This is a genomic window from Listeria aquatica FSL S10-1188, from assembly GCF_000525795.1.
In the GTDB taxonomy this organism is placed as follows: Bacteria; Bacillota; Bacilli; order Lactobacillales; family Listeriaceae; genus Listeria; species Listeria aquatica.
Window position 1 is genome coordinate 57,672 of record NZ_AOCG01000013.1, and the last position, 57,671, is coordinate 115,342.

49 protein-coding genes, 1 tRNA gene and 12 pseudogenes (2 of these 62 cut by a window edge) are annotated in these 57,671 nt (G+C 39.7%); 29 read left to right on the top strand and 33 right to left on the bottom strand.

Features of this window, described 5'->3' with window-relative positions:
* From ahpC to MAQA_RS10845, 7 genes and pseudogenes are all read right to left on the bottom strand, one after another.
* Positions 1 to 76: the beginning of an alkyl hydroperoxide reductase subunit C gene (gene ahpC, locus MAQA_RS10815; RefSeq protein ID WP_036073885.1), read on the bottom strand. It extends 488 nt beyond the left edge of the window; 76 of the gene's 564 nt are visible here — the first part of the coding sequence; the start codon lies at positions 74 to 76; the stop codon falls past the left edge of the window.
* A 181-nt stretch (positions 77 to 257) separates the two neighbouring features.
* Entirely contained in the window at positions 258 to 926 is a 669-nt protein-coding gene (locus tag MAQA_RS10820; protein WP_036073886.1) for a DedA family protein, read from the bottom strand.
* 291 nt (positions 927 to 1,217) lie between these two features.
* A complete protein-coding gene (locus tag MAQA_RS10825; protein WP_036073888.1) occupies positions 1,218 to 1,556 on the bottom strand; it encodes a DUF4064 domain-containing protein in 339 nt (112 codons plus the stop codon).
* A gap of 68 nt (positions 1,557 to 1,624) precedes the next feature.
* A pseudogene (locus MAQA_RS10830) lies at positions 1,625 to 2,357 on the bottom strand (glucosamine-6-phosphate deaminase).
* A 13-nt stretch (positions 2,358 to 2,370) separates the two neighbouring features.
* On the bottom strand, positions 2,371 to 3,177 hold the full coding sequence (locus MAQA_RS10835) for a histidine phosphatase family protein (protein ID WP_036073890.1): 807 nt from the start codon (positions 3,175 to 3,177) through the stop codon (positions 2,371 to 2,373).
* A gap of 14 nt (positions 3,178 to 3,191) precedes the next feature.
* Positions 3,192 to 5,096, bottom strand: coding sequence for a beta-glucoside-specific PTS transporter subunit IIABC (locus tag MAQA_RS10840; protein WP_036073893.1), 1,905 nt, complete (start codon positions 5,094 to 5,096; stop codon positions 3,192 to 3,194).
* Positions 5,097 to 5,383: 287 nt separating this feature from the next.
* Positions 5,384 to 6,823 carry a 6-phospho-beta-glucosidase gene (locus MAQA_RS10845; protein ID WP_036073896.1) on the bottom strand — a complete coding sequence of 480 codons (1,440 nt, stop codon included), beginning with the start codon at positions 6,821 to 6,823 and terminating at the stop codon, positions 5,384 to 5,386.
* Between the two features lie 342 nt (positions 6,824 to 7,165).
* Here MAQA_RS10845 and MAQA_RS10850 point away from each other — a divergent pair, with 342 nt between their 5' ends.
* Positions 7,166 to 7,687, top strand: coding sequence for an NUDIX hydrolase (locus tag MAQA_RS10850; RefSeq protein ID WP_077913612.1), 522 nt, complete (start codon positions 7,166 to 7,168; stop codon positions 7,685 to 7,687).
* Positions 7,688 to 7,785: 98 nt separating this feature from the next.
* On the opposite strand, the gene MAQA_RS10855 is transcribed toward MAQA_RS10850, so the two are convergent.
* From MAQA_RS10855 to dnaA, 19 genes and pseudogenes are all read right to left on the bottom strand, one after another.
* Complete coding sequence (locus MAQA_RS10855) at positions 7,786 to 8,613, bottom strand: sugar-binding transcriptional regulator (protein WP_338151629.1); 828 nt, start codon at positions 8,611 to 8,613, stop codon at positions 7,786 to 7,788.
* Complete coding sequence (locus MAQA_RS14930) at positions 8,573 to 8,737, bottom strand: MarR family transcriptional regulator (protein ID WP_206537555.1); 165 nt, start codon at positions 8,735 to 8,737, stop codon at positions 8,573 to 8,575. The genes MAQA_RS10855 and MAQA_RS14930 overlap by 41 nt, the downstream gene beginning before the upstream one ends.
* Before the next feature lie 35 nt (positions 8,738 to 8,772).
* A complete protein-coding gene (locus MAQA_RS10860; RefSeq protein WP_036073898.1) occupies positions 8,773 to 9,963 on the bottom strand; it encodes a phosphopentomutase in 1,191 nt (396 codons plus the stop codon).
* Between the two features lie 138 nt (positions 9,964 to 10,101).
* Positions 10,102 to 10,761 (bottom strand): deoxyribose-phosphate aldolase, encoded by a 660-nt coding sequence (gene deoC / locus MAQA_RS10865; RefSeq protein WP_036073900.1) that lies wholly within the window; start codon positions 10,759 to 10,761, stop codon positions 10,102 to 10,104.
* A gap of 194 nt (positions 10,762 to 10,955) precedes the next feature.
* Positions 10,956 to 11,288, bottom strand: coding sequence for a cytochrome aa3 quinol oxidase subunit IV (qoxD, locus tag MAQA_RS10870; RefSeq protein WP_036073902.1), 333 nt, complete (start codon positions 11,286 to 11,288; stop codon positions 10,956 to 10,958).
* The gene (gene qoxC / locus MAQA_RS10875) at positions 11,289 to 11,900 is read right to left on the bottom strand and encodes a cytochrome aa3 quinol oxidase subunit III (RefSeq protein WP_036073904.1); all 612 of its coding nucleotides are present in this window, start codon (positions 11,898 to 11,900) and stop codon (positions 11,289 to 11,291) included.
* Positions 11,888 to 13,872 (bottom strand): annotated as a pseudogene (qoxB, locus tag MAQA_RS10880) (cytochrome aa3 quinol oxidase subunit I). Before qoxB ends, qoxC begins: the two are co-directional and overlap by 13 nt.
* Positions 13,873 to 13,904: 32 nt before the next feature.
* Positions 13,905 to 14,996 (bottom strand): cytochrome aa3 quinol oxidase subunit II, encoded by a 1,092-nt coding sequence (gene qoxA, locus MAQA_RS10885; protein WP_036073907.1) that lies wholly within the window; start codon positions 14,994 to 14,996, stop codon positions 13,905 to 13,907.
* Positions 14,997 to 15,255: 259 nt separating this feature from the next.
* Positions 15,256 to 16,266 (bottom strand): phosphomevalonate kinase, encoded by a 1,011-nt coding sequence (locus MAQA_RS10890; protein ID WP_241463212.1) that lies wholly within the window; start codon positions 16,264 to 16,266, stop codon positions 15,256 to 15,258.
* 38 nt (positions 16,267 to 16,304) lie between these two features.
* On the bottom strand, positions 16,305 to 17,282 hold the full coding sequence (gene mvaD / locus MAQA_RS10895; protein ID WP_036073911.1) for a diphosphomevalonate decarboxylase: 978 nt from the start codon (positions 17,280 to 17,282) through the stop codon (positions 16,305 to 16,307).
* Positions 17,239 to 18,207, bottom strand: a complete 969-nt coding sequence (gene mvk / locus MAQA_RS10900) for a mevalonate kinase (protein ID WP_036073914.1) — start codon at positions 18,205 to 18,207, stop codon at positions 17,239 to 17,241. The genes mvaD and mvk overlap by 44 nt, the downstream gene beginning before the upstream one ends.
* 22 nt (positions 18,208 to 18,229) lie before the next feature.
* Positions 18,230 to 19,582 carry a tripartite tricarboxylate transporter permease gene (locus MAQA_RS10905; RefSeq protein WP_036073916.1) on the bottom strand — a complete coding sequence of 451 codons (1,353 nt, stop codon included), beginning with the start codon at positions 19,580 to 19,582 and terminating at the stop codon, positions 18,230 to 18,232.
* Complete coding sequence (locus MAQA_RS10910) at positions 19,579 to 19,833, bottom strand: hypothetical protein (protein ID WP_036073918.1); 255 nt, start codon at positions 19,831 to 19,833, stop codon at positions 19,579 to 19,581. Before MAQA_RS10910 ends, MAQA_RS10905 begins: the two co-directional genes overlap by 4 nt.
* A gap of 167 nt (positions 19,834 to 20,000) precedes the next feature.
* On the bottom strand, positions 20,001 to 22,532 hold the full coding sequence (gene gyrA / locus MAQA_RS10915) for a DNA gyrase subunit A (protein ID WP_036073921.1): 2,532 nt from the start codon (positions 22,530 to 22,532) through the stop codon (positions 20,001 to 20,003).
* Between the two features lie 65 nt (positions 22,533 to 22,597).
* Positions 22,598 to 24,536: pseudogene (gene gyrB, locus MAQA_RS10920) on the bottom strand (DNA topoisomerase (ATP-hydrolyzing) subunit B).
* 35 nt (positions 24,537 to 24,571) lie between these two features.
* Positions 24,572 to 25,691, bottom strand: a pseudogene (gene recF / locus MAQA_RS10925) (DNA replication/repair protein RecF).
* Positions 25,692 to 25,700: 9 nt separating this feature from the next.
* Entirely contained in the window at positions 25,701 to 25,919 is a 219-nt protein-coding gene (yaaA, locus tag MAQA_RS10930; RefSeq protein WP_036073924.1) for a S4 domain-containing protein YaaA, read from the bottom strand.
* A 217-nt stretch (positions 25,920 to 26,136) separates the two neighbouring features.
* Complete coding sequence (gene dnaN, locus MAQA_RS10935) at positions 26,137 to 27,282, bottom strand: DNA polymerase III subunit beta (RefSeq protein ID WP_036073926.1); 1,146 nt, start codon at positions 27,280 to 27,282, stop codon at positions 26,137 to 26,139.
* 178 nt (positions 27,283 to 27,460) lie between these two features.
* Positions 27,461 to 28,808, bottom strand: a pseudogene (gene dnaA, locus MAQA_RS10940) (chromosomal replication initiator protein DnaA).
* Between the two features lie 634 nt (positions 28,809 to 29,442).
* Between dnaA and rpmH the strand changes: the two are divergent.
* The 4 genes and pseudogenes from rpmH to jag all read left to right on the top strand — a co-directional run bounded on the left by rpmH (position 29,443) and on the right by jag (position 31,556).
* Positions 29,443 to 29,578, top strand: a pseudogene (gene rpmH / locus MAQA_RS14245) (50S ribosomal protein L34).
* 98 nt (positions 29,579 to 29,676) lie between these two features.
* Positions 29,677 to 30,042 carry a ribonuclease P protein component gene (gene rnpA, locus MAQA_RS10945; RefSeq protein ID WP_036073929.1) on the top strand — a complete coding sequence of 122 codons (366 nt, stop codon included), beginning with the start codon at positions 29,677 to 29,679 and terminating at the stop codon, positions 30,040 to 30,042.
* Positions 30,043 to 30,078: 36 nt separating this feature from the next.
* A complete protein-coding gene (gene yidC / locus MAQA_RS10950) occupies positions 30,079 to 30,942 on the top strand; it encodes a membrane protein insertase YidC (RefSeq protein WP_036073933.1) in 864 nt (287 codons plus the stop codon).
* Positions 30,939 to 31,556 carry an RNA-binding cell elongation regulator Jag/EloR gene (jag, locus tag MAQA_RS10955; RefSeq protein WP_036073936.1) on the top strand — a complete coding sequence of 206 codons (618 nt, stop codon included), beginning with the start codon at positions 30,939 to 30,941 and terminating at the stop codon, positions 31,554 to 31,556. The genes yidC and jag overlap by 4 nt, the downstream gene beginning before the upstream one ends.
* Positions 31,557 to 31,590: 34 nt before the next feature.
* Here the strand turns inward: jag and MAQA_RS13835 are convergent, their stop codons facing one another.
* Together MAQA_RS13835 and MAQA_RS13840 are read right to left on the bottom strand one after the other, a co-directional pair.
* Entirely contained in the window at positions 31,591 to 32,076 is a 486-nt protein-coding gene (locus tag MAQA_RS13835; protein ID WP_052008575.1) for a hypothetical protein, read from the bottom strand.
* The gene (locus MAQA_RS13840; protein ID WP_149023358.1) at positions 32,042 to 32,884 is read right to left on the bottom strand and encodes a metallophosphoesterase; all 843 of its coding nucleotides are present in this window, start codon (positions 32,882 to 32,884) and stop codon (positions 32,042 to 32,044) included. Before MAQA_RS13840 ends, MAQA_RS13835 begins: the two co-directional genes overlap by 35 nt.
* Positions 32,885 to 32,972: 88 nt before the next feature.
* Here MAQA_RS13840 and MAQA_RS10965 point away from each other — a divergent pair, with 88 nt between their 5' ends.
* Positions 32,973 to 33,827, top strand: coding sequence for a MurR/RpiR family transcriptional regulator (locus MAQA_RS10965; RefSeq protein ID WP_036073939.1), 855 nt, complete (start codon positions 32,973 to 32,975; stop codon positions 33,825 to 33,827).
* A gap of 42 nt (positions 33,828 to 33,869) precedes the next feature.
* On the opposite strand, the gene MAQA_RS16235 is transcribed toward MAQA_RS10965, so the two are convergent.
* Genes MAQA_RS16235 through MAQA_RS16245 form a run of 3 tightly spaced genes read right to left on the bottom strand, consistent with a single transcriptional unit; the run spans position 33,870 to position 34,930 of the window.
* Positions 33,870 to 34,463, bottom strand: coding sequence for a phospho-sugar glycosidase domain-containing protein (locus tag MAQA_RS16235; RefSeq protein WP_338151630.1), 594 nt, complete (start codon positions 34,461 to 34,463; stop codon positions 33,870 to 33,872).
* The gene (locus MAQA_RS16670) at positions 34,402 to 34,533 is read right to left on the bottom strand and encodes a MupG family TIM beta-alpha barrel fold protein (RefSeq protein WP_277619976.1); all 132 of its coding nucleotides are present in this window, start codon (positions 34,531 to 34,533) and stop codon (positions 34,402 to 34,404) included. The genes MAQA_RS16235 and MAQA_RS16670 overlap by 62 nt, the downstream gene beginning before the upstream one ends.
* A 22-nt stretch (positions 34,534 to 34,555) precedes the next feature.
* A complete protein-coding gene (locus tag MAQA_RS16245) occupies positions 34,556 to 34,930 on the bottom strand; it encodes a MupG family TIM beta-alpha barrel fold protein (RefSeq protein WP_277619977.1) in 375 nt (124 codons plus the stop codon).
* Positions 34,931 to 35,063: 133 nt separating this feature from the next.
* On the opposite strand from MAQA_RS16245, the gene murQ reads away from it, so the two are divergent.
* The 6 genes from murQ to MAQA_RS11000 all read left to right on the top strand — a co-directional run bounded on the left by murQ (position 35,064) and on the right by MAQA_RS11000 (position 40,144).
* Positions 35,064 to 35,948, top strand: a complete 885-nt coding sequence (gene murQ / locus MAQA_RS10975; protein WP_036073942.1) for an N-acetylmuramic acid 6-phosphate etherase — start codon at positions 35,064 to 35,066, stop codon at positions 35,946 to 35,948.
* Positions 35,949 to 35,961: 13 nt separating this feature from the next.
* Positions 35,962 to 37,410 (top strand): PTS transporter subunit EIIC, encoded by a 1,449-nt coding sequence (locus tag MAQA_RS10980; protein ID WP_036073945.1) that lies wholly within the window; start codon positions 35,962 to 35,964, stop codon positions 37,408 to 37,410.
* Between the two features lie 310 nt (positions 37,411 to 37,720).
* Positions 37,721 to 38,047, top strand: coding sequence for a PadR family transcriptional regulator (locus MAQA_RS10985; RefSeq protein ID WP_036073948.1), 327 nt, complete (start codon positions 37,721 to 37,723; stop codon positions 38,045 to 38,047).
* Positions 38,044 to 38,391 (top strand): DUF1048 domain-containing protein, encoded by a 348-nt coding sequence (locus tag MAQA_RS10990; protein WP_036073951.1) that lies wholly within the window; start codon positions 38,044 to 38,046, stop codon positions 38,389 to 38,391. Before MAQA_RS10985 ends, MAQA_RS10990 begins: the two co-directional genes overlap by 4 nt.
* Before the next feature lie 11 nt (positions 38,392 to 38,402).
* Complete coding sequence (locus MAQA_RS10995; protein ID WP_036073953.1) at positions 38,403 to 38,753, top strand: DUF1048 domain-containing protein; 351 nt, start codon at positions 38,403 to 38,405, stop codon at positions 38,751 to 38,753.
* Positions 38,754 to 38,908: 155 nt separating this feature from the next.
* The gene (locus MAQA_RS11000; RefSeq protein WP_036073954.1) at positions 38,909 to 40,144 is read left to right on the top strand and encodes a chloride channel protein; all 1,236 of its coding nucleotides are present in this window, start codon (positions 38,909 to 38,911) and stop codon (positions 40,142 to 40,144) included.
* A 53-nt stretch (positions 40,145 to 40,197) separates the two neighbouring features.
* Here the strand turns inward: MAQA_RS11000 and MAQA_RS11005 are convergent.
* Positions 40,198 to 40,270: transfer RNA gene (locus tag MAQA_RS11005), tRNA-Val, on the bottom strand.
* Positions 40,271 to 40,376: 106 nt separating this feature from the next.
* On the opposite strand from MAQA_RS11005, the gene MAQA_RS11010 reads away from it, so the two are divergent.
* From MAQA_RS11010 to MAQA_RS11020, 4 genes are all read left to right on the top strand, one after another.
* Positions 40,377 to 41,492 carry a glycerate kinase gene (locus MAQA_RS11010; protein WP_036073955.1) on the top strand — a complete coding sequence of 372 codons (1,116 nt, stop codon included), beginning with the start codon at positions 40,377 to 40,379 and terminating at the stop codon, positions 41,490 to 41,492.
* A 59-nt stretch (positions 41,493 to 41,551) separates the two neighbouring features.
* Positions 41,552 to 42,169, top strand: a complete 618-nt coding sequence (locus MAQA_RS14490) for a hypothetical protein (protein ID WP_149023359.1) — start codon at positions 41,552 to 41,554, stop codon at positions 42,167 to 42,169.
* 31 nt (positions 42,170 to 42,200) lie between these two features.
* Positions 42,201 to 42,914, top strand: coding sequence for a hypothetical protein (locus MAQA_RS14495; RefSeq protein WP_149023360.1), 714 nt, complete (start codon positions 42,201 to 42,203; stop codon positions 42,912 to 42,914).
* A 66-nt stretch (positions 42,915 to 42,980) separates the two neighbouring features.
* Positions 42,981 to 43,304, top strand: a complete 324-nt coding sequence (locus MAQA_RS11020) for a thioredoxin family protein (RefSeq protein ID WP_036073956.1) — start codon at positions 42,981 to 42,983, stop codon at positions 43,302 to 43,304.
* 63 nt (positions 43,305 to 43,367) lie between these two features.
* On the opposite strand, the gene MAQA_RS11025 is transcribed toward MAQA_RS11020, so the two are convergent.
* A complete protein-coding gene (locus MAQA_RS11025) occupies positions 43,368 to 43,967 on the bottom strand; it encodes a nitroreductase family protein (RefSeq protein ID WP_036073958.1) in 600 nt (199 codons plus the stop codon).
* A 186-nt stretch (positions 43,968 to 44,153) separates the two neighbouring features.
* Between MAQA_RS11025 and MAQA_RS11030 the strand changes: the two genes are divergently transcribed.
* The 13 genes and pseudogenes from MAQA_RS11030 to MAQA_RS11090 all read left to right on the top strand — a co-directional run.
* Complete coding sequence (locus MAQA_RS11030) at positions 44,154 to 44,507, top strand: hypothetical protein (protein ID WP_036073960.1); 354 nt, start codon at positions 44,154 to 44,156, stop codon at positions 44,505 to 44,507.
* 134 nt (positions 44,508 to 44,641) lie between these two features.
* Entirely contained in the window at positions 44,642 to 45,049 is a 408-nt protein-coding gene (locus tag MAQA_RS11035; RefSeq protein ID WP_241463223.1) for a MarR family winged helix-turn-helix transcriptional regulator, read from the top strand.
* 11 nt (positions 45,050 to 45,060) lie between these two features.
* On the top strand, positions 45,061 to 46,200 hold the full coding sequence (locus tag MAQA_RS11040) for an MFS transporter (protein WP_036073962.1): 1,140 nt from the start codon (positions 45,061 to 45,063) through the stop codon (positions 46,198 to 46,200).
* Between the two features lie 185 nt (positions 46,201 to 46,385).
* Positions 46,386 to 47,473, top strand: a pseudogene (serC, locus tag MAQA_RS11045) (3-phosphoserine/phosphohydroxythreonine transaminase).
* The gene (locus tag MAQA_RS11050) at positions 47,466 to 48,653 is read left to right on the top strand and encodes a phosphoglycerate dehydrogenase (protein ID WP_036073964.1); all 1,188 of its coding nucleotides are present in this window, start codon (positions 47,466 to 47,468) and stop codon (positions 48,651 to 48,653) included. Before serC ends, MAQA_RS11050 begins: the two are co-directional and overlap by 8 nt.
* Positions 48,654 to 48,696: 43 nt before the next feature.
* A pseudogene (locus MAQA_RS11055) lies at positions 48,697 to 49,939 on the top strand (DUF1015 domain-containing protein).
* A 237-nt stretch (positions 49,940 to 50,176) separates the two neighbouring features.
* On the top strand, positions 50,177 to 51,550 hold the full coding sequence (mnmE, locus tag MAQA_RS11060) for a tRNA uridine-5-carboxymethylaminomethyl(34) synthesis GTPase MnmE (protein WP_036073966.1): 1,374 nt from the start codon (positions 50,177 to 50,179) through the stop codon (positions 51,548 to 51,550).
* Between the two features lie 18 nt (positions 51,551 to 51,568).
* Positions 51,569 to 53,457: pseudogene (gene mnmG, locus MAQA_RS11065) on the top strand (tRNA uridine-5-carboxymethylaminomethyl(34) synthesis enzyme MnmG).
* A gap of 9 nt (positions 53,458 to 53,466) precedes the next feature.
* Positions 53,467 to 54,183 (top strand): 16S rRNA (guanine(527)-N(7))-methyltransferase RsmG, encoded by a 717-nt coding sequence (rsmG, locus tag MAQA_RS11070; protein ID WP_036073968.1) that lies wholly within the window; start codon positions 53,467 to 53,469, stop codon positions 54,181 to 54,183.
* A gap of 82 nt (positions 54,184 to 54,265) precedes the next feature.
* Positions 54,266 to 55,130 (top strand): annotated as a pseudogene (gene noc / locus MAQA_RS11075) (nucleoid occlusion protein).
* Between the two features lie 435 nt (positions 55,131 to 55,565).
* Positions 55,566 to 56,288 carry a helix-turn-helix domain-containing protein gene (locus tag MAQA_RS11080; protein WP_036073971.1) on the top strand — a complete coding sequence of 241 codons (723 nt, stop codon included), beginning with the start codon at positions 55,566 to 55,568 and terminating at the stop codon, positions 56,286 to 56,288.
* Between the two features lie 186 nt (positions 56,289 to 56,474).
* Positions 56,475 to 57,238, top strand: a pseudogene (locus MAQA_RS11085) (ParA family protein).
* Positions 57,231 to 57,671: pseudogene (locus MAQA_RS11090) on the top strand (ParB/RepB/Spo0J family partition protein) (it continues 409 nt past the right edge of the window). The pseudogenes MAQA_RS11085 and MAQA_RS11090 overlap by 8 nt, the downstream one beginning before the upstream one ends.

Genomic DNA, 57,671 nt, shown 5'->3' on the forward strand with positions numbered 1-57,671 from the left:
AAGATACATCAATAAATTCACCTTTATGATATGCTTTTGCTGTAAATTCCTCGACTTCTTTTCCAATTAATGACATTTAAAATTCCTCCTTCAAGTTATCTATAGGATGCAAAGTAACCCTTTACTCCTTTATTATCGTGAATTTAGAAAGCAATGTCAACTGTTAATTAAAGTATTTATTAAATTATAATTACTATCAAGTGAAATCGGATACAAGAAAAGCAAATTCCAGAATTGGAACTTGCTTTTTCGAACGATTATTTTTGTTTGGTTCCTTTCTTTGCAAGCTTTGCGCGCAAGAAAGAAACAAACATCGGGATGAGTGATACGATGATAATTCCAATGACAACAATTGAGAAATTCTCTTTGACAATGGGAATATTCCCGAAGAAATAGCCACCAAGTGTACAAAGGAGCACCCACACGGTTGCACCTAAAAGATTGTAATTGAGGAAATAACGATAATTCATTCGGCTTGCTCCAGCTACAAATGGCGCGAATGTGCGGATAAATGGCATAAAACGAGCAATGAAAATCGTTTTCCCGCCATGTTTATTAAAGAAGGCTTCAGCTTTTTCCATTTTTTCTCGGTTAATAATTTTACCAAACCAGCTACCTTCTGGAATGCTTGTTCCGATTTTTTTACCGATATGATAGTTGACGGTATCGCCTAACACTGCAGCCAGCCAAAGAACAATGACAAGCGGGACGATTTTTAAAATAAATCCGTCTAAGACCGCTAGCGCCCCTGCTGCGAATAGTAATGAATCTCCCGGCAAAAACGGGAAAATAACAAGTCCAGTTTCAACAAAGACAATAATAAATAAAATAACATATGTCCAAATGCCAAATGTATTAATAATTTCTACTAAATGCTCATCAATATGCAAGATAAAACTAATTAACCAAGAGATAAAATCTACCAAGCCTTCACTTCCTTTTCATGTATTGTGTCCATTTTAACATAGCTTTTTCCAAAATTTATCATTCTTAGGTGTGATTTAACGAAATTTTAACAAACGTTAATAATGGTATAGCATTTTACAATTGTCAATAAATTGCCACATTTTTTCGCATCAAAACGTGGTATGATAGATACACAGGATTTTACTGTAATATAATTCATTCGAAGAAAAATAACGTCTTACAGGCACAAGACGTTATTTTTTTGCGCAAAAAAGAGAGGCACGCCAGAGTGGCGCACCTCTCTTTTGATTTTACTCTTCACCAAGCGCGATTTCTTCTTGGTTGATTAAAGCGATTAAACCGCCTAGGCCTAGAAGCATGATTGGGACTAGGAACATTACCGAAACGGACATTGTTCCACCAATCGCTGCAGCAATCATGAATACTGCCCCCATACGCGGTTTGTGAGCTACAACGAATGAGCCAACAAGACCAAGAATAGAAAGAATAAGCGTACCAGCTGTTAGTAGGTAGAAGAAAAACGATTCTTCTTCTAAAGCTTGTGAAATGCCAGGGATAGTAAGTACCATTAAACTAAAAGCAATGGCGAGCGCTGACCCCAAAAAGCCAAGTAATCCTTCTAATTTCATAAATAACTCTCCTTTTTTATGCTTTTATTCTATGTTACCACCTCTCCTGCAAGAAAACAATAAAACGCCTACATTTTAAGAAAAGCTTGGATTTCGCTCGCTGCCTCTTCATCTAGTACAACGGTCAGATTAGGATGCATTTGTAAAATAGAAGACGGATGTTCATTCGTAACGGGCCCAAAAAATGCTTTTCGAATAGTTGCAGCTTTTTTTTCGCCCATTTGCAAACAACACAATTCGTCTACTTTTCATGACGCTTTTCGGCCCCATTGTGACGTAAAAATCAGGAATTTTAGATTCATCTCCACCGACTTCACCGATCATCACTTCACGCATGCCAGGCGTTGCATCACTTTCAACACGTGATGTCGCGCACTCAAATCGTGTGGTTCCTGGAAGATTCCCACAAAAATGACCATCTTCGCCGATGCCAAGTAAAATCAAATCTAGTCCGCCATCTGCTGCAATTCGCGCATCTTGATTTTCGTAATTTTTTTCATCAAGAACATGGATGTTGGCTGGGTCAATTTTAGCTGGGCTAAAGAATAGATCATTTAAATGCGACATTGTCACGCCAAATTCTGCCCCTTTCACAGGGATCTCATCAAAGTTATAATAATGCACATTATTCAAATATGATTTATTTCGAACAGCTTCTGCCAAGTACTCATACATTTTAACGGGAGTGCTCCCAGCTGTGATCGCCAGATTGACTCGTTTTTCTTGCAACATTTCCCCAAGCAAAATATGTTCGGTTGTTTTACTCATCGCGTCATAATCTCGTTCCACAATTATTTTCATCTTGTTGCCTCCTCTACTTTTCTGATTCGCCCTTTTCGACGTAGCTCATATCATTGATCGATTCAACATGGAACTTTCCATCTTTATAGCGAATTTTCGTCACGCTGGCATTTTCAAACGGCGCCCCGTGATAATCATCTGTTAAAGTCGAAACTAAAGCTCCAATTGCCATCCCATGACTCACTAGCAACACATTTCCGCCACCTTTGTCGGCTTGTTTTTTGGCAATTTTAGTGAGCTCCTGCTGCATTCTTGTTTGAACCACCGGGTAAGTCTCGGCCATGCCTGTATCATCCAAGTTTTGCAACTTTTCAAGACACTGCTCAATAGTGATTTTTTGCTCCGAAACAGCTTTCATAAGAGCTGGCTGATCTGGATAACCTAACTGTTTGGCGATATCGCCCCACATATTTGCATCCAGATCGCCTTCGTATTTTCCAAAGCAAACTTCACGTAGTTTCTTGCTTTCATTCAACTTCAAATTCTTTTGTCCTTGTGTTCCCAAAACGGCTTCCGCGGTTTCGCGTGCTCTTCCCGAATCACTTGAATAAACTGCGTCAAAATGAGTTTCTTTCAGGCCTTTACCAAGTTGTTTTGCGACTTCTGTTCCGGAATCAACGAGCGGTGAATCAGCAAATCCTTGAACTCGCTTTTCTTGATTCAACATGGTTTTCCCGTGGCGCGTCACATAGATCACAACGTCTTTATCAGCTTTTTTAGAAGCAATAGTATCTTTAGCTGCTTGTCCCGAACCGCATCCAGATAAAATGAGTAGTACACTCACACAAGCTATCCAAACTTTTCCCATTTTTTTCTTCATTTTATAAGCTCCTTTTATATGACAAGTGTGATTAGGCGGTCGCCTACTTTAACATTTTGGTCATCTACCACTAAAATATCCAAATATTTATCCGAATTCGTGATAATCACTGGTGTTGTTACATCATAACCAGCGGCTGTAATTTTCTCGATATCAAATTCTGAAAGTAGCTCGCCTGCTTCAACACGATCACCTTGCTTAATGTGTGTTGTAAAATGTTCACCGTTTAATTGAACGGTATTTAATCCAATGTGGATGAGCACTTCCGCGCCTTCATCAGTTTTAATGCCAATTGCATGCCCAGTTGGGAATACGGTTGTCGCCACACCACTTGCTGGAGCAAAAACTTTACCTGCTTGCGGTTTTATGGCGGTTCCTTTTCCGAGGGCACCAGATGCAAAGGCCTCATCTGGCACTTCAGCTAAAGTGATGACTTCGCCTTCCATTGGACTTACCAAAATTTCTCGCTCAATAAGGGTTTCGGTTTCACGGTTTCCTGCTTCTGTTTCAGCTTTTGCGTTGGCTGGATCTTTAAATCCAAAAATCAACGTGAGCACGGCGCCGATGATAAATGCTACAACGATCGCAATAATCACCATCAGCACGCTGAACCCGATTGATCCACCCGGTTTGAAGAAGTTTGGAATACCGAAAATACCAAGACCACCCATGATATAAGATTTTACGTGCGCCCCGCCAATAATCGCGCCACCAATGGCACCACCGATACAACTCATAATGAATGGTTTTTTAAGCGGTAGTGTAACCCCATAAATTGCAGGTTCGGTCACCCCGAAAATACCCGAAATGAAGGCAGGAACACTAAGAGATTTTAATTTTTCGTTTTTCGACTTGATCATAACTGCGAGTACCGCACCAATTTGAGCGAAGGATGCCGCGAAACTCATCGCCAAGATTGGATCAAAGTGCATTTGTGCCAAGTTGTTCATTGCGATTGGAATAAGTCCCCAGTGCAAGCCGAAGATAACAAAGACTTGCCAGAAGCCACCCAGTAAAAGGCCGGCTATGATTGGGCTCAAATTGTAAACCCAGATGGTTGCTGCGCCTAGCAATTGTCCAGCCCAAGTTGCGATTGGACCAATGATTAGGAAGGTTAGTGGTACAACGATCAAAAGAGTAAAAAATGGCACTAAGAAAGTTTTGACTACATCTGGAATGATTTTTTTCATCAAGTTTTCAACTTTTGAACTGAACCAAATGGCAATCAAAATTGGGATAACGGAAGAAGCGTAGCTCATCAAAATGACAGGGATTCCAAGAAAGGTCACATGAATTGGTGAAGCGATGACTGTGCCTTCAAAGAGTGTATAAAGCGGTTTTCCTGCCATAATTCCTGCAAGTGTCGGGTAAACCATCGACGCCCCGATGGCCATCCCCACAAAAATGTTCGAACCGAATTTCTTACTTGCTGTATAGCCAAGGAAGATTGGGAAGAAGTTGAACAAGCTATCTCCGACTGCATAAAGGATCTGATAAGTTCCTGATTGCTCGGTTAACCATCCAAACGCAAGGAACATAGCAGCAAAGCCTTTAATCATACCAGTTGCAGCTAAAACACCGAGAACAGGCGTAAATACACCCGAAATAAAGTCAATGAAACGGTTGAAGATATTTCCTGTTGATTTTTCTTCGCCAGCATTTTCTGGATTGATGCCAGCTATTTCAATAAACGTGCTATAAACATCTGGAACGTTATTTCCGATAACTACTTGATACTGACCGCCACTTTGTACGACGGAAACGACACCATCTAAAGCTTTAATTTTTTCAGTATTGGCAATTTTCTCATCTTTAAGTTTAAACCTTAGCCGTGTTACGCAGTGAAACACGCTATTGATATTCTCGACACCTCCGACATTTTCTAAGATGTCCTTTGCGAGTGCTTCATACTTTTTCATCTCTTGAACCATCCTTTCTTATTTTTGGGCAAAAGAAAAACCTAAACTCATCCGAGGAATGTGCGTCAGAAAACGACACAAAAATTCCCACAAATCAGTTTAGGTTTTGCCCAAAATTGGTAACAATCCTTTTTGATAATCCAACTATATCATATGTGTAAAACGCTTTCAATATTTTTTCGATTTATTTTCGAATTTTTAAAGGGTGATTTTACTCACTAGAAGTGTTTCAAAATAGAAAAAGCCTCTCTTGCTGGTTCTTGCATCAGCAAAAGAAGCTTTTATTTCTAATCTAAATCTGTTCCATTCGAAGCGATTACTTTTTTGTACCAATCAAATGATTTTTTCTTCGAGCGATCGAGTGTTCCGTGCCCCTCATTGTCGCGGTCAACGTAAATAAAGCCATAGCGTTTTTTCATTTCACCCGTTCCCGCGCTCACAAGGTCGATACAGCCCCAAGGTGTGTACCCAATGAGTTCAACCCCGTCTTCCATTGCCTCACGCATCTCGCGCACGTGCTCCCGTAAATAATCAATCCGGTAATCGTCGTTGATCGAGCCATCCGCTTCCACTTTATCAACGGCGCCGAGCCCATTTTCCACGATAAACAGCGGTTTTTGGTAGCGGTCATAAATTTCATTCATCGTAATCCGCAGTCCGATCGGGTCAATTTGCCAGCCCCATTCGCTCGCCTCTAAATACGGGTTTTTAAGCGTTGCAAAGACATTTCCTTCTGTTTTATCAAGAACCTCGGGGTCAGCACTTGTTAATTTTGATGAGTAATAGCTAAACGCTACATAGTCCACTGTGTGGTCACGAAGTACTTCTAAATCCCCATCTGCGATATTCAACTTGATATTTTTTTCCTTGAAAAGTCGCTTGCTATAACTTGGATAGTATCCACGCGCCTGCACATCCACAAAGAAATAACCTTCCCGGTCCGCTTCAAGCGCTGCAAACACATCTTCAGGATTTGGGGTATTGGGATAAGTAGACCCAGCCGCAAGCATGCATCCAATTTGATTATCTGGATTGATTTCATGCGCGAGCTTCGTTGCGCGCGCGGATGCCACAAGTTGATGATGGATCGCTTGGTATTTTAGTTCTTCTGGATTTTCTACGCCTGTTATGTCCATACCGCCACCGAACATCGGAATGTGCAAAATCATATTGATTTCGTTGAAGGTCATCCAATATTTAACTTGGTTTTTGTAGCGCTTAAAGATGGTTTCACAGAAGTTAAGATAAAAATCAATGGTTTTGCGGTTAGCCCAGCCGTTATAGTCTTTCATGAGTCCGACTGGTGTATCAAAATGGTTGATGGTGACAACAGGTTCAATGCCGTATTTTAAGCATTCTGCAAATACGTTGTCATAAAATTCAAGGCCTTTTTCATTTGGTACGGTTTCGTCTCCATTTGGAAAAATTCGCGGCCAACTGATTGACAAACGAAAGCATTTGAAGCCCATTTCTGCAAATAAGGCAATATCTTCTTTATAGCGATGGTAAAAATCAATGGATTCATGACTTGGATAATAGTCATACGTGGTTTCCATAGCTTTTTTAGGGTCTTGAAGCGCGTCCCAGCGACCTCCTTCGGCTGCTGGAAGTAAATCAACGAGAGACAGCCCTTTCCCATCTTCTTGGTAAGCGCCTTCGCACTGGTTTGCTGCAACTGCTCCTCCCCACAAAAAACCGTCAGGGAAGCGTAAATCTTGTTTTTTCATGTCTTGTTCTCCTCCTATCTTGTCTCTAGTTTCACTATAAACTCTGTAATGCATTACAGAGCAAGAACTTTTTTTGAGGACGATGAAAAATCCATGCGTTATGTAGTATGCTCCTAAAGTTAGATTTTTTGATCTGACTTACTTTAGAGGTGCGCTATAATATCCGAATGACATACTCATTCCACTCTATTTTGATACCTTTAAAATTTATCTACAAATCCGAAAATATGCGTACAAACGAAAAATTCGCATTTTTTCCACAATTACGAGAGCGTTTTTGTGATATAATGTGTGCATAAAATTTGAAAAGTTTGTGAAACTTAGATTAAAGGTGGGTAAAATATGGACTACATAAGGGAAATAAGAAAAAAAGTAGGAAATGAAAAAATTATTTTAAATTTTGTAGGCGGATGTATTAAAAATAGTGTAGGAGAAATTTTACTTCAAAAAAGAAAGGATAGGAATGTTTGGGGGTTTCCAGGCGGAGCTATTGAATTAGGAGAATCCATTGAGGAAGCTCTTGTAAGAGAAATTTTGGAAGAGACGGGGCTTCAAACTAAGATGAAATCCTTAATTGGTATATATTCCAAATATGAAGATAGTTATCCAAATGGTGACAAAATCCAACCCATTTCCTATTTTTTTGAACTGGAACATCTTGATGGAAAGTTGTCTACACAAGATGAAGAAACATTAGACCTTAAATATTTTAAAGAAAATAAGATGCCACTGTTAGTTAACAAGCAACATGAAGATTTTTTTTACAGATTTAAAAAAATTATGATGGTCAAGTATTTATTAGATAGGAATCTAAATGCACTGAAATTTTTATTAATAAACTCTTCTTCGCTGATTTCAATTTGATAACCTGGTTTCGTTTACAACACCATCTACAAAAAATTGAATTTCTTCATCTGTCAACTCGCCACCATTACGTTTATGGTCAATTACATCGATCATTCTCATGTCTCTTGCTCCCTTTCATAATCTATTAATGCTTGTGCTAGTGCTAAATCAATTACTGCATGATTAGCGTAACCTGCTGTTAACACGGCATTTACACCTGCAAGTTTCGCAACCCCACTAGCAACTAAGATTGAATAACGTTTTTCTTTTAAATCAGATAACTGAATGCCAACCGTTCGTTCATTTAATTTTTCATCTACCAATTCGCCGTCTTTATTAATAAAGCGAGAAACAATATCTCCAACTGCATGGTCTTGCAAATTTTCTTTTTGACCTTCATCAAAATAGCCTAATTGAAATAATAAGGCACTTTTACGAACGGTTCCGACGCTAAATATAGCAATATTAGCTTTTTTTCCACAATCCAAAACCGCTTTAATAAAACGATCTTGCTCGACCATTTCTTTTGTCACTTGATTATCAAAAATCGTTGGTAGCGGCAAGTACTGCGGCTGTGTATGATAAACGCGGCCTAATTCATTAATGCTTTCATAAGCATAAGTTCGTTCATTTTCAAAGTTAACGCTTCCTTTTAATTGTACAACTTGAACGCCTGGGACCTCTTGATTCTCCATTCTCGTGGTTACAGAATGAATCGTCTTCCCCCAGCCGATTCCGATAATATCGTCTGGCCGAACGATCTTCGTTAAAAAATCTGCCGTATAAGCGCCGACGCTGTTAATCGACAACGTTTCACCGTTAAAATTTGACGGAACGACCATGATTTTTGCTCCATATTTTTGAGACAATTGCTGCGACAGCTCATCAGCGTTTAATAGCGGGTTAAAAAATTTGGATTTTAACGAGTCCACTATCTCTAGCACTTCGTAATAACCGGGAAATGGTCGGGCGAGAAAGATTCAATTTTTTTGCAATGGCAGCTTGCCCCATATTTTCTTCATAATAAAGGTGTGCTACGAGCAAACTTTGCTTGATTTTTTTCTTCATCTGTCATTATTATCCTCTTCCTCCCCGTCTTCCCTTTAGTTTAATTCTGTTAAAAAGCTTGTTCCTACTTTGCTGCCAGAAACGCCGAAGTTATCTGTTACCGTAGCGCCCAAATCAGCAAATGTTTTGCGAATGCCTAAACTGCTTCCTTGTTTCAAGCTTGGCGAATAAGCTAAAAGTGGCACTTGTTCGCGCGTATGGTCGGTTCCTTTAAAACCTGGATCATTGCCGTGATCTGCTGTTATCATCAACAAATCATCCTCTTTCAAATTCGTTAAAACCTGACCGAGACGTTCATCAAAGTCCATCAACGCTTGTCCAAAACCAATCGGATCACGGCGATGGCCATACATGGAATCAAAATCCACTAAATTTACAAAACAAAAGCCTTTGAAGTCTTTTGCCATTACATTATCTAAGTGATCCAGGCCATCCATATTGCTTTCATTATGATAAACTTCATCTAATCCTTGACCGGAAAAAATATCATTGATCTTACCAATCCCAACGGTATGAATACCAGCAGCTTGCAGGGCATCCAAATCAGTTTTACTGGTTGGTTTTAATGCAAAGTCATGCCGATTAGCAGTCCTTGTGAAGTTATCTTTGTTTGTTCCCACATATGGTCGAGCGATAACGCGTCCTACTACATATTCAGGGCCATTCACTAAGCTACGAGCAAACTCACAAATTTTGTAAAGTTCATCAACTGGGATGATTTCTTCATGCGCAGCAATTTGTAATACGGAATCACCCGACGTGTAAATAATCAAATCCCCAGTTTCTAGCTGATGTTCTCCAAGCTCTTTAATGATTTCTGTTCCAGAAGCTGGTTTATTGCCAACGATTTTGCGGCCTGAGAACTCTGAAATCTTGGCTAGTAGCTCATCCGGGAAACCATTCGGAAAATAACTGAGCGGCTCTGTAACAGGTAGCCCCATCATTTCCCAGTGCCCATCCATGCTATCTTTCCCTGCGGAAATCTCTGTCATTTTACCATAACAGCCAAGCGGTTGTTCCGCCTTCGCCACGCCTTCAATCGCAGTGTCTCTTAGATTTGATAAGCCTAATTTTTGCAAGTTTGGTAATTTTAGTTTTCCTTGATACGCTTCACCAACGTGACCTAACGTATCCGATCCCACATCCCCAAATTTGTCTGCATCCGGTGCAGCTCCAGTTCCAACAGAATCAATAACGATCGCAAAAACTCGATTGTACTTGTTCATGAAAAATTCTCCTTCTCTATTAAATTACTCCATTACGTGGTTTCGTAATTGAGCGAGGGCCCTTATAACATCCACTTAAACTAGCTTTAAGTAGATGTTTTCGCTATTTCTTCTTATATTTTACATGGAAAGTCTAGCTTAAGCTAATATTTGTTTTGTTGCACTCACACCGAGGCGGCTAGCTCCAGCTTCAATCATTGCCATCGCTTCGTCTTTAGAATGGATACCCCCAGATGCTTTAACGCCTAATCGATCTCCGACTGTTTTGCGCATCAAAGCAACATCTTCTACTTTTGCACCAGCTGAACTAAATCCTGTTGAGGTTTTCACATAATCTGCACCAGCTTTTTCTGAAATTTCACAAGCAGCTACGATTTGTTCGTTGTTCAAGTAAGAAGTTTCAATGATGACTTTTAATAATTTACCAGTTTTGTGAGTTTCTAAAGCCACGTCATGAATATCTTTTTCAACTTCACTGTGGTTTTGAGCGATCAGTTCCCCAATATTTAAAACCATATCAATTTCTTCAGCGCCATCTTGAATGGCAACTTGTGTTTCAAAGACTTTTGATTTTGTCGTTGTTGCTCCAAGTGGGAAACCTACAACAGCAATCGGCTTCACTGTCGAACCTTTTAATTGTTCCGCAACAAACGGAATCCAGTATGCATTAACACATACAGAAGCAGTATTATATTCTAGTGCTTCTTTACAAGTCACTTCAATATCAGCTTTTGTTGCGTTCGCTTTTAAATTTGTGTGATCTAAATATTTGGCTAAATCTGCAGTCGTTAAATTCATTTTTGAAACCCCTTTCTTTTTTTACAAACTCATCATAACATAGCGTTTTACATTTGTAAAATTTATTTTTGAACTTTTGTTCATAAAAGAGAGTAAATCATTTAAAACCTTGACCAAGACTTGCTTTTCAACCAATAAAAAACAGGAATTCAGGAAATAAAATAATCTCCTGAATTCCTGTTTTGTTTAATTCATTACATCAAATGGTTCATGTGACCGATTTCCATAACCCAATAAGAGCCGATGACAACTACGATCGCGATAAACGCTGCGAAAAGAATGTTGCCGACTTGGATGCGGCCGTCTCGTCCTTCTGTCATATGCATGAACATAAGGAGCTGCAAAGCTGCTTGAATGAACGCAAAGATGAAAATGATGACTAGCTTCACACTATATTCTAGTGAAGAATAAAGTGCTACCCAAACAGCTAGTAAAGTTAATACGATGGATAAGATAAAGCCAATGATATGCTTCCACGGGATACCCGATTCAGCATGGGCGCTATTTGTATTTTTGTTTTCAGCCATTTAGTTCACCATCCCTAACAGGTAGACACCCGTGAAGATGAAAATCCAGACAACATCCAAGAAGTGCCAATATAAGCTTGAAATAAAGACTTTGGATGCTGCACGTGGCGTCAAACCGCGCATTTTAATTTGAATAAGGATAAACGTAATCCAGAATAAGCCGATCGTTACATGGGCGCCGTGGGTTCCAAGTAAAACGAAGAACGAAGACCAGTATGAGCCGACTTTCATCGTCACGCCTTCCATAATGTAATGTGCAAACTCATAGATTTCAAATCCGACAAAGCCAGCACCTAGAAGTAAGGTGATAATCGAATAGACCATCAACATCTTCGTATTGCCTTTACGCATTTCACCGATTGCTAAGCCACAAGTAAAACTACTCGTGAGTAGCAGGAATGTCATGATGAGTACAAGCGGTAGTTCGAACATTTCTTTTGGCGGATGTCCCGCATTCGAACCAGCTTTCATCATCACAAAGTAAGTCGCAAAAAGCGTTGCAAAAAGCGCAATTTCTGCACCAAGGAAAATCCAGAAACCAAGAATGTTCAGTCTCCCTTGTTCAGATTGATACTCAAGCGGAAGGTTCGAATTTGTTTTTACAGATTCCATGGGTTACCCTCCTTTACGCCCGTTTCACGTTCGTGAGCGGCATGCTCTTCTGTCGCACGAATTTCTTCAACTGAAACATGATAGCCTTCGTCTTTTTGGAAAGAACGATAAATCATGCAGCCAAGTACTCCAAGACCTCCAAGGAGTCCAAGCCAGTACCAGTAGAAGACAAGGCCAAACGCGCCGATGAAGAAGAAGACAGACATCACAAATCCGAGCATTGTATTGCTTGGCAAATGAATAGGTTGATAGTTTTTATCGTCCAAGTAAGACTTGCCTTCTTGTTTCTTGTTCCAGAAATCATCAATGCTGTGCCATTCTGGTAGGATTGCAAAGTTATATTTTGGTGCGATCGCAGAGCTTGTTGCCCACTCAAGTGTACGTCCTGCTCCGTCCCATGAGTCGCCACTAACTTCACGTTTTGAATGTTTGAAGCTGTAAACGATATTCCAGCAAAGAATTAAGAATGCTACTCCCATCAGGAATCCTCCGATAGAAGAAATAAAGTTCAAGGTTGTCCAACCGTCTCCTTGTGTATAAGTGTAAAGTCGACGTGGCATGCCGTCTAACCCCAAGAAATATTGCGGGAAGAAGCAGACATTAAAGCCAACGACAAACACCCAGAAGAACCATTTACCAATTTTTTCATTCAGCTTGTAGCCGAACATTTTCGGATACCAGTAAATTAAACCGGCGAAACAAGAGAATACAGTTCCTGCGATCAACACATAGTGGAAGTGAGATACAAGGAAATACGTATTGTGATATTGATAGTCAGCCGCAGCCATGGCAAGCATAACTCCGGTTACACCACCGATTACAAAGTTTGGTATAAAAGCAAGTGACCAAAGCATCGGCGTATCAAAGCGAATCTGACCTTTATACATCGTAAATAGCCAGTTAAATATTTTAATCCCAGTCGGTATCGCAATCATCATTGTTGTGATTGAGAAGAACGAGTTAACAAGTGCGCCTGATCCCATCGTAAAGAAGTGATGGACCCAAACAATGAAACTTAGAACGGAAATAACAACGATGGCAGCAACCATGGCTGGATATCCAAACAGTTTCTTTTTCGAGAAGGTAGAAATAACTTCCGAGAAAATCCCGAATGCCGGCAGGATAACAATGTATACCTCCGGATGTCCCCAAACCCAGAAAAGGTTGGCCCACATCATCGGTAAACCACCGTTTGCCAGTGTAAAGAATGCTGTCCCGAATAACCGGTCAAATGACATGAGGCAAGCGCCACTGTCAAAACTGGGAATGCAAAGATGATGATTAGAGAAGTGATCAAAATTGTCCAAGTAAACATTGGCATTTTCATCAGCGTCATACCCTTAGCTCTCATCCGCATGATCGTGACAAAGAAGTTGATCCCCGTCATCAAAGTCCCTATCCCGGCTATCTGAACCCCGAGTAAGTAAAAGTTAATTCCATAACCTTGACTAAATTCTTCTGCAAGAGGTGCATAGTTTGTCCAGCCTGCTGCTGGGGAACCACCAATTACAAAGGACAAGTTGAAAAGCATTGCCCCCATAAAGAATGTCCAGAAACTCAAATTATTTAAGAATGGGAATGCAACATCGCGTGCTCCAATTTGAAGCGGCACCGCAATATTCATTAACCCGATAACAAACGGCATCGCCATGAACAAAATCATGATCGTTCCGTGCGTTGTAAATACTTCATTATAGTGCTGTGCGTCTAAAAATTTCATTCCCGGTAAAGCCAGTTGGGTACGCATCATGAGCGCATCCACGCCACCCCGGAAAAACATTAAAACAGCAGATATCAAATACATAATCCCAATCCGTTTATGGTCAACGGAAGAAATCCATTCTTTGAAAAGCCATTTCCATTTTTTCGTATACGTTAATAGCACGACAATCCCAATACTGACGAGTGCAATCGAAACTTGTGCACCTAAGATCAGAGGGTCGCCAGTGATGATAAATTCATTCCATTTCATGTTTTAGTTTCCCCCTTTAATGGCCCTCATGGTCAGATTCTTTTTTTATTGAATTCGTTCGTTTGGATGTCGTCTTCCATTTTTTTCATTTCTTTATCATAATGCTTATCTGAGTGATATTTCTCACCGTTTTTAATGATCATCGGATCCATGTTATGGCGTTCAAATTGCGGATTTGTAACCGTAACTGGACGCGCTGGCTTAAGCGGTTTATCAGAAATTGTCACTTTTTCGTTTGGATTATGCGGATTCGTTAACTTGTAACCAAAACGTTCATACGCATAAAAGACATACTCAGGATCTGCTGCCACATCAACAAAGGCTAAGTGGGTTCCTGAATAACTCTTCTCTTTCGAGCCACCTGGAATAAGCAAGCGATCATAAATATCTTGTGTGATGAGTGGAGAGTCAGCTTTTGTTTTCTTCGCCCACGCTTTATATTCGCTTTCAGATTGTGCGATCACATCAAAGCGTTGCTCATGGAAGCCTTCTCCGTTAAAGTTCGCATTACGCCCTTTATAAGTTCCTTCTTCATCAGCTTGTAAATACAAGTTCATCGTCATACCAGTCATGGCATATTTTTGACCACCTAGTTGCGGCACCCAAAAACTTGTCATTGTATCTGCGGATGTTAATTTAAAGAGAACTGGTCGATCTGTAGGAATATGTACATAGTTGACAGTCTCAATGCTTTCATTTGGATAACTGAATATCCATTTCCAGTCCACACTTGTCGCATAAATCACAACTGGATCCTTATGCGATGTAACTTTTGGAGCTTCTTCACCCGCATAAATCGTTTTTACAGTTGGAATTGCAAGTGCAATAACGATTATGATTGGAATAAGCGTCCATAAAATTTCTAATTTACGGCTCCCGTGCATATTTGGTTCGTAGTTCTTTGGATTTTTTCGTTCACGGTATTTAAATAAAATAATCGTAAGCAACACAAAAATGGTTAGCACGATCAGTAGCATAAAGAATATCGAATAGATAATTAGATTGCTCTGATCTTTCGCAACCGGTCCCTTTGGATCTAGTACCGTCAAATCACCACAGCCGCTTAAAACAGCCAGAAATCCAGCAGAAACGGCAAAAAGTAATGATTTCAGTATCTTTGACACCCTAATCCCCTCTTTCCTTTTGAAGTATACAGTTCGTATAACGCGCAAAAATATAGTATGATTCCTAGTTTGTTTTCTACTCCCGCAAAGCATGTATTCGATTATTTTCACAAACTTCTCAAGCAATAAAAAACACTATGTGCATATTCGCTTAATATTATAACCTATATCTATCAATTATTCAAAGACTGTACATATTAATTTTTTCACAAATAAAAAAAAGACCCGACCTAGTGAAAAAAGATCGAGTTTTTAAGCCTTATTTTTTGATGTTCACCTGTCCAGTACGAAATGGTAGTGGCATAATTCCTGTTTCTTGCCACGCACTTTTGACTTTTTCTGCCGCTCTAGAGTCAGGTAAAAAAGCAATACCGCAATCGCCGCCACCAGAACCAGAAGATTTTCCTGCGCCAGAACAATCGACCGCAATTTGCGCTAACTTTTCAAGAAGCTCCGTTTCAATTTGTACCCCTGCCTGCAAGCCAAGATTTTGAAGTAAGCGTCTATTTTCTTTGATAGCCTCAAAAGCCATTGTTTGATCTTGTTTTTCTAAGCCCTCTAACAGCCTCTGAACAGCCGCCGATGAATCATCTAAAAACTGCTTGTATGCCGCTGGACTTTTTTGTTTAAACAATTGAATTTCAGAAACAAGTCGTCCCGTACTAACAGGTTTCCCCGTCCAGCCAACTAAAAATGGCCAATCAGGCATCGTTAACCGTTCAATTTTTAGCGCTGGCCAATCATTTTTAATGAACCAATCTAAAGATTCATACGGGAGATGTCGCTTAATCCATTCCTGATCAAAAGTTGTATAGGCAATGAAACCACCATACATACAAGAAGCAATGTCGCCACAAGAGCCGTTTCCTTGTACAACGAGATGCGAAAGAGCAGCCAGTTTAAATCTTGTCAGTAGATCGGTATTTGGTGCAAATTTTTCAAGTAGGGCATCCACAACAGCTACTGTCGCCGCCGCACTTGAACCAAGTCCATATTTAAAACCGGAAGCATCAATCAATTCTGTTTGAATCGTCATTTTAATTGGCGTAAGCGAAATTCCCTGAGCTTTCAAATAAGCTGTTACTGTATTGATTGCTTCGGCTGTAAATGACCAGTGCTCTCCGTCTGTCTTTAGCTCTTCGCCCGTCTTCCAAGTCACTTGATCCTCATAGTGTGGGATTTTAAGTTCATTTTTTGGTGCGTCTTCAAGAACTAGCGTAATGTAGCGATCGACCGCAGCTAAAACAGCTGTATGTCCAGATTCCACCACCGCATATTCACCTGCTATATAAAGTTTTCCAGGAATTTTTAATTTCCATTTTCATTCTGAATCACCTTAGCTCCTTCACCTGCGTGACAAATTAAAACACGACCAACCAGTGGCTCAACTCGACTGGCTACTTTTTCTTCGTCTTGCTTTAGGCATACAATTTTAACATTAGGTCCAGCATCCATCGTAAAATATGCTTCGATTCCATCAGCCCGCAACTTTCTCACAGCTTCCATCACAAGAAGTGATTCCTGACTAAAATATGTGAACGGTGGATTCGCACTCAAAGTTGTAGCGTGCATTTTCATCGCATTGTGTTCCAAAATTTCGCCAACTTGCGTGAAATCAGAATGAGCAAAAGCTTTCTTTATCAATTCCAAATCGAGTTCAGCCGTTTTCGTCCATTCTCCAAAAAAAGGGGAGGTCTGAACTGTTTGTTTCATTCCATCACGACTGGAGATTTTTTTAGGCTGATCAGACACAATCGCTACTACAACAGCCAGCTGATTCGTTAACTCACTTTCAAAAGGAACCGCATAAGAATCTGACCCGTCTGTGTTTTCACCTTTTTGCCAAATCGCTAAACCACCAAAAATAGAGCGACTTGCTGAACCCGAACCAAGTCGAGCAAGCCGAGATAATTCCATTTTGGAATCGTTACGGGCAAGCGAAGCAGAAGCCGCCACCGCAAGCGCTGCAAACGCAGAAGCAGAAGAAGCGAGACCTGCCGCAGTAGGCACATGGTTTTCCGAATGAATGACCGCACGGGAAGCAATCCCAAATTCACTTCGCAATACATCCAAATACCGCTGAACCTTTGCATCTTCACGTTCCACACCGTTTAAAACGAGCACATCCTTTTTCTGTGAATCATCCCATTCAAAGGTGGTTTCCGTAAAAAACTTATCCAAAGTAATTGATAAACTGCTATTAGAAGGTAAGATTAACTTTTCGTCCCGTTTTCCCCAATATTTAATAAGCGCTATATTGGTGTGAGCTACCGCTGTTACTTTCATGCGTTCCTTCTCCAATCGTAAAAATCCATTCTTCGCTAGCACCCGCTGCATGCAGAGCCTTCACTAACGATTCTGCTTGCTTTTTGCTAGAAACAAGAGCAACCATACAACCGCCGCGTCCGCCTCCCGTTAGCTTTGCACCTGCTGCACCATTTTGTAAAGCTACACGAATTAACTTTTCAAGGCTCGAATCACTGACCGTAAGTTCCTCCAAAATAACTTGCGCTGCATTCATCGCTTTTCCAACTTGCTGAATGTCCGCTGCACCCTCAAGCTGCTTCCTTATTTCCCGGGAAATATTTCCAAGATCATGAATCATTGGCTTGAATTTTTCAGGCTGCGCCTCAATCAACCTTCCAACATCCGCCACCGCTGCACGTGTCTCACTGGGAATTCCTGTATCTGCCACCACTAAAAATAATTTTTCATGAAAGTGCATCGTTTCAAGCGACAGATCTCTTTGAAACCAAACTGGTTTTTCAGTCACAACTGTGACAGCATCAATTCCGCTAGGATTCCCATGTGCCAATTTCTCAGATTGATTCACAAATTCGAGCAACGTCTCATCCGTAAGTTCCTGCTTAAAATAAGCAAACAAAGCCCGTGCCACGCTCGCAGCTACTGCAGCACTTGAACCAAGTCCGCGTCCGATCGGGATTTCAGTTAAGACACGAATTAGAACCGGTTCCGTTCCAATATCCTTCAAAATAGCTTCAACCATTTCTTTAATGCCAAAGAGAATAGGGGGCATATTATCTAGATCACCTGTGAAAAAAGCAGACGAAAATTTTGTTTTTTGTTTAGTAGGCAAAACTTCTGTTTCAATGACAGCCTGTGAAAAAGGTACAGCAATTGCAGGTTCACCATAAACAACAGCATGTTCGCCACATAAAATTAATTTTGCAGTTGCACGTCCTGTAGCCAATTGGCTCCATTCCTTCCTGATTTTAGAATAACGTTGTGACAATCCAAGGTGCTGCATAAAGCGTCATAAACAACACACCAAAGTTAATTCCTAGTCGACTAAGTGCACCCGATACAATCGCAACAAGAAGTACACCCATCATATTAATAAATCCGCCATCCATGTAGCTAAGCATCATGACAAGCGCAATAAACAGTCCTAAAATCGCTTCATGCGGAATAAATTTAAACACGAAACGACAAATTTGCTGGGAATACTTCATGATAACATAATATGTGAGTCCAAGTCCTACAACTGAACCGACAATAGTCGCAATCGTAAACTCTGACATCGTGAGCAGGTGATGCATATTTTTCTCTAACGTAAAGACAGGAGGGGCATTAAAGAGCGGGTTAGCCGGCCCAATCGCGACAGGCGACAAAGGAACCCCAAGTGCAATAAGCGGAATCAAAAGACCAGCTAAATAAGTCGAGTGTGCCAAGCCTTCCATGCTAGCAAGTGCAATCTTCGCCTTTTTAATTGGATCTTTCACTCGGCTCACAACCGCTTCACCAAACAATACTGTCATTCCAACTGGACTCATGAAAAAAGTAAAACAGCCAGCGATAGAAGTTCCAAGCGTTGCCCAAGATTCTTGTTTGGTCAACACTTTGAAGGGATTAGGAAAACCCTTTTGCTTTTCAGCATTTGCAATCACAATCTCACGTTTTTCTTGTTTCGGCAGTTTTTCTCGATGTTCTTTATTCAAAAGAGAAATCATACTAAAAATCATCGGACCAATTGTGATTCCAAGGAAAAATGAAATCGTGATCGTCTTCGTCTCTGGAACCGCGCCAACGCCCCAATACAAATAACGCATTCCCTCGATAAGCAAACTAAAAGGTAAAATAGCGAGCAAAGATAAAATTTTATTTTTACTTACTAAGGCAAGAAATATAGCGCCGATAAAGAAAACAGGGGCCGAATACTTCGTAATCACTTCGGATAGCGGCGCCAGAAGACCCGCCAAAGCTAAACTAATTGGAACAGCCACAATTGTTCCAATCGCAGCACCAGAAGCCATTTTGCGTATTCCAACAACCGATTGACCAGCCTCCTTTAGGGTGAGCCCATAAGGAACCATTGGCGAGGCCATAACCCCACCTGGTGTTCCTGCAACAGCGACAGGTACTGCATCCGTCAAATTCAGCGTCACAACAGCTGAAACAAAAAAAGCAAGCACAACCATCGGCGAAACGCCAAGTAAAACGAGAGCAAGAGTCACAGGAGCTAGTACCGCTGTTTCATCTGTCCCGGGAGCAATCCCGATAATCGTGTAAATTCCAGCTGCCAAAACGGAAGCGATAATCATCTCAATTACAAGTTGAAGCGTCATTTTTCATTCGCCTCCGTCTCTTCACTTTCACGTAGTGTTCGTTTTGGCTTAATAATCAAACTGGAAATAATAAAGCCAATGATGGCACCGCCAAGCCCAAAGAAAAGGGGCATTGGTGCTTTCCCAGGAGCTATAAAATAACCACCCATGGTAAATCCTATACAAATAATGATTGCAAGAATCAAATCTTTTATGTTTACAAGATCCGCCCAAATTTCAACATTTTGCGGATCCTTGTTTTTCTTGGTCATTCTTTCTCCTACTTTCTGCACAAGGTTTGCTATTAAATTAGACTACTATGATAATGATAATCATTTCACTGCTTTTTTTCAATCTTACTTAACTGTAAATTTTTATCCATAAAAAAATGGGCGACACATTGAGATGTCTCTCAACGTGCCACCCGCATGTAAGCTCATTATTCTTCTGAGTTTGGTCCGTCTTCAAAACTTTCATCTGGAACTTCTGTTTTTAAGACTTGAGCATCCAAATTTTCTTCCTCTTCGTCAAAGATTTCTTCATCTTCTTTAGGAACCTTAGCAACAGTAGCGACTTTTTCGTTTTCATCCAAACGAATCAGTTTCACACCCATCGTGCTTCTTCCTGTTTCCGAGACCGTTTCAACTTCAAAACGAATCAATACACCATGAATCGTCATCAGCATGATATCTTCATCGCCAGAAACAGTCTTCATTGCAACAAGTGGTCCGTTCTTATCAGTGATTGAGACCGTTTTAACACCCATACCACCACGATTGCGAAGCGGGTATTGTTCAGCAGGGGTTTGTTTCCCGTAGCCGTTCTCCGTCACGACAAGCACGTTCTGATCGTCTTCAAGCACTTCCATGCCAATAACCTCATCATCGTTATGAAGACGAATTCCGCGCACTCCTGCAGCCGTACGACCCATTACCCGGATGTTATCTTCTGGGAAGTAAATGGATTGACCTGCTTTTGTCGCAATAATCATCTTCTTACTACCATCAGTCATCTGAACAGAGATGAGTTCATCATTTTCACGAAGATCAACTGCACGCAAACCACTTTGACGGATATTCGCAAATTGCGAAAGGGCAGAGCGCTTCACAACACCATGTTTCGTTGCAAAGAACAAATAATCGTCATCAGTGAATTCACTTAAATTGATCACCGCATTCACTTGTTCTTGGCTTTCAATACCTAGCAAATTGATAAGTGGAATTCCTTTTGCTGTGCGCCCGTACTCAGGAACTTCATATCCTTTCGCCCGGTATACTTTCCCTGTATTCGTAAAGAACAGGAGCGTATCATGCGTGCTTGTAGCGACAAGGTGCTCAACAAAGTCATCTTCATGCGTAGACATCCCTTGAATACCACGACCACCACGGCGCTGACTCCGATACGTAGAAAGCGGTAAGCGTTTAATATAGCCTTTTTTCGTTAACGTAATTGCCACTTCTTCTTCAGGAATAAGGTCCTCATCTTCAATGCTGACGAGGTCTCCCGTTAAGATTTCTGTGCGGCGTTTATCGCTATACTTCTGTTTTGTTTCTTCTAATTCTTCACGGATAACTTCAAGAATACGTTCATCGTCAGCTAAAATAGCCTTCAGTTCATTGATTAGCTGCATCAAATTATTGTATTCTTCCTCGATTTTCTCGCGTTCCAAACCTGTTAAACGTTGTAAACGCATGTCGAGAATAGCTTGAGATTGCTTTTCTGATAGGCTAAATTTAGTCATCAAACCTTCTTTAGCAATTTCAGTTGTTTTCGAACCCCGAATCAAACTAATCACAGCATCAATATTATCAAGTGCAATTCGTAAACCTTCAAGAATATGCGCACGTGCTTCTGCTTTACGCAAATCAAATTCAGTTCTGCGACGAATAACGACTTTTTGATGTTCCAAATAATGATATAAAATTTGTTTTAAATTCAATACTTTAGGATGATTGTCAACAAGCGCCAACATGTTAATCCCAAAAGTAGTTTGTAGAGCCGTCATTTTATATAAATTATTGACAACAACACTCGCGCTAATATCACGGCGAACTTCAATCACAATCCGCATACCTGAGCGGTCAGATTCATCATTCAGTTCAGTGATCCCGTCAATTTTCTTTTCACGAGCCAGTTCAGCAATTCGCTCAATCAGTCGTGCCTTATTGACTTGATAAGGTAGCTCTGTAATTAAAATGGTTTCTTTTCCATTGCTCTTTGTTTCGATATCTACCCGAGCACGAACCGTGATAGATCCACGTCCAGTTTCATAAGCCCTTCTAATCCCACTACGTCCCATAATGAGACCTGCAGTAGGGAAGTCAGGCCCTGGAATGTGTTCCATCAATTCGCGAATCGTAATATCGGGATTATGACTTAATGCAAGGACCCCATCAATGACTTCACCAAGATGATGCGTCGGAATGTTTGTAGCCATCCCAACTGCGATCCCTGATGAACCATTAACAAGCAAGTTTGGAAAACGTGCCGGTAAAATAACTGGTTCTTTTTCTGAACCATCATAGTTATCTTCATAATCAATTGTATCTTTATTGATATCTCGCAAAAGTTCCATCGAAATTTTCGACATCCGTGCTTCCGTGTAACGCATCGCTGCCGCCATATCCCCATCGACAGAACCAAAGTTTCCGTGTCCATCAACAAGCATATACCGATAACTAAAATCTTGCGCCATCCGAACCATTGTGAAGTATACAGCAGAGTCTCCATGTGGGTGATACTTACCGATCACTTCCCCAACAATACGAGCCGATTTCTTATAGGCTTTGTCAGATGTCATTCCTAAATCGTTCATCGCATATAAAATCCTGCGGTGAACCGGTTTAAGACCATCACGCACGTCAGGAAGAGCACGAGCTACGATAACGCTCATTGCATAATCTAGGAAAGACGTTCGCATTTCTTTATTTAAATTTACTTCTTTAATTCGATGATCTGGTGTTTCTGCCATTATAGCGAAACCTCCCTTTCCAATTCTAAGCTAAATCAGATTTGATTATTTCCCAGGAAATAAAATTAAATATCCAAGTTTTTAACATACTGAGCATTTTCTTCGATGAATTTCCGACGCGGCTCAACTCGGTCACCCATAAGCATTTCAAATGTTTCATCTGCATCAATAGCATCATTAATGCTTACTTGTAGCAACGTCCGGTTTTCAGGATTCATTGTCGTATCCCAAAGTTGTTCCGGATTCATTTCTCCAAGACCTTTATAACGCTGGATAGCATATTTTTCATCACCCAGTTTTGCCAAATAATCATCCAATTGCTCATCTGAATACACATATTCAACTTGTTTCCCGTGTTTAATTTGATAAAGGGGAGGCTGAGCGATATAAATATAACCAGCATCCACAAGCGGACGCATATAGCGATAGAAAAGTGTGAGAAGTAGCGTCCGAATATGGGCACCATCCACATCGGCATCCGTCATGATAATTAGTTTGTGATAACGTGCTTTTGAAACATCAAAATCGCCACCAAAACCAGTTCCCATTGCCGTAAAGATTGTTCGAATTTCTTCATTCGCTAAGATTTTATCGAGACGTGCTTTTTCAACATTCAAGATTTTACCACGAATTGGAAGAATCGCTTGGAAAAGTCGATCTCGTCCTTGTTTTGCAGAACCGCCAGCTGAATCCCCCTCAACGATATAAAGTTCACTAATTTCTGGATTTCTAGACGAACAATCCGCAAGTTTTCCTGGTAAATTCGAGATTTCAAGCCCAGTTTTTTTTACGAGCAACTTCACGTGCACGTTTTGCTGCTAGACGTGCACGTGATGCCATGACGCCTTTTTCTACAATTTTCTTACTAACATCTGGGTTTTCCAACATGAATTTGCTCAAAGCTTCCGAAAAAAGTTTATCGGTGATCGAGCGTGTTTCTGAATTACCAAGCTTCGTCTTAGTTTGTCCTTCAAACTGCGGATCAGGATGCTTAACGGAAATAATCGCAGTTAAACCTTCTCGCACATCTTCACCAGACAAGTTCTCATCATTATCTTTAAAAAGTTTATTACGTCGCGCATAATCATTAATCACACGTGTAAGTGCTGTTTTAAAGCCAGATTCGTGCGTTCCTCCTTCATACGTGTGAATATTATTAGCAAAAGAAATAATTGAACTTGAGAATCCAGAATTATACTGAATAGCAACCTCAACCATAATGCCATCACGTTCACCTTCAATATAAATCGGCTCATCATGAATAACTTCTTTTGATTGATTCAAGTGATCAACGTAAGATTTAATTCCGCCTTCATAATGATATTCCTTTTTCACTTGATGTTCGGCGCGTTTATCTTCAATTGAAATCATTAATCCACGGTTTAAGAAAGCTAATTCTCGCACACGCGTACGTAAGACTTCATAATCAAATTCCACTGTTTCAGTAAAAATTTCAGGATCTGCCTTAAAGTGAACAATTGTTCCACGATAATCCGTTTTGCCTTGATTTTCAAGATCTGTTACAACATTTCCTCGTTCGAAACGTTGATAATATTTTTGCCCATCGCGGTGTACATAAACTTCTAGCTCTGTTGAAAGAGCATTAACAACAGAAGCCCCAACGCCGTGAAGACCACCAGATACTTTATAGCCGCCGCCGCCAAATTTACCACCGGCGTGAAGAACTGTAAAAATAACTTCGATCGTTGGGCGACCTACTTTTTCATTAATTCCCGTTGGCATCCCACGACCATTATCTTGAACGGTAATACTATTATCCGCTTCAATAGTAATTTCAATTTCTGTACAAAAACCAGCTAAAGCTTCGTCAATGGAGTTATCGACGATTTCCCAAACTAGATGGTGAAGTCCACGTTGACTGGTCGAACCGATATACATACCAGGCCGTTTTCTTACGGCTTCTAATCCTTCTAGAACCTGAATTTGATTATCATTATAGTCCGAAGCATTTTCATGTACATTTGTAATATTTTCTTCTGACATCTAAGCTTCACCGCACTTTCTCATTTTCTATTATATCAACCTAAAATTAGGATTTTTTTTATGTGACCACTTTCTACTTCAAAAGTAGTAGCTTGTTCAAGTTTTGCATGTTTAATCCCGCTCACACTTGTTGTCGTAACAAAGGTTTGTACTTTGCCAGAAATCGCCTCAAGCAAATGAGACTGCCTGTAGTCATCGAGTTCGCTTAACACATCATCAAGCAAGAGTAGGGGATATTCTTTTGTTTCTTCATGAATTAAATCAATTTCAGCAAGCTTTACCGATAACGCTGTCGTTCGCTGCTGGCCTTGCGAACCGAACACCTGTACATTTTGTCCATTAACATAAAATAGAGAATCATCCCGATGCGGTCCGATAAGTGTGACGCCTCGGTCGATTTCTCTTTGCCGAATGGTTTTCATTTTTTCAAGTAGTTTTTGTAAATTATCTGCGTCCTGATCAAGTGAAACAGAAGGTTTATATTCAATCCGCAAACTTTCAAGCCCACGCGAAATGTCGTGATGAATCGGAGCTGCATAAGCTTGTAACTTTTGAATAAACGCAGATCGCCTTTCAGTTAATTTAATAGCAACCTCTGCAAATTGCTCATCTAGAATGCCAAGCATGACTTCATCAAAGTTCTTTTTCATTTTTGCTTGCTTTAAAAATTGATTTCGCTGATGTAAAATACGCTGAAAAATACTTAAATCGTGTAAATAAACAGGTTGCATTTGACCGATTTCCATATTTAGAAAACGTCGCCTCACACCTGGGGCACCTTTTACAAGAGTTAAATCTTCTGGAGCAAACATGACTACATTTAAGTTTCCAACATATTGACTCAATTTTTTTTTGTTCAATATGATTGACCTTTGCTTTTTTTCCTTGTTGCGTAAGCGTGAGCTCTAGCGGAACAGTTTGACCATGTTTTTCAATTCGGCCACTAATCTTCGCTTCCTCTTTATCCCACTGGATAAAATCTTTGTCATTTGTCGTCCGATGTGACTTGGCAAGTGAAAGCATTAATATGGCTTCAAGTAAGTTTGTTTTTCCTTGAGCATTTTCTCCAAGAAACACGTTGATAGATGGGTCGAGATCGAGTGTAAGTTCATCATAATTGCGGAAATTTTTAAGCGTTAATTGTTTTAACAGCATATTTGTTTCCTAAGATTGTTCAATCTTAACTTTTCCTTTTCCGGGAACTAAAATGACATCGCCATTCCGCAGTTTCCTGCCACGTCTGTTGTCTTGTTCACCGTTTACATAAATCGGGTGTTCACTTAGAAATGCTTTCGCCATTCCCCCAGATTCAACAACGTCAAGCATCTGCAAAAGCTGTCCCAGTGTTACATAGTCACTGTCTATTGTTACAATATTCGCCAAAATCTCACACCCAATCTATTTTATCGCTATCTTCTATTTTACTAAAGTTTGCCGATAATTACAAAGATTATTTTCTAAAGCATTGTTTTTCGGTTTTTTATTAAAAATAATGGGGGGATACTATTTAAGTAAAAAATGAAATTTAAGGCTAATATGGCGCTTCTATAAAAAACACATAAAAAAAAGCCCACCAAAAATTGGTGAGCTTTTTTATCAATTAATAAGTTCGAACTGGTGTAATCAATTGTAAAATTTCGTTTGGATTTTCCGCATCACGTGGTCGAAGTACAAAAGGTCGCATTGTTCCAGAAAATGAAATCTGAATATCATCGCCTTCAAAAGCACGCAAGGCGTCCATCATATATTTTCCGTTAAATGAAATTTGTAGATCTTCACCCGTAAAGCTTTGGCTAAAGAGTTTTTCTGAAACATTCCCAATTTCAGGGGAGTTAGAAGAAACTTCTACTTGTCCATTTTCAAGTGTCGAAAGTTTGATGACATTATTCCGGTTCTCTCTTGCGAGTAGGGAAGCACGATCTATAGCTTGTAAAAATGCCTTTGCATTGATAATGAGCTCTGACTTCGTTTCAGCTGGGATTAGCCGTGAAGTATCAGGATAGCTTCCTTCTAGTAAACGTGAATAAAACAACAAATCTTTTAGTTTAAATAAAATTTGGTTGTTAGCTAGGATGATTTCAAGTGAATCAGAAGCTTCATCCAAAATTTTGTTTAGCTCAGATAAACTTTTTCCCGGAATGACAATGTTGTATTCTTCTTCTTCAGGAGCTTCAATAGGAATTTCGCGAAGCGCAAGTCTATGACTATCCGTTGCAACAGCTGTGAGCATTCCGTTTTTAATGATCCAGTTAACCCCGGTAAGTACAGGACGAACTTCAATCGTTGAAACAGCAAAAACAGTTTGACGAATAATATTTTTAAGTACATGAATTGGAATTCGTATTTGTTTTCCTTCTGAGACTTCTGGAAGTTTAGGATACTCTAAAACATCTAAACCATTAAGTGTAAAGAAAGCTTGTCCAGAACGAATTGTAGTTTGGTTATTAGCAGTTACTTCAATTTCAACGTTTTTATCTGGAAGTCGTCTTACAATATCACCGAAATATTTGGATTGTAAAACGATGCCTCCAAAGGATTCTACTTCAACGATAACTTCATCTTGTTCAATAAGTGGTATAAAAGCTTCAATGGAAATATCAGAATCACTACCAGTTAAGGTAACACCTTCGTCATTTACATCAATTTTGATCCCTGTAAGAATTGGAATCGTTGTTCGAGCAGAAATAGCACGTGTAACTTCATTAACAGCATTGACCAAATGATCTCGATCGATGACAAATTTCATGAAAAATCCCCCGTTCATTTTTTATGATGTTCTTTAATTAATTAATAAGAAAATCGTAATAATAGTAATAGGCCTTGTGGATTTGTGGATAAGTGATTAAAACCATTTTTCTTCTAAGTTTTCCACATGTGTATAACCAGTGGAAAACTAGTGTTCATTTATCCACAGTATCCACAGATTAATTTTTACGCAGATTTTTTTCTATTTCTTGGATATCATTTTTTAAAACTTGATCGCTTTTAAGCATCTGCGAAATTTTTTCGTGAGCATGAATGACAGTTGTGTGATCACGACCGCCAAATTCATCTCCAATTTTTGGAAGTGAAGCATCGGTTAACTCTCGTGACATGTACATAGCTATCTGTCTAGGAAAGGCAATGCTTTTGGTTCTTTTTTTTAGCTTTGAAATCTTCGAGTTTCACATGGAAATACTCACCAACAGCTTCTTGGATACCGCTGATTGTGATAACGGAGGTTTTAGCATTTGGAATAATGTCCTTTAAAGCTTCCGCTGCAAGTCCAGCTGTGATGTCCTTATTGACAAGAGAAGAGTAAGCAACAACACGAATTAGTGCGCCTTCAAGTTCCCTAATATTCGAATCAATTTGGTTCGCAATATAAAGCATCACTTCATTTGGAATATCAAGCCCGTCCGCTTTCGCTTTTTTCCGCAAAATTGCAATCCGCGTTTCAAGATCGGGCGGAGTGATATCAGTGATCAGCCCCCATTCAAAACGTGAACGAAGCCTATCTTCAAGAGTTGGAATCTCTTTAGGCGGTCTGTCACTTGAAATGATGATTTGTTTTTGTTCATCGTAAAGTGCATTAAATGTATGGAAAAATTCTTCCTGCGTTCCTTCTTTACCGGCTAAAAATTGAATGTCATCAATTAAAAGTACGTCAACATTGCGGTATTTTGTTCGAAATTCTTCTGTTTTGTTATCGCGAATGGAGCTGATAAATTCATTGGTAAATTTTTCGCTGGATAAGTACATCACATTTGCATTGTCTTTGTGTTCTTGCACGTAGTGACCAACAGCATGCATCAAATGCGTTTTTCCAAGTCCAACGCCTCCATAAATGAAGAGTGGATTGTAAGCTTTGGCAGGTGCTTCTGCTACGGCAAGCGAAGCTGCATGTGCAAACCTGTTACCGGAGCCAATAACAAATGTATCGAAGACATATCTTGGATTTAACATATGTTTGGAGTTATCAGGATCATTTTCATCCGGTAAGTTTTGATTTTGGGGAATCGGCTTGTAATCAAAATTTTCTTCTTGTTCGCCGTCAATAAAGCGTACATCATAAGAAGCTCCCGTTACTTCTTGTAAAATATTAGCGATGAACTGCGTGTAGCTTTTTTCAAGCCAGTCACGAACAAAATTGTTAGGCGCCGAAATGACAAATGTGTTGTCTTCAAGAGAATGTGCAGTAGTGGATTTCATCCAAGTATCATAGCTTGGCTTGCTCATATTCTTTTGAACAATTTCAAGTGCACGTGTCCAGATCTCTTCTATAGACTGCAAAAAATTTCCCTCCCTTTTTCTGTGGACATGATTTTAAGGAAGAAAAATAACAGGGACGCTTTTTCAAAGTTATCCACAAAACGGTAAAAATAGTGGATAAAGATATCCAGACCCTGTTAAGAAAATATCCACAACAAGAAATAATTATGTGGATAACTTTATTTTTCCTCAACTTATTTACTATTCAACACCTGATATCTTATCAAAAAAAGGCTTTGATATCAAGGACTTTCAAAAAATATCCACAAATTTATCCACTTGTAGAAAAACGTTACCCACAATCTGTGGGGTTGTGCATAACTTGTGTGTAACCAGTTTATAATTTTTCTTGCTTTATCTATTTATTCACAACTGATTTTTATGCTTCTGTGGATAAAAGTGGATAACCTCACATAATTATCCACAGTTTCGTGATTTAAGCAAACAAAACTTTTTAAGAAGTTAAGAAAAAGTTTGAAGTAAAATTTTGCTTTTTCCTATAAAAGAGGGTTTTTTTAAACTTTTGAAATATGATATGATTAAGGGCGAAGTTTTTTCGTGCTCTATTGACAAAAAACGTTTATTTCCGTACAATATTTAAGACTGTCTAATAGATTTAAATCAATTGGACCCATATAATGGGAGGTGTTACAAAGTGAAAAGAACATATCAACCAAGCAAACGTAAAAGAAAAAAAAGTACACGGTTTCCGTGCACGTATGAGTTCTAAAAACGGCCGCAGAGTGTTAGCAGCACGTCGTCGTAAAGGAAGAAAAGTATTATCTGCGTAGACCACTGATACGGCTCAGTGGTTTTTTTTATTGTTTTTATGGAAAAAATCCATTTTTGATTGAAAGCGGACAACACACGCAAAAAGATGGGAGACTATATGAAAAAAGAATATCGGATCAAAAAGAATGATGAATTTCAACGAGTGTTTAAGAAAGGGAAGTCATTTGCCAATCGACAATTTGTCGTGTATAAATTAAGAAGAGAAAAGGAAGATACGCATTTCCGAATTGGTCTTTCTGTCAGCAAAAAAATTGGCAATGCCGTTTGCAGAAATCATGTGAAACGTTGTATTAGACAGACATTCCATGAGCTTGAACAGGAGATCGAACAAGGAAATGATTATATTATTATCGCCCGAAAACCGGCGGCCAATATGGATTTTCATGAAATTAAGAAAAGTTTGATTCACGTCTTAAAAATTACAAAAGTATTGAAAAAGACCAGAACGAGCGGTTCAAAATGAATTGGAAATTAAAAAAAGGCGGGGAGGTTACACTTGTTGAAGAAGAAAAAGAACCTGAAGAAAAAACTCTTCGTGATCGGACTTGTCATTGCTTTAGTCACTGTACTTTCAGGTTGTGGCTACTCAACTGATCCAATCACAAAAGACTCACCAGGATTCTGGAGTCATTACATTGTCTTTCCATTATCTTGGGTGATAAGATGGTTTGCTGATGCCTTCGGTGGCAATTATGCGGTTGGAATTATCGTTGTTACGATTATTATTCGCTTAATTATTATGCCACTTATGATTAAACAGCTAAAAAGCCAAAAAGAAATGATGAAAGTTCAACCTTTACTTAAAGAGCTGCAAGGAAAATATGCTTCTAAAGATAATGAAACAAAGCAAAAATTGCAGCAAGAAACGATGCGCTTGTATCAAGAGCATAATATTAATCCGATGATGGGTTGTTTGCCGCTTATTATTCAAATGCCAATTTTGATTGGTTTTTATCAAGCGATTAGCCGAACAGCTGAAATTAAGACGGATTCATTTTTATGGATGACACTTGGTCAGCCTGATCCATTTTATATCTTACCGATTATAGCTGCGATTACAACATTCCTATCATCAAAAATTTCTATGATGGGACAAACACAACAAAATAAAACGATGGCGATGATGATTTATTTCATGCCAGTTATGATTTTATTTATGGGGATCACACTTCCATCAGCGCTTGCTCTATACTGGATCATCGGGAATATTTTCACGGTCTTCCAAACACTTTTAATCAATAATCCTTTTAAAGCCAAAAAACTACAACAAGCTGAAGAAGCTGCTAAAGCTGAAGAAGCTCGTTTGAAGAAAAAAGCAGAACATATGAAAGCTTCAAAAAGAGGAGGTAAGAAGAGAAAGTGAGAGATATAACTGCACAAGGTCAAACCGTTGAAGAAGCGATTCAAAATGGGCTAAAAGAACTAGAACTAAACCGTGATCAAGTTGAAGTTGAAATCATGGATGAAGGTAAAAAAGGCATTTTTGGAATCGGTTCGCGTCTTGCGATGGTCAAGGTTATTGAAAAAGAAAACAGTGTAAAAATCGTCACGGAATATATTTTGGATGTTGCTAAGAAGATGGGGGCAGAGATCTCACTCGAGGCAAAGGAAGAAGGAAAAGATGTTTACGTGCAAATTTCTGGTGAAAACCTTGGAGTTTTGATTGGAAAACATGGTCAAACTCTTAATTCTTTGCAATACTTGACTCAACTAATTGCCAATAAACAAAGTGAGCAGTTTAGAAATATCTTTGTCAATGTCGGTGATTATCGTGAACGCCGCTATGAAACACTCTCTAATCTTGCAGAAAAAATGGCCGGGAAAGCACTAAAAACAAAAAGTGCTGTTCATTTAGAGCCGATGCCATCTTTTGAAAGAAAAATTATTCATGCTGTTTTAAGTGAAAATGAAAAAATAGAGACGCATTCAGAAGGACGCGATCCTTACCGCTATGTAGTGATTAAACCAGCACGTTAAATTAAAAAGCCACGCAAAATTTTGCGTGGCTTTTTTATTGGAATAAAATAGGGAGTTGTGCTTGAAAATCATCATGGTGATTCGATGGAATCGAGCATGTAGTTAGTTTTCCATTTGGCATTAGCACGGCTTCTGTAAGTAAATTTCCATGAATACAACCGGTATCCAGATGGATTTTATTTTTTAATCGGAAAGCATTCTTTGCGGCAACATGACCGAAAAAATGATAAGGATGATTTTCGTTCGCCTCTTCAAGCAAAAATAGCAATTGTTCTTCTGTGGGTCTAGTTCGGTCTAGATGAAAATTACGCATTTTTCGTAAGGACTTTTTATCGAGTTTGCCAAGATACTTGTTTTTGCATGGTGCATGGGTAGCATAAAGGGAAGCTCGATCTGAGATAAGTCTATAAAAGGGCGCAGAATGTTCTACAAGTGTATTAAATTTGGCATGTAAATCAGGATCTTTTTCGAGCACAGGAATGGAATCAAAAAAAACGGGAAACGATTTCTTCATTGGCATTCTTAATTTTTCCTTGCAAATAATGATACACAAAGGATTCATGATTTCCAATTACAAAATAAAAGTGCTCCAAGTTTAAATAAAGGAATTCAAGAATGGCTTTCGTGTTTTTTCCTTTATCGATCGAATCGCCAAGTAAAATAAATTGGTGAGAGGGGTCAGGTCGTTTTATGATTTTTCCTGATGAGTTGAAGCTGAATCCACTTTTTTCTAGCAAGGTCATAAGTTCTTCTAAACATTCATGAGTGTCACCAATGATATGGTAGGTTTTTTCAGGCTCAAGGAGATATTTTTTGAGTTGATCGCCATTTGATTGAACCGAAAAGTTTGAAATCGGTAAAGAGAATGTATGTTGATTAGAAAACTGTGAGCTTACCGGTTTGGATGGTGAATTTAAAAAGATGGCTTCGAGTTGATATTGGTTTTCTTTAGCCAATTTTTCTATGTTCTCTTGTAATAAAGCAGAAGGTTCTTCTTCCATTTGAATTAAAATATAATCAGCCGAAGCTGGGAATGTGGTGGCTTTATTTAAGTCGCTTAGAAAGTTTATTTGCTCTGTGTCTGGGAAAAACTGAATGGTTGTATAGTAATTTTTGGAAGGCTCATCATTTCTTAAGGCAGACATAAATTGCTGTTCAATGAAAGAAACCGTTTCGATTGAGGCTTTTCCAAAAAAGAGGAAAATCGTATGGAGTTGGGTATTGAACTGTAAATTTGTTTCGACCAATATAGATTCTCCTTTCGATGTTTCACGTGAAACAATTAGAACTTTATATTTAATTATAGGTTGAGAAGAATTGATTTTCAAGTTGTCTAACTAGATGCTTCAAATTAAAATTTTATTTCAAAATCGAATTTTATGATATAATCAAAGAAAAAACAAGGAAGAAATGGCTATGACAAATGGAAGTATTATCAATCTTATAAGTGGAATTCTTGATACGTTGCCTAAGTCGGAGCAAAAAGTAGGGCAGGCGATTTTAAATGAACCTAATTTTGCTGTCAAGGCGTCGGTACAAAGTCTTGCTAAGAAAGCAGAGACAAGTGCGGCAGCTGTTATTCGATTTTCAAAATCGTTAAATCTAGATAGTTTTCCGGAGTTGAAACGACAGCTTTCTATGGAATTAGCAATGCCTAATAGAACAGGATACTATGATATTGAACCAGGTGAATCCTTTGATTCGATTCGTGAAAAGTTGGTTTCAAATGTTAATCAAACAACGCAAGATACGGCAAGTCAATTAAAAGAAGAGGCCATTATCCAAGTGTGCGCTGAGATGGAACAAGTTGAAACAATTTATGCTTATGGTGTCGGGGCTTCGTGGCTTATTGCAGAAGATATTGCTCAAAAGTGGTTGCGTGCAGGGAAAAATGTATTCTTGTCGCAAGATCCGCATGTTCTTGCTATGGCTTTTTCATCTGGAAAAGAAAATAGTTTGTTTTTTGCAGTTTCCAACAGCGGGGAAACTTCTCAGGTGCTTGAACTTGCAAATGAAGCGAAACAAAGTGGTTTGAAGGTGGTTAGTTTAACACGAATTGGAAATAATAAGTTGAAAACCATTTCGGATTTTGTGCTTGAAACATCTCGGGCTCCTGAAGCTGAAATGCGAAGTACGGCAACGAGTTCCAGACAGGCACAGCTGTTAGTCATTGACATTTTGTTTTATTATTTTGCATCGAAACAATATGATGAAATGATCACGCATATTAAAAAATCACGAGAAGCAACTAATCGTTTTCGAGAAAAGTAAATGAAAAAAGCCACATTTGATTTTATTCAAATGCGGCTTTTTTTAATTGAAGCGCAATTTTATTTTTTGACCAGCAGAAATATAGGGGAGGCAATCAAGGTAGGATGGCTTAATTTGGCCAATACAATTAATTTTCTCGTTAGCTTCTAAAGAAACTTTTGTAATGCAGATTTCACCAGAATAACGCCCATATTTTTGATTATCAATAGTAATGGTTCCAACTGGTCGACTAGTTGTTTGTCTTACTGCTAATAGAAGCGTGTTGAAGCAAATTCGACTCTTTTCTAACCGAATTAAATCGCGCGCGTCGTCCATTCGATTTTGGTCTCCTTGAATGAGGTGTTTTTTTATTGGAGTTGGGACAAAATCAGCTAATTCTGCTTCAAGGGAGACCGTGTTATCAAAAGCAAGATTTTGCCAAAATGGAAAATGTAAAGGATCGAGTGCGGGATCACCAATGTAAACATGGTCAACTGCTAAGGAGAATAGTTCCAAAGTGGCTGCGTAAGGACTTGCAAAACGATGCTTTTCCAAAGTTGGAAGCCCCGCATAAAGAGGTAAACGTTTTTGAGAATCACCTGGTACGAAAGCCGAAATTTTGAGACCATTTCCGTGCAGAAAGTGGTTTTTTTTGATTGAAAAAGGCTTCGCTTAAACCAGTTTCTGGCTTGGGATAGTAGTTGTGGAAAGCTTCGATATTTTCCATATGAGCATGAGCTTCTTTTAACTCATTTAAAAAAAGGTTGATCTATGGTACTAGCATTTAAATAAACGGTTACTTTTTGTGAGAGTAAAGCAATTTGCTGAATGCCAATCCCATAATCAATTCGTAAGCCGGTTACGCCTATTTCATGGATTGCTTCTGCATTTTCAAAGCTTAGTTGAATTTTCTTTAACGCATTTTCTGAAATATCTAAGATGAGAGTCATATTGTTTTCTTGAGCAGCTTTGCCTAATTCTTCTAGACGAGCTCGGTAATCTATTTTACTTTCTTCTGGAATATGTAGTGAACTGAAGATGGATGAAAATCCATTTTGATGGGCAGCTTGAACAGTTTCTGAAACGTTATCCAAATCCTGTAAATAAAGACTAATTCCTAGCATTTTATAACCTCCATTCTTATTACTAAGTATATGACTTGTGAAATAAAATTTCAATTAAATATTACAAAAATAAAATAAAATATTGAAATTTTATTTCAAAAGTTTTATAATCAGTTTGTGAGGAGTGATCGAAATGCTTGAAAATTTATCCACAGAAAAGCAAAATTTGAAAACGCTTAACTTAGATACATTAAAAGTTGAGGAAATCTTATCTATAATGAATGAGGAAGATGGAACAGTTGCAGCGAGCATAAAGCCAGCGCTTCCTGAGATCACCAAAATTGTAAGGGCTGCCATTTCAAGTTTTAACCGGGGAGGTAGACTTATTTATATGGGAGCTGGTACAAGTGGACGACTAGGCGTACTCGATGCGGTTGAATGTGTACCAACATTTGGTGTTAGGAAGGAGCAAGTGGTTGGACTGATTGCTGGAGGAGACAAGGCGTTTGTTGAAGCAGTTGAAGGCGCGGAAGATTCTACCGAGCTTGGTAAAGCAGATTTAGAAGGTATTTCTCTTACGGATTTGGATACGGTTATTGGAATTGCCGCGAGCGGCCGGACACCTTATGTGATTGGTGGCTTGGATTATGCACGAAGTATTGGGGCTACGGCGGCTGCGATTTCTTGTAACAAAGACGCTGCCATCTCGCAACATGCGGAAATCGCAGTTGAAGTCGTGCCTGGAGCGGAGGTTTTAACTGGATCAACTCGGCTTAAAGCAGGAACGGCACAGAAATTAATTTTGAACATGATTTCGACGGCTTCGATGGTCGGGATCGGCAAAGTTTATAGGAATTTGATGGTAGATGTGAAACCAACGAATGAAAAATTGGAGGAACGTGCTAAACGAATTATCATGGAAGCGACGGAATGTGGCTATGAAACGGCGGAAAAAGTTTATTTCAATGCTGGAAAACAAGTGAAAACAGCGATTGTTATGATTTTGACGGGAAGCAGTAAAGAAGCTGCTGAACAAAAACTTGAAGCTTCAAATGGTTTTGTAAGAAAAACAATTTAAGGGGTTGAGTAGGGTGTCAAAGGAAGCAGAAATCGGCAGAAAAATCTTTGAAAATGTGGGCGGCAAGGAAAATGTTTCGCGGATTGCACATTGTATGACACGAGTTCGATTAGGGATTCGTGACCCAGAAAAAGTGGATTTAGATCAATTGAAAAAAGTTCCTGGTGTTTTAGGTGTTGTGGAGGATGAGACCTTACAAGTTATTGTTGGACCGGGAGTCGTTAATAAAGTCGCAGCAGCGATGGCAGAAGAGGCTGGCGTAAAGATCGGTGAAGTCATCAATGAAAATTTGGATGCGGAACAAAAATCTGGGAAAGAATTGGTGGAAGAAAAAGCGGCTGAAACGAAGGCAAGTATGAAAGCTAAACAAAATAATCAATCGAGTTTTAAGAAGTTGCTAAAATCCATTTCGAACATTTTCGTACCGTTGATTCCTGGTTTTGTTGGAGCGGGTTTAATTGCTGGTATTGCAGCGATTTTGACGAATAATATCACAGCTGGGAATTTAGACGCAGGAACATGGACGCAGTATGTGGATATTTTGGGTGTTATCAATAAAGGGATTTTCGCGTTTCTTTCAATTTATGTTGGGATTAATACAGCAAATGAATTTGGTGGAACACCAGTTTTAGGTGGTGGAATTGCTGGTATTACAATGTTATCGGGGCTTGCTGATGGGCATACGATCACGAATATTTTTACAGGAGATGCGATTTTACCGGGACAAGGTGGAATTATTGGAGTTTTATTTGCAGTTTGGTTAATGTGTGTGCTTGAAAAGAGCTTGCGCAAATTTATTCCAAATGCCATTGATATTATTGTGACGCCAACGATTGTTATGCTTGTAATGGGGCTTATTACGATTTTCCTGATTATGCCAGTTGCAGGATTAATTTCAGAAGGACTGGTTTCGGCGATTAATTGGACGATTGAAGTCGGTGGGCTATTCTCGGGCTTTGTACTCGGCACATTCTTCCTACCGATGGTGATGTTAGGTTTGCATCAAGTGTTGACGCCTATTCACGTGGAAATGATCGCACAAACGGGTGCGACATTACTCCTTCCAATTTTAGCAATGGCTGGCGGCGGACAGGTAGGAGCTTCGATTGCACTTTGGATTCGTTGTCGGAAAAACAAACCGCTTGTAAATATGATTAAAGGTGGACTTCCTGTCGGGATCTTGGGAATTGGTGAACCACTTATTTACGGGGTTACGGTTCCGCTTGGACGGCCATTTATTACTGCTTGTTTAGGTGGTGGAATTGGGGGCGCAGTTATTGGGGCTTTTGGAAACATTGGCGCCATTGCTATTGGCCCATCTGGGGTAGCACTAATTCCATTAATTGCAGGGGGACACTGGCTAGGTTATGTTATCGGTCTTCTTGCTGCTTATCTTGGTGGTTTTGTTTTAACTTACTTCTTTGGCACACCTAAGGACGCCATGGAAGCAGTGAATGAGTAAATTAGATGAATTGGAAAAGTTGAACTTGATTGCTTGTCAAGTTCAACTTTTTTTTTGTGGAAAAAGTCTATAGCGATGTATTACAAGGGATAGTGCTTTAAGCATTTTATATTAATTTAGATGACTCTCTAGAACTTGATTTTATTTTTTTGCTTCAATGATAGAAACATTTTTCCACTGCTTCATAGAAATTAATTTTAACTAGTTGACAAACTTTCTATATTGTATTACTATGTAGTAGAACTTAACATTACTATATAGTTGATGGGAAGGAGGAAAATCTGTTTGCACGTAGGACAGATGACAAATTATGAATGGAATAACTGAAATGTTAAAAGGAGTTCTTGAGGGAATTATCCTTGAAATCATTAATCGCAAAGAAACTTATGGTTATGAAATTACGAAGATTTTACAGGAATCGGGTTTTGAAGATATTGTAGAGGGAACGGTTTATACAATTCTCCTGCGGCTTGAAAAGAAAGAACTCGTTGAAATAACCAAGAAAAAATCGACAATGGGTCCCGTACGAAAGTTTTATTCGCTTAGCGATGCGGGTCGAGAAGAACTAGAAAATTTTTGGAAAAAATGGGAGTTTGTTTCGTCGAAAATTAATAAATTGAAGGAGGAACAAGCATGAATTTCTGGGATAGAATTACGGGAAATGATATTACAAGAGATTTGAATGATTTTAAGTCGCGAGTTGAAAAGTTGCCGGATGATTATCAGGCAGCTTGGGAAGAAATCACATTGAACCTCATGGGGCATGCCGACTTTACAGGTCGTAACCTTATCCCAATTCTTGGGGGAGTGCTCAGTTGGTTTGAGGAAACGGCAGCGGATGGACAACATGCGCAGGAAATTTTGGGAAACGATATAAAAGGATTTTGTGTGGCGCTCGCTTCCGAAGAGGGAGCGAAGTCATTACGTGACAAGTGGCGCGATCAACTTAATAAAAATGTTGCGAAAAAATTGAATCAATAGGAGGGGTGAAAATGGGTTTACAGGAAATTCTGGCTGAGAAGAAGGAATGGCGCAAACATATGGCGCGTGTAAATGCTCTGCCACGAGATTACAAGGTGGTTTATAAGGAAATCCAAAAGTATCTTTTTAAAGTTGGACCAATGGAACTTGTAGATGGAATTGAGCCACTTTCTGCTGTTTTGGAACTTTTCGAAGAGGGCGCAGCAAGAGGTGATGAGGTGCTTACTGTCACTGGAAAAGATGTCGCTATATTTTGCGATCAGTTAATTCAAGATTCGAAAACGTATAGTGACGAGTATGAAGATAAGGTGAACCAAGAGGTAAAGAAAGCTTTGGATAAAGAAGCGAATAAAAAAAAATAAATAAGTTGAAAAAATCATCTCACATGTTTTAGCGTGAGATGATTTTTATTTGAGAACGGCTTATCAAAAGGTAGTTTCGTTCAGAACACCGGTTTAAACTTATGTTTTTTCGGGCAAGAAGTAAAAGAATGGCTTCAATTTCTGGGGGGAACAGAATGAAAAAAGTTTCTGTAGTTTTAATTGGCTATACGTTAGTACTAAGTGCGGTGATTGGTGTTGTCGCTGCCTTGTTTTTAGCAATCGTCCATTTTTCGACAGATTTTATTTGGGAAAAGTTACCGAGAAGCTTGCACGAACCAAGTTTGTATCCGCTAATCATTGGCATAATAGGGGGGCTCCTTGTTGGTCTTATTCAAACGAAACTTGGTGCTTTCCCATATACGATGCACGAAAACATGGCCGAATTTAGAAAAACAGGACGAATCGAATACAAAAATCGGCTATGGAAAACGATTCTTGCCGCGTGGGTTATTCTTTCTTTCGGAGCAAGTTTAGGTCCAGAAGCAGCTTTAGTTGGCATGGTCGGCGCAATGATAACTTGGCTAGTTGAACATTTGCGGATTAATTTAGCGAGCAAAGAGGAACTCGTAAATTTAGGAATCGGTGCGATGATGTCGGTTATTTTCCTAGCACCTTTTAACGGGGTCGTCCAAGATATTGAACATAAAAATCCAGTAGAAAGAAAATTACCTAGTTGGTTACGTTATTTACTTTCGATTGTAGCTTCGTTTTGTGCGCTTGCTTCCTTTGTTTTAGTAAAACATCTTTTGCCGCTTCCAGAAAGCATCTTTGGCATTCGACTATCAGACCATTCTATTTGGAATTGGCAAAATCTCATTTTTGCACTTCCAGTTATCATTCTTGGCGTTTGTTTCGCTTTTTATTTTAATGGTCTCGAAACACTCGTAAAGCGAGGATTACGATTCGTGCAAAATAAGTGGGTGCTTGCGTTAATTGGAGGTATAAGCATTGGGCTTTTAGGGATGGTATCTTCTTACTTTCTGTTTTCAGGAGAACATCAGCTGATTGAGATGTCGAGCGAAGTAACAACGTATAGTTGGCTGTTTTTGCTACTAATTGCACTTGGAAAACCGCTTCTTGCTGCAATTTGTGTAAATACTGGCTGGAAAGGGGGGTTAATCTTCCCGGCTATTTTTGCGAGTAGCGTGATGGGCTACGTTGTCACTTGGCCACTTGATGGGCACATTGGATTTTTACTGACTATTTTTGTTGCTGCCAGCTGTTCTCGAATTGTCGGCAGCCCGCTTCTTACTAGCTCTATTTTGCTGTTCGTTTTTCCACTACAGTTCTTTCCATTTATTCTACTTACATCATTTTTAGTTAGTCCTAAGCGGGTTCGCGAACTACTGCATAAAGAAACTAAATCTTAATACATAAAAACAGGCAAGAAACCTTATTTTCTAGTTTCTTGCCTGTTTTTTAATGGTCCCGACTGGTCTCGAACCAGCGACCCCCACCATGTCAAGGTGATACTCTCCCAACTGAGCTACAGGACCAAGTTTAATTTTATAATAACGATTGAGAGGCAAGCTGTCAACTAAAGATTAGGGCTTTGTTTTTTTGTAAAAAATGATATGATAGAACAAAAAAGGAGGTTCCGCAATGAAAATCGTCATCGCTCCAGATTCTTTTAAAGAAACGCTGTCTGCTGATAAAGCGGCAATGGCCATTCAAACAGGGTTCCTGCGTGTCTTTCCTGAGGTGGAATATCATCTTTTGCCTGTTGGTGATGGCGGAGAAGGCACGCTTGACGTGCTGGCTAAAACTTTGCATGCTGAACGAAGAATAGTTTCTGTTACCGGGCCATTTTTAGAGCCGGTAAACGCGCAGATCGCTTTCATTCATGCTGGACAAACGGCTTTCATTGAAATGGCTGAGATTTGTGGATTGCAACTTGTACCAGAAAACAAGCGTGATCCGCTCACCGTTTCAACAAGAGGAGTCGGAGAGATGATGAACTATGCGATGGGTCAAGGCGCTAAGGAAATCATTATCGGGGTTGGGGGGACCGCTTCCAATGATGGCGGAATTGGTATGGCAGCGGGACTTGGATACGAATTTTTCGATGAACTGGGAAACTCTGTTTTGCCTATTGGAAAGAATTTATCGCGAATTCACACAATGAAAAATAATAATGTGAGGACACAGTTAGCTCAAACAAAAATTCGTGTCATCACCGATGTAACAAATCCTCTTACAGGTCCAAATGGCGCTACCTTTGTATTTGGCGGGCAAAAGGGATTAAATGAAGCAGAGATGCCTCAGGTCGATCAAGCGATGGAAACTTTCTATAACCGCTTTTTTGGTGTTCCAAAGAATCCAGGAGTAGGGGCTGGAGGGGGAATGGGCGCGGGTCTTCTTAAATTTGCATCGGCTGAACTAAAACTTGGAATTGACTATGTAATTGAGCAGCTGCAGCTTAAAGAAATATGTACTGATGCGGATTTTGTTGTCGTTGGTGAGGGCAGAATGGATGGACAAACGTCAAGTGGAAAGGCGCCGCTTGGTGTCGCACGGGCGGTACCTGATGGGATTCCGGTCATTGCTATTTGCGGAAGTGTAACGAAGGATAGTGAAAAATTTTATCAGCAGGGAATAACGGCTATTTTTCCAAGTGTTGCTTCAGTGAGTACCTTTTCGGAGGTGCGCCAGGATGCCGAACAAAATTTAGTAAGGACAGCTGAGAATGTCGCAAGGTTGTTGAAATATGCCAAATGAATCTAAATTGTTTCACGTGAAACATATTGGACTCTTTGCGTAGAATTGAGGAGTTAAAGATGGAGCCAAAAGGAAAATTTTTCATGTATGCCGTTATGAATGCAACGGTATTCATGCCTTATTTATTTTTTATTCTAGTTGGAAACTTATATCATGGTTGGCTAAATGGTTATGCGTCATTAATTATTTTTTATGTCTTTAAATCAACAGGAACTTTCTTGTTCAATGCCTTTAATTATCAAGCAAAGGCAAAGTCGCTTTTACAAGTTTTAATCGCTATGGGGGTTGTTGGATCAGTATTAGCTAGTCTTGGCTCTTTTGACGCTCTTTGGATTGAAATAGGGGCTATATTGATTGGAATATCAAGCAGCATGGCGCTCCCGGTTTATATTACTTTGCAATATCATGACCATTTTTATTACGGCAGAAAAATGTCTAATAATAACTATTTGCGAGCGCTTTTTGTAATTATCTTAGCCCTTGTTATTGGGGGGATTTTAGCACAATTTCTTTATCCTAGTCTGGCCTTTCTTTTTTACGCAGTGCTCCTCTTGATTACATTTTATTTTGTTAGTCGCTTGCCTAATTATGAAGTGAAGACACGAACTGGAGATGCCTTTCTAATTCGCCCATTTCTTGTTTTTTTTTGCTGCATCATTTATTCTATTTCTATTTAAAGAAGCTCGAACTATCGAGTCTACAGATTATGTGTTCTGGGTATTTGCAGCCGCTTTAGCGGGTATTTTGATTTTCATTGGTGCGGGTCTTTATTTAATGCCAAAAATGAAACTGAAGCTAGCGCCGTGGATTTTATATTTCTCTTTTGCTCAAGGTGCTGTAATGAGTTTTTCATTGCTTTACGGAACATTTGTGGCGCTTGCCGAAAACAATTTCAAGTTTATGTTGTTTGGCGTTTATATGGTTTATTTCTTAGGAACTCTCTTTTCACTTGCAGTAGAGCCGCTTGTTAAGAAAGCGTGGGGGAAACGCCCTATTTTATATTTATACAGTCTAGGAATTGCTTTAAGTTTTGTTTTGATTGTCATACCGAGTTGGACCAGCATCAGTATTGGAATTTTTGGCGCTTCTCTGTTTTTATCAATGCTAAGTCGTCATCTAAATCGATCAGCGTATGCTACTGCCGCAAATGAAATGCAAGATGCCAGTTTATTACTTCGAAGCAGGTGGACAAAACTAGGTAGCATTTGCGGACAGATTTTCTTGATTTTCTTGCTATTTGCAGGTAGCTTATTTAGCGCTTCGCTTGATTTTAAACGAGTTATTGCAGCTTTTAATGGTGCGGGAAATATGTCTGGAGATTTATTTTTCGATTTTGCGGGGACAGCACTTGCGGCAGCGTTTGGTATTTTATTATTTATCTTTGCGGGGTTACGAAAATATCGGGAGATTGTTAAAAAATGAACAGTTAAGCTTGTTCACTTGACGATTCAGATGGAATGGCATAATCTGAATCGAGAGGTGAGAAATGTGGCGATTATACATGCAAAAGAAGACGACTTTGATCAGATTATTGCCAGTCATTCAAAAATTTTACTTAATTTCTGGGCAGAGTGGTGTGCGCCGTGTCGCTGTTTTTGGTTAACTTTGGATCAGTATGCAGAAAGAGAAAATGAGGATATTCAAGTTGTTAAAGTTAACGTCGATAAGCAAAGAAAAATTGCTGATCGGTTTAAAGTCAAAGGAATCCCGAATTCATTTGTAATCGTGGATGGTGAAGTGAAGGGACGAATAACGGGAACAGTGAGTTGTGATGAACTTATGAAACAAGTAGAAACTTTTATTGCGGAATAAAAAAAAGCCTTAACTGCTGCGCCTTTCAAGAAGGGCTTGTCAGTTAAGGCTTTTTTTTGTAACTTATTTAAACACGCGGAAGCGTTCTTCGTCTGCCATGAATTCTTTTTCACCAGGTTCACTAGCGATGTTACCAAATGGCATTTGTGCACGCAAGTTCCAGCTTTCTGGAAGGTTCCATTCGGCTTTGACTGCGTCATCAATAAGTGGATTGTAGTGCTGCAAGGAAGCTCCAATTCCAGCGTCTGCGAGAGCTACCCAAACAGAGTGCTGCGCAATACCTGTTGCTTGTTCGGACCAAATAGGGAAGTTTTCAGCATAAAGTGTGAAATCTTTTTGATATCCTTTGATCACATCTGTATCTTCGAAAAACAAAACGGTTCCATATCCAGCACGGAAGGAAGCGATTTTTCCTTCAGTGGAGGCAAAATTTTCAGCAGGAACAATAGCGCGAAGTGTATCTTCTACGATATTCCAAAGTTTATCATGGTTTTCGCCGAATAAAAGAACAGCACGTGAAGTTTGTGAATTAAACGAAGATGGACTGTGCTTAATAGCTTCTTTTACGATTTCTTCGATTTCATCTTGGGATAATGATACGTTTTTATCAAGCGCATAGATTGAGCGGCGCGATTTGATTGCTTCTAAGAATGAGTTTGACATAGGAATACCTCTTTTCAAATGTTATTTACTTACTTTAGTATAGCGACTAATTTTTTGGATTGCAACCCTTTGTTTTTATGTAAGCGCTAAACCTACTCAGATTCTAAACGAAAAAAAATTTCAAATAAAAAAAGTTGCAAACAAGAACGTTTGTTCGTATAATAGAAATAGAAAGAGGTGATCACAATGGTTTATGCTATATCTTTAGATAAACAAGTCGAAGTAACGAATCCAGCAGTTCTTATCGAAAAGCCGCAAGTTGATTTAGTGGAACAGGAAAGCTTTTATATCACCTTGTCTGATGCAATCAAGCGAGAATGGTTAGTGCGACTGAACTTTTTTGAAGAAGCAAATGTGGCGAAACTAGAGTTGGCATCTTTTGAGGATTCGGAAGCTTTCGTCGGGCGGGGTGTTGTTCGCGAAATGGATTTAGTGCCATTCGAAATGGATCCTGAAACACAAGAAATTCTTTTTCGCGATATATTTGGGCAGATTTACCCTGTTCAATTTGATGAAATTATAAATATTGAGTTGCTTTAAAAGCTAGCTAAAGGCAGATTCTGGGCCTTTAGCTAGCTTTTTTGACTTTTTATAAATATTGTTATATGATTGTTAAGACAATTATTGTTATAACAATTAATTAAGGTGTGGTGAAATGATGAGGCAAAAGTTTGATGAATTTTCCTTTCAAACAACAAAAATCGCGAAAAAAAATGCACTTATTTCTTTCAAGAAGCTTGGCAGATCTAGAAGTAACCCCTGAACAGTGGACGATATTAAACATTATTCAGCAAAAGGCACCAATTTCACAAAAACAGTTAGCCGAACTCTCAGAAAAAGACACGCCAACGGTTAATCGGATCATTGATGTCCTGTTGCGGAAAGACTTAGTGATCCGCAAAACAGATGAAGTAGATCGTCGAAAAACCCTGTTAAGTTTAAATGAAAAGGGAGAGAAGCTAACTTCTGTTTTGCAAGAAACGGTAGAAGAGGCTTGTAAAAAGATGTTTGCCGATTTTTCCGAACAAGATTTGCGAACTTTTGCTACTTTGTTAAACCAGATCGAGAATAATATTGAGTAAGAAGGGATTTTTTGGAAAGTAAAACAAAATTATGGACGAAGGATTACATTTTTTTACTGATAGGAAGTATTTTTCTATATGTTGGATTTATGGTATTTATGCCCACTTTGCCCACCCAAATTATTAAGCTTGGGGGTTCGCAAGTAGAAGCTAGTCTTGCTGTGGGTGTGTTTTCAGTAGTAGCGCTTCTTATGCGTTCTATTTCAGGAAGCTGGAATGATCGATTTGGCTCTAAAATGCTCATTTTGATAGGTTTTCTAATTTTAATTGCGACAACGGCTAGTTTTTATATTTCAACAGTTGTTTTAGCTTTGCTTGCGGTTCGTTTCATTCAAGGAGCAGGCTGGGGGATTAGCACAACCTCTATTGCAACGGGCGTTTCTGCAATTGTTCCGCCTAACCGAACGGGTGAAGGAATTGGGTTTTATGGACTGACAACAGCGCTTGGAATGTCACTTGCCCCCGTTGTAGCCATTTTGATCATGAATTATTTTTCATTTAATACGCTAATTACTTTTGCACTGGTCATTTTAGTCGGTACCTTTTTACTGCTTTCGCAAGTTCGAATCAAGCAAGAAAAAGTGAAAAAAACCGGGAAAATACAGCTTTTCGAGAAAACGGCGCTGTTGCCGGCTTTTTTATGTCTATTAATGGCTATCCCACTTGGCGGAATTCAAACTTTTATGATGGTGTACGGTACAGAAATACATGTTGAAAATACATGGATTTATTTTCTAGGACAAGCCATTACGATACTTTTAAGTCGGCTTTTTGCGGGTCGGTTATATGATACGAAAGGACATTTCGTTGTTGTAGTTCCAGGTGTCTTTGCTATGATACTTGGGATTTTATTGCTTTCCTTTGCTACGGGTGCGTGGATGCTATTTTTTGCGGCGCTGGCATTTGGACTAGGCTACGGGATGACACAACCCGCTTTACAAGCGCTGACAATAGATCGAGCTGCTCCAGAAAACAAAGGTGCTGCAAACGGAACCTTTTTATCAGGCATGGATATCGGGATGGCGATCGGAAGCTTTGGGCTCAGTATTGTCGCAACGTATAGCAACTATGCCGTCATGTATCGTTCTGCGATTTTAGCCCTTGTTTTATTCCTTGTAATTTACTGGATGGTCTTTAGAAAAACCAAATAATTGGAAACAAGTACTTTTAGCTAAAAGTACTTGTTTTTTTAGGAAAGGATTTCTCTTTAATTTTAGTGGTCTTCTGTTATAATATACGAAAGCCTTTGATTTTTTATTTATTCTAAAAATTGTGTCTTAATGCACAAATGAAAGAGTGCTTTTAAAAAATAAAAAGGAATGGGAGCGAGTGGGAAATGGAGCAAATCTATAATTTTTCAGCTGGGCCAGCAGTGTTACCACAACCAGTTTTAAAACAAGTGCAAGAGGAACTGCTTTCTTACAAGGGATCAGGCATGTCGGTCATGGAACTCAGCCACAGATCCGAGTGGTTTGAAGAAATTTTAGCAGGAGCAGAAGTGTTGCTTCGCGAATTAATGGGCATTCCGGATAATTATAAAGTTTTATTTCTACAAGGAGGAGCAAGCCTTCAATTCACAATGGTGCCACTTAACCTAGCACATAGTAAAAAAGCAGCCTTTGTAAACACTGGTTCCTGGTCGCAAAAAGCCATTCAAGAAGCACAAAAATTAACGGAGGCCGTTGTAGTGGCTTCTTCTGAAGATCAAAATTTTCATTACATTCCAGAAATTCTGGAAGTACCAAAAGATGCTTCCTATTTACATATTACGACAAATAATACCATTGAAGGAACGGCTTTCTTCGATATTCCGCAATCAGAAATCCCGCTCGTTGCAGATATGTCTTCCAATATTTTATCGAATGATTACCGTGTAGAGGACTTTGGGTTAATTTATGCTGGTGCGCAGAAAAACATTGGTCCAGCGGGATTAACAATCGTCATCGTACGGGAAGACTTGATCGGGCAAGTTCCTGATCTTCCTGTGATGCTAGATTATGCGGTGCAGGCAAAAAATCATTCCCTATACAATACCCCACCAACCTTTGCTATTTATGTGGCAAAGCTTGTTTTAGAGTGGATTAAAAGCGAGGGCGGCGTAACAGAAATGGAACGACGAAATCGTGAAAAAGCGGCTCTTTTATATACCTACTTGGATCAATCCAAAATTTTTTAGTTCTTCTGTAGAACCTGCATTCCGCTCACTCACAAATATTCCCTTTCATACAGGAAGCGAACAACTAGATGCGCTTTTTTTTGCAAGAAGCGAAAAGACAAGGCTTCATCAATTTGAAAGGGCATCGCTCAGTCGGTGGTATGCGAGCTAGTTTATACAATGCCTTCCCAATTCTTGGCGTCGAAGAATTTGTTCACTTTATGGAGGGTTTCGCTGTTAAATATAAAGGGGGAAAAATTTATGTTTAAGATTGAAACGCTAAACGCCATTGCAGAAGAAGGACTTGCAACCTTCCATTCCGAGAAATACAGTGTGGATCAAAATGCGGATCCTGATGGATTACTGCTCCGTAGTTACAGCTTACACGACTTTGAATTTCCGAAATCGTTGAAAGCCGTCGCGCGAGCAGGAGCGGGCGTTAACAATATCCCGCTTGAGCGTTGTTCAGAGCAAGGGATCATCGTGTTTAATACGCCGGGCGCGAACGCCAATGCTGTTAAAGAACTGGTACTTGCAAGTTTATTCATGGCAGCGCGTCCAATTATTGAAGGATGTGCCTGGGTTCGCGAACTTGAAGGGGAAAACGTAGCAGCCAAAGTAGAAGCGGGGAAAAAAGCTTTTTCGGGAACAGAATTACAAGGCAAGAAACTAGGGATTATTGGACTTGGCTCAATTGGTGCGCTCGTTGCTAATGATGCGGCTGCACTTGGAATGGAAGTAATGGGGTTTGATCCTTACATATCCGTGGATACAGCTTGGAAAATTTCACGAGAAGTCAAGCGAGCAACTGAACTCGAAGAAATCTTAACGACTTGCGATTACATTAGCGTTCACGTTCCACTCAGGGAGAATACACATCAAATGTTCAATGCTGAAACGTTGATGTTACTTCGCTCGGATGCCGTACTGCTAAACTTTTCTCGAGGTGAATTAGTGGATGAAGCAGCGATTTTAGATGCGCTTGATCATCAAAGATTACGACTCTATTTGACAGACTTTGCTACGAATTCGCTACTTGAAAATAAGCGTGTCCGGGTGCTGCCTCATTTGGGTGCATCAACTGCTGAAGCAGAAATCAACTGCTCGATCATGGCAGCACGAGAATTACAAGCATATCTCGAAACGGGTAGTATAAAAAACTCGGTGAACTATCCAAATGTGGAAATGCCTTATAATGGCCATCCACGAATTGGCGTTTGCCATCATAATATTCCCAACATGGTAGGCCAAGTTTCGACGATTGTCGCCAGCCATCAAATTAACATTCTTGACTTGACCAACCGCAGTCGTGAAGGCTATGCTTATACGCTACTTGATTTAGAACAAAATGAAGCAGTAAATCTGGAACGTATTAAAGAAGACTTGGAGAAAATTGAAGGAGTGCTCCGCGTTCGTGTCATTGAACCGATTGGAGTGACCATTTCCTAAACTATTTCCCGAGAAATAACAACGTGATGGAGGAGGAAACAAGTTGGTAAAAGTAAGACCTTTTAAAGCAATCCGACCGAAGCAAGATTTAGCGCACCAAGTGGCATCGCTACCTTATGATGTTTTAAATAGTGATGAAGCGCGCGAACTGAGCAAAGAAAATCCCTACTCCTTTTTGCATATCGACAAGGCAGAAATTGATCTTGATAAAACCCTTTCGCCCTATGCAGCGGAAGTTTATCAAAAAGCAAATGAAAACCTTGAAACCTTTTTAAAAAAACGGGTGGCTAGAAAAGGAGGAACTAGATTCTTACTATTTATATGAATTGATAGTTGGCGGAAAGTCGCAATTAGGTTTAGCCGCCGTGACGTCGATACAGGATTACACAGAGGGGATTATCAAGAAGCATGAGTTTACACGTGAAGAAAAAGAACTTGACCGAATTCGCCATATTGATGCTTGTGATGCGAATACAAGTCCCATTTTTCTTACGTACCGAGGAAAACAGAAATTGACAGATGCGCTTCACCGTTATGCGAATCAAAATGAGCCTTTATACGACTTTGTGAGCTTTTATGAGGTTAGGCATCGGGTTTGGCAAATTCAAGATCAGAACTTGGCAGAGCAAATCGGAGAGACTTTTGAGGCTGTGCCGGCGCTTTACATTGCAGATGGGCATCACCGCACGGAATCGGCCGTCAAAGTTGGCTTGAAACGCCAAGAGGAGCATCCGGATGCTCCTCTTGATGCAGAATTCAATTTTTTCCTTTCAGTGCTGTTCCCAGCGGAGGAGCTTTCAATTTTGGATTATAATCGCGTGATCCGGGCGCCGCTTCCAGATGATTTCTTGGCGCAAGTGGAGGCGGCATTCGATGTGACATCGGCGCAGCAAGAGGCGTTCAAGCCGCAAGAAAAGCATCAATTTGGTATGTATCTGGATGGAGTCTGGTATGGTCTCAAAGCTAAACCAGAAACTATCCCAAGTGATGTGATTGGCGGGCTCGATGTTTCAATTTTGCAGGAGCTCGTACTCGGGCCCATCTTTGGTATTAAGGATGTGCGCCGGGATGAGCGAATTGATTTTGTGGGCGGGATTCGTGGCTTGGATGAATTAAAGAAGCTTGTGGATAGTGGAAAATTTCATGTGGCTTTTGCGATGTTCCCGCCGCAAATGGAGGATTTGCTCAATGTTGCGGATGCGTTTCAAATTATGCCACCAAAATCAACTTGGTTTGAGCCCAAGCTTTTGAGTGGCTTGTTTGTGCATCAATTGGAGACAAAATAATTAAAGTGTGCCTTGAAAATAAGAGGCATACTTTTTTTGTGGATAAAATAAAAAACGGTTGTTATCCACATGTGAATAAGTTAAAATAGAACATATCAATTGTGGATAATTAAATAATGCTGATGAATGACTTGAGCTTTGGTCAAAGCAGAGTGAATGGTTGTGTAGTCGCAAGGAATTTATTCGGACACTTTTAGCCCGAGCTTATTTGGCTTACAGAAGAAAGGTGGGAGAAGAATGGATTTGGATACTATTGCTGCTATCTCAACACCGCCCGGCGAAGGAGCCATTGCTATTATTCGATTAAGCGGCGATGAAGCGATTCAGATAGCGGATCGTATTTTTTATGCCAAAAATCGCTTGGCGGATGTAGATAGTCACACGATCCATTATGGACATATTAAAGAAAATAATGAAACAATCGAAGAGGTCATGACTTCTGTGATGCGAGCACCACGAACGTTTACGAGAGAAGACGTCGTTGAGATCAATTGTCACGGCGGGATCGTTGCAGTGAATCGGGTTTTACAGTTGCTATTAAGAAGTGGCGCCCGGCTTGCTGAACCTGGAGAATTCACAAAGCGCGCCTTTTTAAACGGAAGAATCGACTTGTCACAGGCAGAAGCGGTCATGGACTTGATCCGTGCAAAAACAGACCGGGCGATGGGTGTTGCGCTGAAGCAAATGGACGGAAATTTGTCGCGCTTGATTAGGAATTTGCGGCAAGAGATTTTGGACGCCTTGGCGCAAGTGGAGGTCAATATTGATTATCCGGAATACGACGATGTTGAGGAAATGACGCAGAGAATGCTCGTCGAAAAAACACTCCTTGTGAAGGCGTCGGTTGCGCAGTTACTTGAAACAGCACAGCAGGGGAAAATCTTACGGGAGGGGCTTGCTACAGCCATAATTGGCCGACCAAACGTAGGGAAATCTTCACTGCTTAATCAACTTATTCAGGAAGAGAAGGCGATCGTGACGGACATTGCGGGAACGACGCGTGACATCATTGAGGAATATGTCAATGTGCGTGGGGTGCCGCTTCGTTTGATTGATACGGCTGGTATCCGCGAAACGGAAGATATCGTTGAAAAAATCGGGGTAGAAAGATCTAGAAAAGCATTGCAGGATGCGGATTTTATTTTGCTTATGCTCAATCAAAATGAACCACTTACTGAGGAAGATCGAGCGCTTTTTGAAGCAGCGCGAAATCACCATTATGTGGTGGTGTTAAATAAAACGGATTTACATCGGGAAATAGATATTACTCAGGTGCAGGCGCTTGCAGGTACTAATCCTGTTGTTGAAACGTCGATGCTTACAGAAGGCGGAATTACGGAACTCGAAGAAGCGATTAAGAAACTATTTTTTACGGGTGAAATTGATGCGGGTGATGCGACTTATGTTTCCAATACGCGACATATTGCGTTACTTCACCAGGCTGCGAACGCGCTTGATGCGGTAATTGAAGGCGTTGAAGCAGGAATGCCGGTTGATATTGTACAAATTGATATGACAAGAGCGTGGGATTTACTCGGTGAAATTACGGGGGATTCTGTTCAAGATGAACTTTTGGATCAACTCTTTAATCAGTTTTGTTTAGGTAAATAAAGGAGATGGAAGGAAAAAATGCAAATTTATGAAGCTGGTCATTATGATGTGATCGTTGTGGGTGCTGGGCATGCTGGCGTTGAAGCTGGGCTTGCAAGCGGCCGTATGGGCGCGAAGACGCTTATGTTGACGATCAATTTAGATATGGTCGCATTCATGCCTTGCAACCCGTCAGTTGGCGGCCCAGCAAAAGGTGTTGTCGTTCGCGAAATTGATGCGCTCGGCGGCGAAATGGGACGAAATACAGATAAAACTTATGTGCAAATGCGGATGTTAAATACTGGTAAAGGTCCTGCTGTACGTGCTTTACGTGCGCAATCAGATAAATGGGACTACCAACATGAAATGAAACATACAATTGAAAAAGAAGAAAACATTACGTTAAAACAAGGCTTAGTTGACCGTTTAGTTATAGAAGACGGGGTTTGTCGTGGCGTCATTACAAACAGTGGTGCAAAATACATGGCAGATGCCGTTGTTTTGACTACCGGTACGTTTTCTCGTGGTGAAATTATTGTTGGAGATTTGCGCTATTCAAGTGGTCCAAACAATCAACAACCCTCTATTAAGCTCTCAGAACATCTTGAAGAACTGGGCTTTATTTTACGTCGCTTTAAAACGGGGACACCACCACGCGTGAAATCCAGTTCCATTGATTATGAGGAAACAGAAATTCAACCAGGCGATGAAAATCCACGTGCTTTTAGTTATGAAACGACTGAAATGCTGCTTACGCAGTTGCCGTGTTGGCTAACCTATACGAACGAGCAAACGCATGAAATTATCAATGCTAATTTATCGCGTTCGCCAATGTTTACAGCGACGAAAAAGGGGACAGGTGCTCGTTATTGTCCATCTATTGAAGATAAAATTGTGCGCTTTAGTGATAAACCTCGGCATCAAATTTTCTTGGAGCCTGAAGGTCGTAACACGGAAGAAGTTTATGTGCAAGGTCTTTCTACAAGCTTACCTGAAGACGTTCAAGAAAAAAATGCTTCGGACGATCCCGGGTCTTGAAAATGTTGAAATGATGCGTGTCGGCTATGCGATTGAGTATGATGCGGTGATGCCGGATCAACTTTGGCCATCACTTGAAACAAAATTGGTACCTGGGCTTTTCACAGCTGGACAAATTAACGGAACAAGTGGATACGAGGAAGCTGCTGGGCAAGGTTTGATGGCAGGGATCAATGCATGTCGTAAAATTCAAGAGAAAGATCCTGTTATTTTAGGGCGCGACCAAGCTTACATTGGCGTTTTGATTGATGACCTCGTAACGAAAGGCACGGAAGAACCATATCGCCTTTTAACTTCGCGGGCTGAATATCGCCTCCTCTTGCGCCATGATAATGCGGACTTGCGGTTGACTGAACTGGGTCATGAAATTGGGTTGATTAGTGATGAGCGTTATGCGCGTTTCCAAGCGAAAAAAGCAGCGGTTGAGGAAGAGAAGCGGCGTCTTGAAACAACGAGAATTAAACCGACAGAACAAGTACAAGCGATGCTTCGTGAACTGGGTTCTGCTGAACTTAAAGATGGCGTTCTAGCGGCGGACTTTTTACGTAGACCGGAAATGACTTATGATCAAATTATTGAAATTGTTCCACGTGAAACATTTGTGTCTTGGGATGTGGCGGAACAAGTGGAAATTCAAATTAAATATGAAGGTTACATTGAAAAAGCTTACCAACAAGTTGAAAAAATGAAGCGCATGGAAGATAAAAAAAATCCCGGAAAATATTGACTATGATGCGATTTTTGGCTTGGCTACGGAAGCGGTTGAAAAACTTAAGAAAATTGAACCACTGTCAATTGCGCAAGCAAGTCGAATCAGCGGGGTCAATCCGGCAGATATTTCTATTTTGTTGGTATATATTGAACAAGGAAAAATTGCAAAAGTAAAGTGAGGGAAAAACGTGAATCCAGAACAATTTCAGGCAAAGCTTGCTGAAGCGGGAATCTTGCTAACGGAAAAACAAATGAGGCAGTTTGAGCGCTACTATGAATTGCTCGTCGAATGGAACGAAAAAATGAATTTGACAGCAATTACGGATAAGCAAGAAGTGTATTTGAAGCATTTTTATGATTCTATTTCTGCGGCTTTTTATGTGCCATTTAATGAGTTTACTACTGTTTGTGATGTTGGGGCAGGCGCAGGTTTTCCGAGCCTTCCGCTGAAAATTTGTTTCCCACATCTAGAAGTTAGTATTGTTGATTCTCTAAATAAACGGATCACGTTTTTAAATCATTTAGCAGATGAGTTAAAATTGACGAATGTTCATTTTTATCATGATCGTGCAGAAACTTTTGGTCAAAATAAAGTACACCGCGAGCAATTTTCTCTAGTGACAGCTCGTGCGGTTGCTCGAATGAGCGTGCTTGCAGAACTGTGTTTGCCACTTGTAAAAAAAGATGGTGTGTTTTTAGCAATGAAAGCTCAACAAGCAGAGCAGGAGCTTGAAATAGCTAAAAAAGCGATCGCTGTTTTGGGTGGGAAAGTGACGGAGCATTTTGCCTTTCAACTTCCTGCTGAAAACAGTGAACGAAACCTCTATGTGATTCGGAAAGCAAAAGAAACACCCAAAAAATACCCTCGTAAAGCAGGACTTCCAAATAAACAACCGATTGAATAATGTTTTTCCTGGCTATTTCTGCTAAAATGAAAGGAAGAGTACAAACTTTATTGTGAGATAAACTGAGAAGGGACGATACTCCATGGCTTTTTCACTTTTTGGGAAAAAAGATAAAAACAAAGCGGACGAGTTGGTAGCGCAGGATTTGACGCAACGAGTGGAAGAGATTCCATTAAATCAAATTATGCCCAATCAATTTCAGCCGAGGACTGTATTTGATCAAGAAAAAATTGAGGAACTTGCTGAAACGATCAAAATTCATGGCTTGATTCAGCCAATTGTTCTCCGTGAAATGGAGGAAAACAGCGAGGAAAGTCGATATGAGATTATTGCTGGGGAACGGCGTTACCGGGCAGCTGTTTATTTAGAAATGGAAACAATTCCAGCAATCGTTCAGGAATTTACGGATGATGAGTCGGCGGCGCTTGCTTTGATTGAGAACTTACAAAGGGAACAACTGACGCCAATTGAAGAGGCTGTAGCTTATCAAAGCTTGCTTGAAATGAATGGTGTCACGCAAGAAGCCTTAGCGAAACAAGTTGGGAAAAGCCAGTCTGCTGTCGCAAACAAGTTGCGCTTGCTTAAATTGCCAAAGGGAATTCAAGAAGCGGTTCTTGCAAAAGAAATTTCTGAGCGTCATGCAAGATCCTTGTTAGCGCTTGAAAGTGAAGAAGATCAATTGAAAGTTTTGGACAAAATTCGAGACAATCACTTGAATGTGAAGCAAACAGACGAACTGATTCGTGAGTTTTTGACGAAAAAAAGATGAAAAACCGAAGAAAAAAGCGAATTTACGACTTGTAAGTAAGGATGCTCGAATTGCTTTAAATACGATTAAAGAATCAGTTTCGATGGTACAAAAAGGCGGAATGGATTTAAACATCAATGAACAGGAATCGGATGATTTTTTTGAAATTACCATTCAAATTCCTAAAAATAAAAAATAAGAGGGGAATCGAGAATGAAAATACTACAAATTATTTGGCAGATTCTGGGTATCGCTTGTTCAGCGATGATTTTGCCTTCTTTTGTCACATCAATTACAGAAGCTATCTTAAGGTTACAACCGCAACGCATGGTCATTTTTTTTCATCTATCCATTAATGTCTGCGAGCCCAACAGCAGAAATAAGTAATGCACGAGCTATTTTTACAGCTGGAATGGGATATCTGATGTATATTATCGCTTTTATCTACGTTTTTTGGTTAATTCGAAAGATTATGGGTTGGTATAAAAAAGCAAAACAATTAGATCAACAATCAAATTAAACAATCTTCCTTTGAAGATTGTTTTTATTTGTATTTGGGGTTATCAGGTGCAAAAATCGCCTAAACAAAGTAAAATTAAAGTGGAAGGAAAATGATGAGGAGGTAAGGGAGATCATGGCTAAAATTATTTTTGTTAAAGACGAGGAAAATCAATTCCAAGCTTACGATTTTATACACGATTTGATTGAAGAGCAGCCATTAATGGCAACGCTTTTATTACAAGGGATATTTGATCTAGAAAACGCTGAGACACGGCGCTTAAGTACAGGTAAACAAATCGCGCCAGATATTCATCTTTCAATTGGGAAGAGTCAAGCCTATTCTCTTCAATCTACACGAATTGAAACGACTGTCGATCAACCGCTCCACGAACTTAAATTACATTTTAAGGATCGCAATTGCCGCTTAATTTATTTTACGGCTTTTTCAGATTCCGAAACGTATTACTGCTTTATTAAGGGTTACTTTAAAGATAAAAACCCCTTTACGGATCAGATGGGAGCGTATCGCGAAGAAGCAAAACGTATTTTCTTAAGTCGAACTAATTCTGATTTAAGTATCGGTAACGATGCGTATAGCTTTGATTCGCTGAAGGAGCTTGCCTATGAAAACGAAGGCATTGTTCATTATCTAGAGAGCATCTCAGCAATGCTTGCTCGAGTGATCTTTGCAAAGCGAATTGAGAAGAAATGGTCACAACTTGACTTAGCGTTGAAATCTGATTTATCGCCAACTATTATTGAGCGCATTGAAGCAGGGGACCCGGATTTAACTTTGCGTATGTATCAAAAGACCTGTGCGGTTTTAGAGATTAAACTTTCATTCGATTACAAATAAGCTAAAAGACCTACGAACGTAGGTCTTTTTTTGTTTGGATAAAAATGTAAATGTTTCACGTGAAACAATTTTTTTGGTCGAAAAATAAAATTTTAGCTAATTTAAGAGACGGATTGAAAAAGTTTTGGTAGAATAGAAGTTATAGAACTGAGAGATCAGGAACTTAATAAGGGGCTGGTGAAGAAAGTGACCAAAATTATTGCACTTGCGAATCAAAAAGGCGGCGTTGGCAAGACGACATCTTCTGTCAATCTTAGCTCTAGCCTAGCTTTTTTTGGGAAAAAAAGGTCTTGCTAGTAGACATTGATCCTCAAGGAAATGCCTCTAGTGGTGTTGGTATCAATAAGGGAGAAATCGAAAACTGTATTTATAATGTATTAGTAGACGATGTTCCACTTAAAGATGTGCGTGAACATACGGAACTAGACAATCTTGATGTTATTCCTGCTACTATCCAGCTTGCTGGAGCAGAAGTTGAACTTGTTCCAGCTATCTCTAGGGAACTTCGTTTAAAGCGAGCAATTGATACAATAAAAGATGAGTACGATTACATCATCATTGATTGCCCACCATCCCTTGGATTGCTGACACTAAATGCGTTGACAGCTTCAGATTCTGTTTTGATTCCTGTTCAATGTGAGTATTATGCGTTAGAAGGCTTAAGTCAACTTTTAAATACAATTCGAATCGTTCAAAAACAATTGAATGCTGAATTGCAAATCGAAGGTGTATTGTTAACAATGCTTGATGCACGTACGAATTTAGGTATCCAAGTTATTGAAGAAGTCAAAAAATACTTCCAAAATAAAGTATTTGATACAATTATTCCTAGAAATGTACGTTTAAGTGAAGCACCAAGTCACGGTAAACCAATTCTTTTATATGATCCAAAATCAAAAGGGGCCGAAGTTTATTTAGAATTAGCTAAGGAAGTGATTGCAAATGGCTAAAGGGCTTGGAAAAGGAATCAATGCGTTATTTAATACAGTAGATACAGATGAAGAGACTATTGTAAGTATTGCGCTTGATAAGGTGGATGCGAATCCATTTCAACCACGAAAAAACTTCGACAAGAAAGCTATTCAAGAATTGACGGATTCCATTAAAATTCACGGTGTGTTGCAACCCGTTATTTTAAGGGAGAAAAAGGATCGCTATGAAATTGTAGTGGGAGAGAGAAGATGCCGCGCGTCTGTTCAAGCGGGTCTCAAAGAAATTCCAGCGGTTGTAAGGACATTAAATGATCAAGAGATGATGGAGCTTTCTGTCATTGAAAACCTGCAACGGGAAGACTTGTCAGCGCTTGAAGAAGCTGAATCCTATGACTTTTTAAATGAAAAACTTAAAATTAACGCAAGCGAAACTTGCAGAACGCGTCGGGAA

Excerpts from the sequence above, each read along its gene's own strand:
- MAQA_RS10825 (WP_036073888.1), bottom strand. The coding sequence starts at position 1,556 with ATGAAATTAGAAGGATTACTTGGCTTTTTGGGGTCAGCGCTCGCCATT.
- MAQA_RS10835 (WP_036073890.1), bottom strand. The coding sequence starts at position 3,177 with ATGAAGAAAAAAATGGGAAAAGTTTGGATAGCTTGTGTGAGTGTACTA.
- MAQA_RS10840 (WP_036073893.1), bottom strand. The coding sequence starts at position 5,096 with ATGAAAAAGTATGAAGCACTCGCAAAGGACATCTTAGAAAATGTCGGA.
- MAQA_RS10845 (WP_036073896.1), bottom strand. The coding sequence starts at position 6,823 with ATGAAAAAACAAGATTTACGCTTCCCTGACGGTTTTTTGTGGGGAGGA.
- MAQA_RS10850 (WP_077913612.1), top strand. The coding sequence starts at position 7,166 with ATGGACTACATAAGGGAAATAAGAAAAAAAGTAGGAAATGAAAAAATT.
- MAQA_RS14930 (WP_206537555.1), bottom strand. The coding sequence starts at position 8,737 with ATGAAGAAAAAAATCAAGCAAAGTTTGCTCGTAGCACACCTTTATTAT.
- MAQA_RS10860 (WP_036073898.1), bottom strand. The coding sequence starts at position 9,963 with ATGAACAAGTACAATCGAGTTTTTGCGATCGTTATTGATTCTGTTGGA.
- deoC (WP_036073900.1), bottom strand. The coding sequence starts at position 10,761 with ATGAATTTAACGACTGCAGATTTAGCCAAATATTTAGATCACACAAAT.
- qoxD (WP_036073902.1), bottom strand. The coding sequence starts at position 11,288 with ATGGCTGAAAACAAAAATACAAATAGCGCCCATGCTGAATCGGGTATC.
- qoxC (WP_036073904.1), bottom strand. The coding sequence starts at position 11,900 with ATGGAATCTGTAAAAACAAATTCGAACCTTCCGCTTGAGTATCAATCT.
- mvaD (WP_036073911.1), bottom strand. The coding sequence starts at position 17,282 with ATGAAAGTAACAGCGGTAGCTCACACCAATATAGCGCTTATTAAATAT.
- MAQA_RS10905 (WP_036073916.1), bottom strand. The coding sequence starts at position 19,582 with ATGACGCTTCAACTTGTAATTGAGATGATTATCGCTTCCGTTTTGGCA.
- MAQA_RS10910 (WP_036073918.1), bottom strand. The coding sequence starts at position 19,833 with ATGACCAAGAAAAACAAGGATCCGCAAAATGTTGAAATTTGGGCGGAT.
- gyrA (WP_036073921.1), bottom strand. The coding sequence starts at position 22,532 with ATGGCAGAAACACCAGATCATCGAATTAAAGAAGTAAATTTAAATAAA.
- dnaN (WP_036073926.1), bottom strand. The coding sequence starts at position 27,282 with ATGAAATTTGTCATCGATCGAGATCATTTGGTCAATGCTGTTAATGAA.
- rnpA (WP_036073929.1), top strand. The coding sequence starts at position 29,677 with ATGAAAAAAGAATATCGGATCAAAAAGAATGATGAATTTCAACGAGTG.
- MAQA_RS13835 (WP_052008575.1), bottom strand. The coding sequence starts at position 32,076 with ATGCCAATGAAGAAATCGTTTCCCGTTTTTTTTGATTCCATTCCTGTG.
- MAQA_RS10965 (WP_036073939.1), top strand. The coding sequence starts at position 32,973 with ATGACAAATGGAAGTATTATCAATCTTATAAGTGGAATTCTTGATACG.
- MAQA_RS16670 (WP_277619976.1), bottom strand. The coding sequence starts at position 34,533 with ATGGAAAATATCGAAGCTTTCCACAACTACTATCCCAAGCCAGAAACT.
- MAQA_RS16245 (WP_277619977.1), bottom strand. The coding sequence starts at position 34,930 with ATGCTAGGAATTAGTCTTTATTTACAGGATTTGGATAACGTTTCAGAA.
- murQ (WP_036073942.1), top strand. The coding sequence starts at position 35,064 with ATGCTTGAAAATTTATCCACAGAAAAGCAAAATTTGAAAACGCTTAAC.
- MAQA_RS10985 (WP_036073948.1), top strand. The coding sequence starts at position 37,721 with ATGAATGGAATAACTGAAATGTTAAAAGGAGTTCTTGAGGGAATTATC.
- MAQA_RS10990 (WP_036073951.1), top strand. The coding sequence starts at position 38,044 with ATGAATTTCTGGGATAGAATTACGGGAAATGATATTACAAGAGATTTG.
- MAQA_RS10995 (WP_036073953.1), top strand. The coding sequence starts at position 38,403 with ATGGGTTTACAGGAAATTCTGGCTGAGAAGAAGGAATGGCGCAAACAT.
- MAQA_RS11000 (WP_036073954.1), top strand. The coding sequence starts at position 38,909 with ATGAAAAAAGTTTCTGTAGTTTTAATTGGCTATACGTTAGTACTAAGT.
- MAQA_RS11010 (WP_036073955.1), top strand. The coding sequence starts at position 40,377 with ATGAAAATCGTCATCGCTCCAGATTCTTTTAAAGAAACGCTGTCTGCT.
- MAQA_RS14490 (WP_149023359.1), top strand. The coding sequence starts at position 41,552 with ATGGAGCCAAAAGGAAAATTTTTCATGTATGCCGTTATGAATGCAACG.
- MAQA_RS11025 (WP_036073958.1), bottom strand. The coding sequence starts at position 43,967 with ATGTCAAACTCATTCTTAGAAGCAATCAAATCGCGCCGCTCAATCTAT.
- MAQA_RS11030 (WP_036073960.1), top strand. The coding sequence starts at position 44,154 with ATGGTTTATGCTATATCTTTAGATAAACAAGTCGAAGTAACGAATCCA.
- MAQA_RS11035 (WP_241463223.1), top strand. The coding sequence starts at position 44,642 with ATGAATTTTCCTTTCAAACAACAAAAATCGCGAAAAAAAATGCACTTA.
- MAQA_RS11050 (WP_036073964.1), top strand. The coding sequence starts at position 47,466 with ATGTTTAAGATTGAAACGCTAAACGCCATTGCAGAAGAAGGACTTGCA.
- mnmE (WP_036073966.1), top strand. The coding sequence starts at position 50,177 with ATGGATTTGGATACTATTGCTGCTATCTCAACACCGCCCGGCGAAGGA.
- MAQA_RS11080 (WP_036073971.1), top strand. The coding sequence starts at position 55,566 with ATGGCTAAAATTATTTTTGTTAAAGACGAGGAAAATCAATTCCAAGCT.